Origin of the sequence: Actinoallomurus sp. NPDC050550, assembly GCF_040655075.1 — a bacterium.
GTDB lineage: Bacteria > Actinomycetota > Actinomycetes > Streptosporangiales > Streptosporangiaceae > Actinoallomurus.
Genome location: NZ_JBFAJC010000022.1, coordinates 114,600 through 165,144 on the forward strand (window position 1 = coordinate 114,600; position 50,545 = coordinate 165,144).

Annotated in this window: 43 protein-coding genes and 1 pseudogene (1 of these 44 running past the window's edge); 22 read left to right on the top strand and 22 right to left on the bottom strand. The window is 69.6% G+C overall.

Features of this window, described 5'->3' with window-relative positions; genetic code table 11:
• The 3 genes from AB0I04_RS28350 to AB0I04_RS28360 form a co-directional block, all read right to left on the bottom strand.
• Nucleotides 1-460, bottom strand: partial view of a ribonuclease D gene (locus AB0I04_RS28350; protein ID WP_360890846.1) — the 5' end (the start) only. It extends 764 nt beyond the left edge of the window; only the first 460 of its 1,224 coding nucleotides appear in the window; its start codon is at nucleotides 458-460; the stop codon falls past the left edge of the window.
• A 23-nt stretch (nucleotides 461-483) separates the two neighbouring features.
• Complete coding sequence (locus AB0I04_RS28355) at nucleotides 484-1,062, bottom strand: DUF3000 domain-containing protein (RefSeq protein WP_360890849.1); 579 nt, start codon at nucleotides 1,060-1,062, stop codon at nucleotides 484-486.
• 67 nt (nucleotides 1,063-1,129) lie between these two features.
• Complete coding sequence (locus AB0I04_RS28360) at nucleotides 1,130-1,306, bottom strand: hypothetical protein (protein ID WP_360890716.1); 177 nt, start codon at nucleotides 1,304-1,306, stop codon at nucleotides 1,130-1,132.
• 426 nt (nucleotides 1,307-1,732) lie between these two features.
• On the opposite strand from AB0I04_RS28360, the gene hemE reads away from it, so the two are divergent.
• A complete protein-coding gene (gene hemE / locus AB0I04_RS28365; RefSeq protein WP_360890719.1) occupies nucleotides 1,733-2,803 on the top strand; it encodes a uroporphyrinogen decarboxylase in 1,071 nt (356 codons plus the stop codon).
• 6 nt (nucleotides 2,804-2,809) lie between these two features.
• On the opposite strand, the pseudogene AB0I04_RS28370 reads toward hemE, so the two are convergent.
• A pseudogene (locus tag AB0I04_RS28370) lies at nucleotides 2,810-2,998 on the bottom strand (DUF4349 domain-containing protein); the annotation flags it as partial.
• Between the two features lie 97 nt (nucleotides 2,999-3,095).
• Between AB0I04_RS28370 and hemG the strand changes: the two are divergent.
• From hemG to AB0I04_RS28385, 3 genes are all read left to right on the top strand, one after another.
• A complete protein-coding gene (gene hemG / locus AB0I04_RS28375) occupies nucleotides 3,096-4,556 on the top strand; it encodes a protoporphyrinogen oxidase (RefSeq protein ID WP_360890721.1) in 1,461 nt (486 codons plus the stop codon).
• 101 nt (nucleotides 4,557-4,657) lie between these two features.
• Nucleotides 4,658-5,299 (top strand): hydrogen peroxide-dependent heme synthase, encoded by a 642-nt coding sequence (gene hemQ, locus AB0I04_RS28380; RefSeq protein ID WP_360890851.1) that lies wholly within the window; start codon nucleotides 4,658-4,660, stop codon nucleotides 5,297-5,299.
• Between the two features lie 124 nt (nucleotides 5,300-5,423).
• On the top strand, nucleotides 5,424-5,951 hold the full coding sequence (locus tag AB0I04_RS28385) for a hypothetical protein (protein ID WP_360890724.1): 528 nt from the start codon (nucleotides 5,424-5,426) through the stop codon (nucleotides 5,949-5,951).
• A 4-nt stretch (nucleotides 5,952-5,955) separates the two neighbouring features.
• Here AB0I04_RS28385 and msrB read toward each other — a convergent pair whose 3' ends face one another.
• Entirely contained in the window at nucleotides 5,956-6,357 is a 402-nt protein-coding gene (gene msrB, locus AB0I04_RS28390; RefSeq protein ID WP_360890727.1) for a peptide-methionine (R)-S-oxide reductase MsrB, read from the bottom strand.
• 133 nt (nucleotides 6,358-6,490) lie between these two features.
• Between msrB and ligD the strand changes: the two genes are divergently transcribed.
• Both ligD and AB0I04_RS28400 read left to right on the top strand, forming a co-directional pair.
• A complete protein-coding gene (gene ligD / locus AB0I04_RS28395; protein WP_360890730.1) occupies nucleotides 6,491-7,540 on the top strand; it encodes a non-homologous end-joining DNA ligase in 1,050 nt (349 codons plus the stop codon).
• 60 nt (nucleotides 7,541-7,600) lie between these two features.
• The gene (locus tag AB0I04_RS28400) at nucleotides 7,601-8,341 is read left to right on the top strand and encodes a hypothetical protein (RefSeq protein WP_360890733.1); all 741 of its coding nucleotides are present in this window, start codon (nucleotides 7,601-7,603) and stop codon (nucleotides 8,339-8,341) included.
• A 10-nt stretch (nucleotides 8,342-8,351) separates the two neighbouring features.
• Here the strand turns inward: AB0I04_RS28400 and AB0I04_RS28405 are convergent, their stop codons facing one another.
• The 4 genes from AB0I04_RS28405 to AB0I04_RS28420 form a co-directional block, all read right to left on the bottom strand.
• Nucleotides 8,352-9,788 carry an aldehyde dehydrogenase family protein gene (locus tag AB0I04_RS28405; protein ID WP_360890736.1) on the bottom strand — a complete coding sequence of 479 codons (1,437 nt, stop codon included), beginning with the start codon at nucleotides 9,786-9,788 and terminating at the stop codon, nucleotides 8,352-8,354.
• A 139-nt stretch (nucleotides 9,789-9,927) separates the two neighbouring features.
• Complete coding sequence (locus AB0I04_RS28410; RefSeq protein ID WP_360890739.1) at nucleotides 9,928-10,815, bottom strand: alpha/beta hydrolase; 888 nt, start codon at nucleotides 10,813-10,815, stop codon at nucleotides 9,928-9,930.
• Nucleotides 10,816-10,999: 184 nt separating this feature from the next.
• The gene (locus AB0I04_RS28415) at nucleotides 11,000-12,061 is read right to left on the bottom strand and encodes an ATP-dependent DNA ligase (RefSeq protein WP_360890742.1); all 1,062 of its coding nucleotides are present in this window, start codon (nucleotides 12,059-12,061) and stop codon (nucleotides 11,000-11,002) included.
• A 71-nt stretch (nucleotides 12,062-12,132) separates the two neighbouring features.
• The gene (locus tag AB0I04_RS28420) at nucleotides 12,133-12,843 is read right to left on the bottom strand and encodes a pyrimidine reductase family protein (protein WP_360890746.1); all 711 of its coding nucleotides are present in this window, start codon (nucleotides 12,841-12,843) and stop codon (nucleotides 12,133-12,135) included.
• Nucleotides 12,844-12,949: 106 nt separating this feature from the next.
• Between AB0I04_RS28420 and AB0I04_RS28425 the strand changes: the two genes are divergently transcribed.
• Entirely contained in the window at nucleotides 12,950-13,360 is a 411-nt protein-coding gene (locus tag AB0I04_RS28425; protein ID WP_360890749.1) for a hypothetical protein, read from the top strand.
• A gap of 21 nt (nucleotides 13,361-13,381) precedes the next feature.
• Here the strand turns inward: AB0I04_RS28425 and glgX are convergent, their stop codons facing one another.
• Entirely contained in the window at nucleotides 13,382-15,490 is a 2,109-nt protein-coding gene (gene glgX, locus AB0I04_RS28430; protein WP_360890752.1) for a glycogen debranching protein GlgX, read from the bottom strand.
• A gap of 299 nt (nucleotides 15,491-15,789) precedes the next feature.
• Entirely contained in the window at nucleotides 15,790-16,416 is a 627-nt protein-coding gene (locus tag AB0I04_RS28435; protein ID WP_360890755.1) for a TetR/AcrR family transcriptional regulator, read from the bottom strand.
• An 84-nt stretch (nucleotides 16,417-16,500) separates the two neighbouring features.
• Here AB0I04_RS28435 and AB0I04_RS28440 point away from each other — a divergent pair, with 84 nt between their 5' ends.
• Nucleotides 16,501-17,238, top strand: a complete 738-nt coding sequence (locus AB0I04_RS28440; protein ID WP_360890758.1) for an SDR family oxidoreductase — start codon at nucleotides 16,501-16,503, stop codon at nucleotides 17,236-17,238.
• 171 nt (nucleotides 17,239-17,409) lie between these two features.
• Here the strand turns inward: AB0I04_RS28440 and AB0I04_RS28445 are convergent, their stop codons facing one another.
• Nucleotides 17,410-18,060: an NAD(P)-dependent oxidoreductase gene (locus AB0I04_RS28445; RefSeq protein ID WP_360890761.1), complete on the bottom strand. Its 651-nt coding sequence runs from the start codon at nucleotides 18,058-18,060 to the stop codon at nucleotides 17,410-17,412.
• Between the two features lie 100 nt (nucleotides 18,061-18,160).
• Here AB0I04_RS28445 and AB0I04_RS28450 point away from each other — a divergent pair, with 100 nt between their 5' ends.
• Nucleotides 18,161-18,535, top strand: coding sequence for a helix-turn-helix domain-containing protein (locus AB0I04_RS28450; RefSeq protein WP_360890765.1), 375 nt, complete (start codon nucleotides 18,161-18,163; stop codon nucleotides 18,533-18,535).
• On the opposite strand, the gene AB0I04_RS28455 is transcribed toward AB0I04_RS28450, so the two are convergent.
• Entirely contained in the window at nucleotides 18,520-19,833 is a 1,314-nt protein-coding gene (locus AB0I04_RS28455; RefSeq protein ID WP_360890767.1) for an MFS transporter, read from the bottom strand. The genes AB0I04_RS28450 and AB0I04_RS28455 overlap by 16 nt on opposite strands.
• 129 nt (nucleotides 19,834-19,962) lie before the next feature.
• Here AB0I04_RS28455 and AB0I04_RS28460 point away from each other — a divergent pair, with 129 nt between their 5' ends.
• The 5 genes from AB0I04_RS28460 (at nucleotide 19,963) to AB0I04_RS28480 (ending at nucleotide 23,992) form a co-directional block, all read left to right on the top strand.
• Nucleotides 19,963-20,040 (top strand): putative leader peptide, encoded by a 78-nt coding sequence (locus AB0I04_RS28460; RefSeq protein ID WP_360890854.1) that lies wholly within the window; start codon nucleotides 19,963-19,965, stop codon nucleotides 20,038-20,040.
• A 148-nt stretch (nucleotides 20,041-20,188) separates the two neighbouring features.
• Nucleotides 20,189-21,205: an ABC transporter substrate-binding protein gene (locus AB0I04_RS28465; RefSeq protein ID WP_360890769.1), complete on the top strand. Its 1,017-nt coding sequence runs from the start codon at nucleotides 20,189-20,191 to the stop codon at nucleotides 21,203-21,205.
• Complete coding sequence (locus tag AB0I04_RS28470) at nucleotides 21,202-22,149, top strand: ABC transporter ATP-binding protein (RefSeq protein WP_360890771.1); 948 nt, start codon at nucleotides 21,202-21,204, stop codon at nucleotides 22,147-22,149. Before AB0I04_RS28465 ends, AB0I04_RS28470 begins: the two co-directional genes overlap by 4 nt.
• Nucleotides 22,146-23,063 (top strand): ABC transporter permease, encoded by a 918-nt coding sequence (locus AB0I04_RS28475; RefSeq protein WP_360890774.1) that lies wholly within the window; start codon nucleotides 22,146-22,148, stop codon nucleotides 23,061-23,063. The genes AB0I04_RS28470 and AB0I04_RS28475 overlap by 4 nt, the downstream gene beginning before the upstream one ends.
• Before the next feature lie 32 nt (nucleotides 23,064-23,095).
• Complete coding sequence (locus tag AB0I04_RS28480) at nucleotides 23,096-23,992, top strand: TauD/TfdA family dioxygenase (protein ID WP_360890777.1); 897 nt, start codon at nucleotides 23,096-23,098, stop codon at nucleotides 23,990-23,992.
• Between the two features lie 181 nt (nucleotides 23,993-24,173).
• Here the strand turns inward: AB0I04_RS28480 and AB0I04_RS28485 are convergent, their stop codons facing one another.
• On the bottom strand, nucleotides 24,174-25,382 hold the full coding sequence (locus tag AB0I04_RS28485; protein WP_360890780.1) for a phosphodiester glycosidase family protein: 1,209 nt from the start codon (nucleotides 25,380-25,382) through the stop codon (nucleotides 24,174-24,176).
• A gap of 117 nt (nucleotides 25,383-25,499) precedes the next feature.
• On the bottom strand, nucleotides 25,500-25,982 hold the full coding sequence (locus tag AB0I04_RS28490) for a DUF6194 family protein (RefSeq protein ID WP_360890783.1): 483 nt from the start codon (nucleotides 25,980-25,982) through the stop codon (nucleotides 25,500-25,502).
• Between the two features lie 1,298 nt (nucleotides 25,983-27,280).
• On the opposite strand from AB0I04_RS28490, the gene AB0I04_RS28495 reads away from it, so the two are divergent.
• Genes AB0I04_RS28495 through AB0I04_RS28505 form a run of 3 tightly spaced genes read left to right on the top strand, consistent with a single transcriptional unit; the run spans nucleotide 27,281 to nucleotide 35,198 of the window.
• Nucleotides 27,281-29,851, top strand: a complete 2,571-nt coding sequence (locus AB0I04_RS28495; protein WP_360890786.1) for a hypothetical protein — start codon at nucleotides 27,281-27,283, stop codon at nucleotides 29,849-29,851.
• 24 nt (nucleotides 29,852-29,875) lie between these two features.
• The gene (locus tag AB0I04_RS28500; protein WP_360890789.1) at nucleotides 29,876-33,835 is read left to right on the top strand and encodes a hypothetical protein; all 3,960 of its coding nucleotides are present in this window, start codon (nucleotides 29,876-29,878) and stop codon (nucleotides 33,833-33,835) included.
• Nucleotides 33,836-33,854: 19 nt separating this feature from the next.
• The gene (locus tag AB0I04_RS28505; RefSeq protein WP_360890791.1) at nucleotides 33,855-35,198 is read left to right on the top strand and encodes a hypothetical protein; all 1,344 of its coding nucleotides are present in this window, start codon (nucleotides 33,855-33,857) and stop codon (nucleotides 35,196-35,198) included.
• Between the two features lie 46 nt (nucleotides 35,199-35,244).
• On the opposite strand, the gene AB0I04_RS28510 is transcribed toward AB0I04_RS28505, so the two are convergent.
• The 4 genes from AB0I04_RS28510 to AB0I04_RS28525 all read right to left on the bottom strand — a co-directional run bounded on the left by AB0I04_RS28510 (nucleotide 35,245) and on the right by AB0I04_RS28525 (nucleotide 41,371).
• Nucleotides 35,245-36,471 (bottom strand): alginate lyase family protein, encoded by a 1,227-nt coding sequence (locus tag AB0I04_RS28510; RefSeq protein ID WP_360890794.1) that lies wholly within the window; start codon nucleotides 36,469-36,471, stop codon nucleotides 35,245-35,247.
• 39 nt (nucleotides 36,472-36,510) lie between these two features.
• Nucleotides 36,511-37,407, bottom strand: coding sequence for a putative Ig domain-containing protein (locus AB0I04_RS28515; protein ID WP_360890857.1), 897 nt, complete (start codon nucleotides 37,405-37,407; stop codon nucleotides 36,511-36,513).
• Between the two features lie 314 nt (nucleotides 37,408-37,721).
• Entirely contained in the window at nucleotides 37,722-39,869 is a 2,148-nt protein-coding gene (locus AB0I04_RS28520) for an alginate lyase family protein (protein WP_360890797.1), read from the bottom strand.
• A complete protein-coding gene (locus tag AB0I04_RS28525) occupies nucleotides 39,866-41,371 on the bottom strand; it encodes a glycosyl hydrolase family 28 protein (RefSeq protein ID WP_360890800.1) in 1,506 nt (501 codons plus the stop codon). The genes AB0I04_RS28520 and AB0I04_RS28525 overlap by 4 nt, the downstream gene beginning before the upstream one ends.
• Before the next feature lie 264 nt (nucleotides 41,372-41,635).
• Here AB0I04_RS28525 and AB0I04_RS28530 point away from each other — a divergent pair, with 264 nt between their 5' ends.
• From AB0I04_RS28530 to AB0I04_RS28540, 3 genes are all read left to right on the top strand, one after another.
• Nucleotides 41,636-42,658: a hydroxyacid dehydrogenase gene (locus tag AB0I04_RS28530; protein ID WP_360890803.1), complete on the top strand. Its 1,023-nt coding sequence runs from the start codon at nucleotides 41,636-41,638 to the stop codon at nucleotides 42,656-42,658.
• A gap of 65 nt (nucleotides 42,659-42,723) precedes the next feature.
• Nucleotides 42,724-43,791 carry a LacI family DNA-binding transcriptional regulator gene (locus AB0I04_RS28535; RefSeq protein WP_360890806.1) on the top strand — a complete coding sequence of 356 codons (1,068 nt, stop codon included), beginning with the start codon at nucleotides 42,724-42,726 and terminating at the stop codon, nucleotides 43,789-43,791.
• A 50-nt stretch (nucleotides 43,792-43,841) separates the two neighbouring features.
• Entirely contained in the window at nucleotides 43,842-45,497 is a 1,656-nt protein-coding gene (locus AB0I04_RS28540) for a glycoside hydrolase family 43 protein (protein WP_360890810.1), read from the top strand.
• A 40-nt stretch (nucleotides 45,498-45,537) separates the two neighbouring features.
• Here AB0I04_RS28540 and AB0I04_RS28545 read toward each other — a convergent pair whose 3' ends face one another.
• The 3 genes from AB0I04_RS28545 to AB0I04_RS28555 are packed head-to-tail and all read right to left on the bottom strand — an operon-like array spanning nucleotide 45,538 to nucleotide 48,668.
• Nucleotides 45,538-46,470: a carbohydrate ABC transporter permease gene (locus AB0I04_RS28545; RefSeq protein ID WP_360890813.1), complete on the bottom strand. Its 933-nt coding sequence runs from the start codon at nucleotides 46,468-46,470 to the stop codon at nucleotides 45,538-45,540.
• Complete coding sequence (locus tag AB0I04_RS28550) at nucleotides 46,467-47,351, bottom strand: sugar ABC transporter permease (RefSeq protein ID WP_360890815.1); 885 nt, start codon at nucleotides 47,349-47,351, stop codon at nucleotides 46,467-46,469. The genes AB0I04_RS28545 and AB0I04_RS28550 overlap by 4 nt, the downstream gene beginning before the upstream one ends.
• A 6-nt stretch (nucleotides 47,352-47,357) precedes the next feature.
• Entirely contained in the window at nucleotides 47,358-48,668 is a 1,311-nt protein-coding gene (locus AB0I04_RS28555) for an extracellular solute-binding protein (RefSeq protein WP_360890818.1), read from the bottom strand.
• A 288-nt stretch (nucleotides 48,669-48,956) separates the two neighbouring features.
• Between AB0I04_RS28555 and AB0I04_RS28560 the strand changes: the two genes are divergently transcribed.
• Both AB0I04_RS28560 and AB0I04_RS28565 read left to right on the top strand, forming a co-directional pair.
• Nucleotides 48,957-49,667 (top strand): ThuA domain-containing protein, encoded by a 711-nt coding sequence (locus AB0I04_RS28560; protein ID WP_360890821.1) that lies wholly within the window; start codon nucleotides 48,957-48,959, stop codon nucleotides 49,665-49,667.
• Between the two features lie 83 nt (nucleotides 49,668-49,750).
• Nucleotides 49,751-50,272, top strand: coding sequence for an RNA polymerase sigma factor (locus AB0I04_RS28565; RefSeq protein ID WP_360890860.1), 522 nt, complete (start codon nucleotides 49,751-49,753; stop codon nucleotides 50,270-50,272).
• Nucleotides 50,273-50,545: the final 273 nt, after the last annotated feature.

Here is a 50,545-nt window from a genome sequence, read left to right on the forward strand (position 1 = left end):
GGCTGGACCAGTCGGCCGCCGAATGGCCCTTCTCCAGCGTGAAGCCGAGGACCGTCTCGACCATCGTGCCCAGGCCGACGCGGGGATAGCCGAGCAGCCGCCCCGCCAGCTCGGTGTCGAACAGGCGGCGGGGTACGAGCCCGAGCTCGGCCAGGCACGGCAGGTCCTGACTGGCGGCGTGCAGCACCATCTCGGTGTCGGCGAGCGCCGCGTCCAGCGCGGACAGGTCGGCACACGGCACCGGGTCGATCAGGAACGTTCCGGAACCGCAGCGACGAAGCTGCACGAGGTAGGCCCGCTGGCCGTAGCGGTATCCGGACGCGCGCTCGGCGTCCACCGCTACGGGGCCCTTCCCGGCGGCCAGGCGTTCGACCGCGTTCTGGAGCGCCTCCGGCGTCTCGATGACCGGAGGGATGCCCTCCCGTGGTTCAAGTAGGGGTACGACTTCTGCTTCCGACACTTCCACGCGCCTACCGTATGTGTTCAAACTCCGGAACTCGGCAGTGAGGTCACTCCCGCGGGCGGCAAGCCCGCCGCCTGACATAGAACATCGCACCATGCGCTGATATGCCCTGCAATATCCTCACTAGTCGGTGACCAGGAAGCGCGGAGCTCCAGCTCGGTCGTCGCCGGATCGGCGTCCTTGTCACCGAAGCTCTCCGAAACCGCCCGGGTGATCGTGCCCGACGCGGCCTTGTACCCGGCCCGGTGCGCGTCGAGGGCCTCGGTCAGCCAGCTCCACCCCACGGGCCCGATCAGCGGGTCGGCGGCGATCTCGGGCTCCAGCTCCGCCCGTACGTAGGCGACCAAGCGGAAGTCCCCATCCCAGCCGCGCTGCCCCTCGGGGTCGTACAAGACGATCAGACGGCCGACGGCGAGCTCCGTATCGTCCTCCCGGTACACCGTCGCCATGATCGCCGCGGCGTAGGGCGCCAGCCGCTGCGGCGCGGGCATGTCCTCGAGCAGGAGCTCGGGCCGCGCGGGCTCGGCGTCGACCATGGCCCGCAGCGTCTCGATCACGCGTTGGAACGGTCCGGGTACGGGGTCGTTCGAGGCCGTCATCGGGCGTACGGCCGATCCACCTGGCACGCCTGGGAACGATTTGACTCACGCATGTGCACAGCGGCCCTCAAGCCGCCTCGGAGTGGGCGATCACGGGGAGCGCCGGCGCGTCGCCGATCAGGATCGCCATGCCGCAGTCCACACACGCCCACTCGGGGCAGTCCGCGCCGTGGCCGTCCGCGCACGGCGGCTGTTCGAAGCGGCGTTCGCCATCGCAGGCGGAACAATGACGTGTGAGGGCCATCTCGGTGACCTCCCTCGATCCGGCAGGGGGAGCGTTCACACGTTCGCATGCGCCCCGGCGTGATTGCAGGACATCGCTCGGCGTGTCCTGAAGATTCTCATAACGGACGTAGGGCCATGCCCCGCGGTCTGTCCGCCAGACGTCGTCGCGGGCTTATCGTACGGGACCGCGAGACCCCTGTGAGCGGCGCGCGTCGTCTGGACTGAGGAGCGCAGGGAGCGGCGACCGGACGAGGGAGGACGGCGCGTGGGGCGCCGCGAACCGCGCTCGCGCCGGCGAGCGCCATCGAGCACGGGACCGTTCCAGCGCACCGCCAGGCTCGCGGGTATCGCGGGGTGGTGCGCGGTGCGACGCCCATTCGTGGGACGATCCAGAGCGGGCCGCATGCCCGCACCTTCCGCGAAAATCAGACAGGAGCGCACCGTCATGCCGCAAGACAGCGGGCCCCACGGGGCCGGGCCGGAACAGCGCGAGGAGAGCGCCTTCCTGCTCGCCTGCCGTCGCCGGCCGGTGCCGCACACCCCCGTCTGGTTCATGCGCCAGGCGGGCCGCTCGCTGCCGGAGTACCGGGAGGCCCGGGTGGGCATCCCGATGCTCGAGGCGTGCGCCCGGCCCGACCTCGTCGTCGAGATCACGATGCAGCCCGTGCGCCGCTACGCGGTCGACGCCGCCATCTTCTTCAGCGACATCGTCGTCCCGCTCAAGGCGATCGGCATCGACCTCGACATCAAGCCCGGCGTGGGCCCCGTCATCGCCGACCCGATCCGCGACGCCGCCGCGGTCGACCGGCTGCGCCCGCTCGAAACCGCCGACGTGCCGTTCGTCACCGAGGCAGTCGGCGCGCTCATCGGCGAGCTCGGCGGCACCCCGCTGATCGGGTTCGCCGGGGGCCCGTTCACCCTCGCCTCGTACCTCATCGAAGGCGGCCCGTCCAAGACCCACGACCGGACCAAGGCGATGATGTACGGCGAGCCCGAGCTGTGGGCCCGGCTGCTCGACCGGCTCGCCGACATCGCCGCGACGTATCTGAAGATCCAGGTCGAGGCGGGGGCGCGCGCCATCCAGCTGTTCGACTCGTGGGTGGGCGGCGTCGGCCCGGAGGATTACCGCACGTCGGTGCTGCCGCACAGCCGCAAGATCTTCACCGCTCTCGAGCCGTACGACGTGCCGCGCATCCACTTCGGAGTCGGTACCGGCGAGCTCCTCGGCCTCATGGGGGAGGCCGGCGCCGACGTCGTCGGCGTCGACTGGCGGGTGCCGCTCGACGAGGCGGTGCTGCGCGTCGGGCCAGGCAAGGCGTTGCAGGGCAACCTCGACCCGGCGATCCTGTTCGCCCCGTGGGACGTCATCGAGACGCGTGCCCGCGACGTGCTCGCCCGGGGCCGTACCGCCGAAGGGCACGTCTTCAACCTCGGCCACGGCGTGCTGCCCACGACCGATCCCGACATGCTGGCCCGGCTCGTCGACTTCGTACACGAGGAGTCGGCGGCCCGCTGACCACGGTCAGGCGGCCTCCGGCCGATCGGCTTTGGACTCCGAGGGGTGTCTGCGGCGCCGGAGACCGTACAGCGGCAGGCCGATCAACGCGGCGACGGTCAGGAACGGCAGTGCCCAGCCGAGGACCAGCGCGAGTCCGCTCACGAACGCGGTGAACGCCCGCCAGCCCGTCGCGACCCCGCCGGTGAAGCCGCGAGCCCGTCGTTTCGCCGGACACGGGGCGCGTTGCGATCAGGGGACGCGCCGCGACCCTGGATGCCGGTCGTCCGGAACGTCTGCCATCGTTGGACCCATGACCGATGAGGCACATCGCGCTCACGTCGCCGTCATCGGCGGGGGCGTCGCCGGGCTGACCGCAGCGTACGAGCTGGCCAAGAACGGCGTCCGCGTCACCCTCCTGGAAGGCGGTGCCGACGTCGGCGGCAAGCTCAAGGTGAGCGAGATCGCCGGCGTTCCCGTGGACGAAGGTGCCGAGGCGATGCTGGCACGGCGTCCGGAAGGCCTGGAACTCGTGCGCGAGCTCGGTCTGGGGGACCGGCTGACCTTCCCAGGCACCACCTCGTCGGCCATCTGGAGCCGTGGCGCCCTGCACCCCATGCCCGCCGGTCAGATCATGGGCGTGCCGTCCGACCTGGTCGCCCTCGCCCGCTCCCAGGTGCTCTCGCCCGGTGGCCTCGCCAGGGTGCCCCTCGACCTGGTTCGCCCGGAGACGCCGCGAGGCGAGGACGTGTCGGTGGCCGAGTTCGTCGGCGCGCGGGTCGGCCGCGAGGTGGTGGACCGCCTGGTCGAGCCGCTGCTCGGCGGGGTGTACGCCGGGCGCGTCGACCAACTGTCCTTCGAGGCCACGATGGGCGGCCTGGCCGCGGCCTCGCGGAGCCGCCGGTCCCTGATCGCCGCCGCCCGTACGGTGGCCGAGGCGGCCCCGGCCGCTCCCGGGCCGCTGTTCACCACGCTCGTCGACGGGATGGGCGCGCTGCCCGGCGCGCTGGCGGCGAAGGTCGCCGAGCTCGGCGGTGTCGTGCGCACCGAGGCGATGGTCCGCGAGCTGGCCCGTACGCCCGGCGGCTGGCGGCTCACCGTCGGTCCCACGCGCGATCCCGAGTCCCTCGAGGTCGACGCCGTCGTGCTCGCGGTGCCCGCCCGCCCCGCCGGACGCCTCCTGAAGGACGCGTCGCCGTCGGCCGCGGCCGAGCTCGGCCGCGTCGAGTACGCCAGCATGGCGGTCGTCACGCTCGCGTACGCGGGCACGGCGTTCCCCGAGCCGCCACGCCGCAGCGGATACCTGGTGCCCGCCGTCGAGACGAAGGACGTCAAGGCCGTCACGTTCAGCAGCACCAAGTGGCCGCACCTGACCGACGGCACCCTCATCGTGGCCCGCTGCTCCATCGGCCGGTACGGCGACGAGCAGGCGCTCCAGCGTTCCGACGAGGAGCTGAAGGCGGCGGCCTTGACGGAGCTGGCCCGCACCAGCGGCGTCAACGAGCTGCCGATCGACACGCGGGTCACCCGGTGGGGCGGCGGCCTGCCGCAGTACACCGTCGGGCATCTCGAGCGGGTCGCGCGGATCCGCGCGGCGGTCGCGACGCTGCCCGGCGTCGCGGTGTGCGGCGCCGTCTACGACGGCGTCGGCATTCCGGCGTGCGTCGGATCCGCCCGCCTCGCGGCGGCCCGGGTGCTCGAACACGTGAACGGTCGGGGAGAATCGGATCGAAGCGATGAGCCGGTCGGTGAGCGGGGCGGCCGGCCCGGGTGAACCCCGGCATCCCCCGGAAAGCGAAGAGGAGTGCGACCGTGAGTGCCGCAGAGACGGGCCGACCGAAGGCACGCGAGCTCAACCAGGTGATCCGGTACACCATGTGGTCGGTGTTCCGGGTCCGTGACCTGGCCGAGGCCGACCGCGCGGCGGTCGCCCGCGAGGTCGAGGACCTGCTCGAGCAGGCGGCGGCCAAGGACGTCACGACGCGCGGCCTGTACGACGTCGCCGGGTTGCGCGCCGACGCCGACTACATGTTCTGGTGGCACGCGCCGACCTCCGACGACCTGCAGGAGATCTACCACCGCTTCCGGCGGACGGCGCTCGGCCGTGCCTCCGAGCCGGTGTGGTCGGCGATGGCCCTGCACCGGCCGGCGGAGTTCAACAAGAGCCACATCCCGGCGTTCCTCGCCGATGAGGAGCCGCGCGGATACCTCTGCGTGTACCCGTTCGTCCGGTCCTACGAGTGGTATCTGCTGCCCGACGAGGAGCGGCGGGCGATGCTCGCCGAGCACGGGAAGATGGCACGCGGCTTCCCCGACGTGCGGGCCAACACGGTCTCCTCGTTCGCGCTCGGTGACTACGAGTGGATGCTGGCCTTCGAGGCGGACGAGCTGCACCGCATCGTCGACCTCATGCGGCACCTGCGCGGAGCGGAGGCCCGGCGCCACACCCGCGAGGAGGTGCCGTTCTACACCGGCGCCCGCAAGCCGGTCTCCGAGCTGGTCGCCGCCCTGCCGTAACCCGGCCGCATCCTCATCCACGGGTCAAGGGCCGTCGATGACTTGCTCATCGGGCGGGTGGGTCGCCTTGCCGCGGCGGAGTATTCCACGCGTGACTCGATCGCGGCGTCGCAGAGGCAGACACGTGCGGCCGCCCGCCGACGCGCCCGGCATGATCGCCCGGCTGTCGCCGGGCGCGGCCACGCGTCCGGTGTGCGTGGCCCTCGGCGGGGCGGCCGGTCTCGTGCTGGTCCTCATCGTCGCGCTCACGCCGGGCTCCCCGCCCCGACGGCCGGGCCGGCCGGCGGTCGAGGTGGGCCGTCCACGGCCGGCCACGGCCACCCCCAGCGCGACGCCGACCGCGCCGGCGTCCCGTGACGACGCCCGGGACGAGGCCGCGCTGGCGTACTACCGGGCGAAGGGCGGCGCGGTCGCCGCGCACGTGCGGCAGGTCATCTGGACCGCGCCCATCCTCCGCGTCTACACCGACCTGCCCGCCTCCGACGCGAACGCGCCGGCGGCCACCGCCCTGTGCCGGATCGCGGCGTCCTACCTCGAGAGCCGGGACCGGGCGCCGGTCGTGTTCGTCCACGCCCGGCAGAGCGACGGGTATCCCGTCCTCGCCAACAAGATGGACTCCGGCGACGACTGCCGCCTGGGCAGCGTCCCCTGACCGGTCATTCGGCGGGTTCGAGGTTCAGCGAGACGCTGTTGATGCAGTACCGCTGGTCGGTCGGGGTCGGGTAGCCCTCACCCTCGAAGACGTGCCCCAGGTGGGAGTCGCAGCGAGCGCAGCGGACCTCGATCCGCACCATGCCGTGGGAATTGTCGCGGAGCAGCGTGACCGCGTCGGACTCGGTCGGCTGGTAGAAGCTCGGCCAGCCGCAGTGCGAGTCGAACTTCGTGTCCGAGCGGAAGAGCTCCGCGCCGCACGCGCGACAGCGGTACACGCCCTCCGTCTTGGTGGAGACGTACTCGCCGGACCAGGGTGCCTCGGTGCCCGCCTCCCGCAGGACGTGGAACTCCTCGGGCGACAGCTGGACCTTCCACTCTTCATCGCTCTTGCGAATGACTGTCATGTCCTGCACAACCAGGGGCCCTGGGCGGCCATTCCGGACCGCCGCCGCCGTAAGACCCCCGTAAGAGACGCGGAGCGGCCTTCCCGTGCACGTCGCCGGATGATCTGTCAGCGGGCGGTTGTACCGTGCCGTTATGGCATCGCCTTTCGTGGAGATCCAGGTCGGAGATCGCGTCGTCAAGGTCACCAATCCGGACAAGGTGTACTTTCCGGCTCGCGGGCACACCAAGCTGGATCTGGTCAACTACTACCTGTCGGTCGGCGACGGTATCCTGCGCGCGCTGCGCGACCGGCCGACCACGCTGGAGCGCTGGCCGGGCGGGGTGTTCGAGGGAGCGAAGATCGCCACTCGCGCCGACAACCGGGGTGACGCGTTCTACCAGAAGCGCGTCCCGAAGAACGCCCCGGAGTGGATCGAGACGGCGCGGATCGCCTTCCCGAGCGGGCGCCACGCCGACGAGATCTGCCCCACCGAGTTCGCGAGCGTGGCCTGGTGCGCCAACCTCGGCACCGTTACCTTCCACCCCTGGCCGGTGCGCCGCGACGACGTCGACCATCCCGACGAGCTGCGGATCGACATCGACCCGCAGCCCGGCACCGACTTTACCGACGCGAAGAAGACCGCGCTGGAGGCCGTCCGCGACATCCTCGGCGAGCTGGGCTTCGTCGGCTTCCCGAAGACCTCTGGTGGCCGTGGCGTCCACATCTACGTGCGCATCGAGCCGCGGTGGACCTTCACCGAGGTGCGTCGCTGCGCGCTCGCCTTCGGCCGTGAGGTCGAGCGCCGGATGCCCGACCTCGTGACCACGAACTGGTGGAAGGAGGAGCGCGGCGAGAAGGTCTTCATCGACTTCAACCAGAACGCCCGCGACCGCACCATCGCCTCCGCCTACAGCGTCCGCCCGAAGCCGTACGCCCCGGTCTCGGCCCCGCTCACCTGGGAGGAGCTGCCCGACGTGGAGCCCGAGGACTTCACGATCGCGACGATGCCGGAGCGCTTCGCCAAGCTCGGCGACCTCCACGCGGCAATCGACGATCAGGCGTTCTCCCTCGAGACGCTGCTGGAGTGGGCCGACCGCGACGAGCGCGATCGCGGCCTCGGCGACATGCCGTATCCGCCCAACTATCCGAAGATGGAGGGCGAGCCGAAGCGCGTCCAGCCCAGCAAGGCCCGCAAGGACTGACCGCCCGTAGCGGTAGGGTGCGTCCCGTTCGCGCACTCCGCGCGGCTACGGGAGGAATGCATGGAATCGTGGCCGCCCACCGAGCGGAGCGACCCGTCGGCCAACGGCTGGGCGCGGCCGGATACGGGGCCGCCGTCCGCGCCGGTTCCGTCGTTCCCGGCGCCCCCGCCGCCGTGGCCGGGCCAGGTGCCGTGGCAGGGGATGCCCCCGGGGCCGCCACGACGCTCCCGGATCTGGCCGTGGATCGTCGCGGGCGGGGCGGTCGTCCTCGCGCTGGCGGTCGGCGCCGTCGTCCTGGTCGCCCGGTCGTCGGGGATCCTCGAGTTGGGAGCGCGCGGTACGCACGCCGAACGACTTCCCGACCCGTGCCGGATCTACGACGACCTGCGTGGCCAGGCCCTCCTCGGCGAGTTCGGCGCCAAGGGCACCAAGCGCGTACCGATGGGCGGGTACCACTGGTCGCTGTGCGGGTACGGCACGAACATGTTCCCGCCGAAGGACACCTTCCAGGTGCAGCTCAACCTCTACCTCTATGGCGGGCGGACCGAGTCGGCCGGCGCGGCGGCGAGCGGCCTCCACCGCGCCGACATGGGCTGCCTCAGGTACCAGGGCACGACGGCCGGGGACAGATGGCAGGAGGCGTGCGAGGGGATCTCCAAGGGCTGGGTGCTGTTCGCCGCCCGCAGGGGCAACGTCATCGCGATGATCAACTGCTCGGCCCCGGAGGTCGGCGCCGACGTACGGGCCGCGATGCGGCGTGCGGCCGACCTCGCGCTGAACAAGATCTCCTGGGAGTCGTGACCGGCCGCGTTCACGTCTCGATCAGGCAGCTCTTCTCGCGGGTGTTGGCGAGCACGGAGTCGTGGCCGTAGCCGCTGTCCTTGAGGCCCTCGAACGGCAGGCCCGGTGGCATCTTCCGGAAGGTGTTCACCCACACCGTGCCGGCCTCGACGTCCCGGCACATGCGGTGCGCACGGCCCAGGTCCCGCGTCCACACGCCCGCCGCCAGGCCGTACGCCGAGTCGTTGGCGATCGCGACCGCCTCCTCCTCGGTGTCGAACGGCAGCGCCACGGCGACCGGGCCGAAGATCTCCTCCTGGCAGACGCGCAGCCCGTTGTCCTCGGTCGTGAACAGCGTCGGCTCGACCCAGTAGCCGCCCGCGTACGCCTCGTCGACGATCTCGCCGCCCGAGCGTCCGCCGAACACCAGCTTCGCACCCTCCTTGGCGCCGACCTCCAGGTAGCCCGTGACGCGCTGGAACTGTTCCGCGGAGACGATCGGTCCCATCGTCGTCTCCTCCGACAGCGGGTCGCCGAGGCGGACCCCCTGGGCGATGGCGGTCATCCGGTCGATCATCTCGTCGAAGATCGGCCGCTGGATGAGGATCCGTGACCCGGCCACGCACACCTGGCCCGCGTTGGCGGTGAAGACGCTCTGGGTGGTCACGCCGAGGGCCGCGCGGTCCAGGTCGGCGTCCGCGAACACGATGTTGGGGGACTTGCCGCCGAGCTCGAAGGCGAGGGGTTTGAGGGCGTCCGTGCTGGCCCGGGTGATCAGCTTGGCCGTCTCGGTGGAACCGGTGAGGCTGATCCGGTTCACGCCGGGATGGCGTACGAGGGCGTCGCCGACCTCCTCGCCCAGACCGGAGACGATGTTGAGCACGCCGGGCGGGAAAACCTCGCGCAGCAGTTCGCCCAGGCGCAGCGTCGACGCCGTCGCCTGTTCGGCGGGCTTGATGACGACGGTGTTGCCGGCGGCCAGCGCGAACGCGGCCTTCGCCGAGAACGTGGAGATGGGGGAGTTCCACGGGATGATCCCGACGACCACGCCGTAGGGGATCCGGCGGGTGAACCCCATGCTGCCCGGCCCGAGGATGACGGTCTTGCCCTCGACGGCGGCCGCGCACTCGGCGGAGGCCAGCTGCCACAGGTACGTCATGCCGGGCACGTCGCGTTTGGAGGTCTCGGTGATGATGCGGCCGTTGTCGCGGGTCTCGAGCTCGGCCAGTTCCCGGGCATTGGCGGCGAAGACGCCGGCGACCTTGCGGAGGACGTGCGCCCGGCCGGCGGCCGGCATCGCCGACCAGGCGGGGAACGCCGCACGGGCGGCGGCCACCGCGGCGTCGGCGTCATCGGCCGTGCTGCGCGGGATCCTCGCCCACACCGTCCCGGTCGCGGGGTCGACCGAGTCGAGCATGCGATCGGTCCCGCGCAGCTCGCCGCCGATCAGGTTCGAGAATTCCCGCATCGTGATCCCTTCTCCGCACGCGACCTCGGCGCGTGACCTCCGCGCGATCTCAGCGCGACCGGCCTTCGGCCGCGCATGGCCGCCAGTCTGAACCCAGCCAAGCGTACGCTTGGTTGGGGTTTCGGAGAAGTGGTCGTCATCACCGGCCGGCGACGTCCGATACGCGGTCGAGGAAACCGGCGACGAGTGGGGCGATCTTCGGCAGGTGGGTCTCGAGGGCGAAGTGGCCGGTGTCGAAGAGGTGCAGTTCGGCGTCGGGTACGTCGCGCAGATAGGCGCGGGCGCCGGGCTCGGGAAAGAACGGGTCGCCGACGCCCCAGGTGATCAACGTCGGGGGAGTGTGCTTGCGCAGCCACGCCTGCCAGCGGTCGTAGCGCTCGACGTTGGAGTGGTAGTCGAACGCCAGCGCCACCTGCGCGTCCTTGCGGCCCGGCAGGTCGAGGAAGTGCTGGTCGAGGGTCCAGCCGTCCGGGGCGAGCAGTGCGGGGTCGGCGACGCCGGTCTCGTACTGGCCGCGGGTGCCGGGCGGGGTGAGCAGGCCCCGGATGGTGTCCTCGGCGCCGGGCGTGCCGGGGCGCAGGGCGATGAAGTCGCGGGCGACGTCCGACAGGCCCTCGGTGTAGGCGTTGCCGTTCTGGACGATCAGGCCGGCGATCCACTCGGGGTGCCGCTCGGCGAGGCGGAACCCGACCGGCGCGCCGAAGTCAAAGACGTACATGACGAATCGGGACAGACCGAGCCGCTGGACGAACCCCTCGGTGACGTCGGCGAGCCGGTCGAAGGAGTAGGCGAAGTCCTCGGGGGCCTCGGTGTGCCCGAACCCGGGGTAGTCGGGGGCGATGAGCCGGTAGTCGGCGCCGAGCGTGTCGATCAGGCGGCGGTACTGGTGCGAGGCCGACGGGAACCCGTGCAACAGCAGCAGCGCGGGCGCGTCGGGCCGTTCGGGCAGCGACTCGCGGTAGAAGACGCGGACGCCGCCGACGTCGATCCGGCGGTGGGCGACACGGGCGATCGGGCGTAGCGGCATGACTAATGCCCTTCATCATGGACGATGCATTAGTTATAGCGGTCACCTTGCTAATGCGTCAACCGCGACAAGATGCATTAGTCGGCGCGGGGACTCCACCCGAGCGCTCCGTGACCCGCGTTCCGTGACCCGCGTTCCGTGACCCGCGCTCTGTGACCCGTGATCGCCCGAGCGTACGCGCGGGTCAGCCGCCGAGGATGTCGTCCAGGTCGTACGCCACCGGGACCTCGAGCTGGTCGTAGCCGCAGGACTCCGGCGTGCGGTCCGGCCGCCAGCGCCGGAACCGCGCCGTGTGGCGGAAACGGCGGCCCTCCATCTGGTCGTAGGCGACCTCACAGACGAGCTCCGGCCGCAGGGCCACCCATGACAGGTCCTTCTTGCCGGTCCACCGGCTGATCGCGCCCGGCATGCGGTCGACCGTCGCCTCGGTCTGCTCGGCCCATCCGGCCCACGGGTGACCGGCGAGGTCCGCGACCCGGTAGGGCTCCAGCTCCTTTACCAGCTCCTCGCGGCGCTTCATCGGGAACGACGCGGAGACGCCGACGTGCTGGAGCCGGTCCCCGTCGTACAGGCCGAGCAGCAGCGAGCCCACGATCGGGCCGGACTTGTGCCAGCGGAAGCCCGCGACGACACAGTCGGCGGTGCGGTCGTGCTTGACCTTGAACATCGCCCGCCGGTCCGGCTCGTACGGCCCGTTTAGGGGCTTGGCGACCACGCCGTCCAGCCCCGCGCCCTCGAACTCCTCGAACCAGCGCAGGCCCTCGTCGTACGCGTCCGTGGCGGGCGTGACGTGCACCGGGGCCTTCGCCTCTCCCAGCGCCTCGGTGAGCCGGCCGCGCCGGTCGCCGAACGGGGTCTCCATCAGCGAATCGTCGCCGAGCGCGAGCAGGTCGAAGGCGACGAAGCTCGCCGGCGTCTCCTCGGACAGCAGCTTGATCCGGGAGGCGGCCGGGTGGATCCGCTGCTGCAGCGCGTCGAAGTCGAGGACGTGCCCCTTGCGCAGGACGATCTCCCCGTCGAGGACGCACCGCTCCGGCAGCTCACGCCGGAAGCCCTCGACCAGCTCCGGGAAGTAACGATCCAGCGGCTTGCCGTTACGGCCGTAGATCGCGACCTCGTCGCCGTCCCGGAACACGACCGCCCGGAACCCGTCCCACTTCGGCTCGTAGAGCAGATCCCCCTGCGGCAACTCCTTGACGGCCTTGGCCAGCATCGGCGCCAGCGGCGGGCCCACAGGCAGCTCCATGACCTGACCCCCTCGATGGGAAGACGATCCCCCTGTTATAGACCACGCCTACGACAGCGGCTCCACCGCCGTTACCTCCGTGTATAGCGGAGGAACAGGAAGTCCTCGTCTTCCAGGACGTGCCCGAGGCGCAGCGGTGTCGACGCCGGGCCCGGGCCGTTGATGATCCGGGCCGCGTCGCCCGCCGCGATCTGCGGGCTGACGGTGAGGCACAGCTCGTCGAGCCGCCCCGCCGCGACGAACTGGGCGAGCAGCCGCGGACCGCCCTCGGTCAGCTGGCGGGTGAGGCCCCGCTCGGCCAGGGCATCCAGCGCGGCGGCGACGTCGACGGTCTCCTCACCGGTGACGATCACCTCGGCGTGCTTCTCACAGCCGCGGCGCCGGTCGTCCGGAACCGACCCGCAGGTGATGACGATCGTGGGGCTGATCGCCTCGGCGAAGATCGGGGCGTCGAAGTCGAGTTCGAGCGAGCGCGACACGATGGCCAGTGGCGGCGCCGGCGCGCGGCCCGTACGGATGTCTCCCCACCAGTCGCGGGGGTGGACGGGGCCGTAGCCCTCGACGCGGACGGTCGCGGCGCCCACGACGACGACGTCGGCCAGTCCGCGCAGCAGGGACAGCAGCCGCCGGTCGGCCTCATTGCCCAGACCGCCCGACTTGCCCCCGAACGTCGCCGCCCCGTCCGCGCTGGCCACCATGTTGCCCCGGAGCCACGGCGTGGTCTCCGGATAGGCGTACGCCTCCGTGAGCTCGGCGAGATCGGATGGCTCTAGTCGTCGCATGCCACCAAGGGTGGCACAGCGGCCGGTTCGTGACGCGATCGCGCTCTTGACACAGCGTCGTTTAAGCGAGAGTTGTCATGGGACGACGGTTAAGAGGGGTGAAGGCTTGGGGATCGCCGCATTGGTGATGTGGATACTGGCCGCTGTCGCAGGCACCTACCTCCTGTTCATCTGGCTCGCCAACGGCGGCTTGCGGCAGCAGGCCACCAAGATCACCCGCTTTCCCGCCGCCCTGGTCCTCGGCCATCCCGCACTCGCCGTCGTGGCACTGGCGACGTGGGTGGAGTTCCTGTTCACCGCCCGGACCGTCTACGCGTGGAGCGCCTTCGGCGCGCTCGCGGTCGTGGCGATGCTGGGCTTCACCCTGCTGACCCGGTGGCTCACAGGACGCGGCGGCAGGCACGCGCGCGGCGCGGAGCAGAACTTTCCCCTGATCGCCGTGCTCGCCCACGGCACGGTCGCCATCACGACGTTCGTGCTGGTGCTGCTCACCGCCATCAAGGTCAGCCGCGGCTGACGGCCGCCTGCCGGACCGGTCTCAGCCCGGGACGATCCGGCGCAGCACCACCAGCGCCCGGTCGGTGACCTCGAGCCGGTCGTTGGCCTTGACGGGCCCGCGCTCGGCCGGTTTCGGCAGCGCGGTGTCGAGCACGACCTCCCACCGCTCGCCGAAGCGCTCATCGGGAATGCGGAACACGATGCCGTCGGAGTGCGCGTTCAGCAGCAGGAGGAACGAATCGTCCCGGACCCGGCGTCCGCGTGGGTCCGGCTCGGTGATCGCGTCCCCGTTCAGGTACACCGCGACCGCCTTGGCGTATCCGATGTTCCAGTCCGCGTCGGTCATCTCCGCCCCCGCGGGCGTGAGCCAGCCGATGTCGCGCTGCCCGTCGAGCTCGCCGCCGTGGGTGCGCCCCTGGAAGAACCGCCGCCGCCGGAACACCGGATGCTCGCTGCGCAGCCGCGACACCGTGCGGACGAAGTCGACGAGGTCCTCGTCGCCGTCCCAGGAGACCCAGGCGAGCTCGTTGTCCTGGCAGTAGGCGTTGTTGTTGCCGCGCTGCGTGCGCTTCAGCTCGTCGCCGTGCGACAGCATGGGCACGCCCTGGGACAGGAACAGCGTGGCGATGAAGTTGCGCCGCTGCCGGGCGCGCAGCGTTTTGATCGCCGGATCGTCCGTCTCGCCCTCGGTGCCGTAGTTCCAGGAGCGGTTGTCGTCGGTGCCGTCGCGGTTGTTCTCGCCGTTCGCCTCGTTGTGCTTGTGGTCGTACGAGACGAGGTCGTGCAGCGTGAACCCGTCGTGGCAGGTGACGAAGTTGATGGAGGCGAGCGGGCGCCGCCCGTCGTCGGCGTACAGGTCGCTGGAGCCGGTGATGCGCGAGGCGAACTCCTGCAGCGCCGGCTCGCCGCGCCAGAAGTCGCGGACCGAGTCGCGGTACTTGCCGTTCCACTCCGTCCACAGCGGCGGGAAGTTGCCGACCTGGTAGCCGCCCTCGCCGACGTCCCACGGCTCGGCGATCAGCTTCACCTGGGACACGATCGGGTCCTGCTGGACCAGGTCGAAGAACGCCGACAGCCGGTCCACGTCGTGGAACTCCCGCGCCAGCGCCGACGCCAGGTCGAACCGGAAGCCGTCGACGTGCATCTCGGTGATCCAGTACCGCAGCGAGTCCATGATCAGCTGGAGCGCGTGCGGGTGCCGGCCGTTGAGGCTGTTGCCGCAGCCGGTGTAGTCCAGGTTGTACCGCTTGTCGCTGTCGCGGAGCCGGTAGTAGGCCGCGTTGTCGATCCCGCGGAAGCTGAGCGTGGGCCCCAGGTGGTCGCCCTCGGCGGTGTGGTTGTAGACCACGTCGAGGATCACCTCGATCCCCGCCTCGTGCAGGGTCCGCACCATCGCCTTGAACTCCTGCACCTGCTCACCGAGCTGCCCGGACGAGGAGTAGGCGTTGTGCGGGGCGAGGAATCCGATCGTGTTGTAGCCCCAGTAGTTGGTCAGACCGCGCGCCACCAGCGCGTGCTCGGAGACGAACTGATGGACCGGCATCAGCTCGATCGCCGTGACGCCCAGGCCGAGAAGGTGCTCGATCATGGCCGGGTGGGCCAGCCCGGCGTACGTGCCGCGCTGGCTCTCCGGGATGTCCGGATGAAGTTCCGTGAGTCCCTTGACGTGCGCCTCGTAGATCACCGTCTCGTGGTACGGCGTCCGCGGCGCGCGATCGTCGCCCCAGTCGAAGAATGGATTGATCACCACGTTCTTCGGCATGTACGGGGCGCTGTCCTCGCTGTTGAGCTCCGCCGGCGCGGCGAACCGGTAGGAGAAGAGGGACTCGTGCCACCGCACGTCGCCGTCGACGGCCTTGCCGTACGGGTCCAGCAGCAGCTTGGCGGGGTTGCATCGGTGGCCGTCCGCCGGATCGTACGGTCCATGGACCCGGTAGCCGTACCGCTGGCCGGGACCGACCCCCGGAAGGTGGCCGTGCCAGACGAAGCCGTCCACCTCGGGCAGCGGGTAGCGCGTCTCGGTGCCGTCCTCGTCGAACAGGCACAGCTCGACCCGCTGTGCCACCTCCGAGAACAGAGCGAAGTTCGTGCCGGCGCCATCCCAGGTGGCACCCAGCGGGTACGGGGTGCCTGGCCAGACCTCCTGCATCGTTCTCCTCGGTGTCCACGGACAAGACTCATCGATTGTTGCCGTACCTCGGCGGATACGCGAATGGCGCGGCCGGGAACGGCCGAGCGACGGTACCGTCCGGCCGCCGTGGAGCACCAATCCTTTCCGGCACTCGTCGTTCTCTCGGCGTTCGTCAGGCATGCACTCTATGTGCAGCTGCGAACGCTCAGGGGCAGGATTCCGAAACCGCGCCCCGGCGCGTCCCCGCACCAGGACCCGTCACCGCTGGACGGTTCCAAGACCGGCGGATCCGCAGGCGGCGCCGGTGGCCGGGTGCGTCACTCCAGGCGTACCACGCCGGCGAGCAGGGCTATCAGGGAGCCGTCCAGGTCCGCGAGGCCGACGCCGAGCCGGCTCGCCATGGCGTCACAGGCCGGGAAGGCGGTGACGGCTCCGATGGCGGCGACGGCGTGATCCTCGTCGAACGCCGGGTGGAGCCGGTCCGCCCTGGCCAGTCGGTGCACGAAGCCGGAGATCTGGTCGTAGCGCCACCGCTCCCGGTCGTCGATCAGCCGCTGCGCCTCCGGCTCGACGGCGGACAGGCTCACGAGTCGGCGAAACAGGTCCGGATCGGTGTCCCAGAACCGGCAGAACTCGCGCACCATCGCCCGGAACGCCCCCACCGGGTCGGCGAGCGCGGCGGCGTCCCCGACCGCGGTGACGACCTGGGCCCGCTGGGCGAGGTCCTCGGCGATGGCGTCCAGGAGTCCCAGCTTGGACCCGAACCGGCGGTAGATCGTGACGCGGGTGACCTCGGCGGCCGCGGCGACGTCTTCCAGGCTCAGCTGGTGAAAGCCCCGCTCGACGAGGAGCCGGCGTCCGGCGGCGACGAGGTTGCGGCGCGTCCGTTCGACTCCCGCCGCGCGCAGGCCCGCACCGGGCGGGCGGGGGTGGGACTCTGGCACACCGCGATGATACAGCCCGTATCTCATGATACGTCGTGTATCTTGAGATACGCGGTGTATCACTTCCGGAGGAGGGGAGACGTCATGGGCATGGCCGAAGTGGCCCTGGTCACGGGTGCGAACAAGGGGCTGGGGAAGGAGACCGCGCGGAGGCTCGCGCACCTCGGGATGACCGTCTACCTCGGGAGCCGTGATCCCGATCGTGGCACCGCCGCCGCTCGTGACCTGGCGGCCGATGGCGCGGCGGTGACGCCGGTCCCGCTGGACGTCACCGACCCGTCCGACGTACGGGCCGTCGCCGACCGGCTGCGACGCGACCACGGGCGGCTCGACGTCCTGGTCAACAACGCCGGCGCGACCGTCGACACGCCTGCGGCGAGCGTGACGGCCGCGCGGATGCGGAAGGTCTTCGAGGTCAACGTCTTCGGGGCGGTCGGTGTCATCCACGCCACGCTGCCGCTGCTCCAGGCCTCCGACGCGCCACGCGTCGTGAACGTCTCCAGCACGACCGCGTCACTCGCCCTGACCGGTGACGGCACGGACTTCGGTGGCGACGCCGGCCGGCGGCTCGCGTACAGCACGTCGAAGACGGCCTTGAACATGCTGACGCTCCAGTACGCCCGGGCGTTCGCGGCGGACCCCGCGCTGGCGCACATCCGGATCAACGCGGTCACTCCCGGCTACACGGCGACGGACATGACCGGCCACCAGGGCACACGCACCGTCGCGGAGGGTGTCCGTGTCATCGTCGAGTTCGCCACGCTCTCCGCCGACGGCCCGACCGGCGGCTTCTTCAACGATCAGGGAGCGGTGCCGTGGTGACCGTCCGTACGGCGCGGGCGGTGGCTTCTTCGACGACGGGACCGGTGCCGTGGTGACCGCCCGTACGGTGCCGTGGGGACTCCGCCCGTACGGCGCGGTGGTGATCGCTCGTGCGGCGCGGCCGGTCGCCTCGCCGGGCGACCGGCCGCGTTCGGACGGGAGTACGGGGGATCAGACGGCGGCGGCGGTGAAACGCGCGCCGATGTACCGCGGGTTCTCGATCTCGTCCACCAGGGCGGCGGCGTAGTCCTCGTAGGAGATGCGGCTGTCCCCGGCCGCGTCGGTGACCAGCCGGTCGGCGTCGGTCCGGTAGCCGCCGGTACGGGTGCCGGGGCCGATCTCCGCGGCGGGGCTGAAGTAGGTCCACTTCACGTCGGGCACGGTGCGGTAGTAGGCCAACGCCTCGCCCTGCGCGGTGGCGTCCGGCCGGTACGCCTCGGGGAAGTCCGGAAGGTCGAGGAGCCGCGTGCCGGGCGCGATCTCCAGGCTGCCCGCGCCGCCGACCACGATGAGGCGCGGCGCCTCATCGCCCAGGCCGCGTAGGGCCTCGACGTACGTCTCGGCGGCCCGCTGGTACACCCCCGAGTCCTTTCCGGCACCGCCGAGCGCGCTTACGACGACGTCGTGGCCGCGGGCGGTCTCGGCGATCGTCTTGGGGTCGAAGACGTCGGTGACCGTCGCCACCTCGAGCGCCTCCGGGCGGTCGCCGAGTTTGGCCGGGTCGCGGACGACGGCCGTGACCTCGTGGCCGCGATTCAAGGCCTCCCGCACGATGCTGCCGCCGATGTTCCCCGTCGCGCCCACTACTGCGATCTTCGCCATGGTCTCTCCCTGATCGATTCGGTCTCGCTGCCTCCAACGGGCCTGGTAGGCAGATGATTTCCAACGGATATCAGTGTCTTTGAAGACCTATAGTGTCCATATGGATACCAACGTGGTCGCGGTCAAGGGAGATCTGGACGACCCGGACTGCCCCACGCGGCAAGTGATCGACCGGATCGGCGACAAGTGGAGCGTCCTGGTCATCCTGCACCTGGCGCAGGGTGGCATGCGGTTCACCGAGCTGCGCGGCCGCGTGCGCGGAGTGACCCCGAAGGTCCTCACGCGCACGCTTCGCGCCCTCGAACGCGACGGTCTCGTCAGTCGCCGGGTCTACGCGGAGGTGCCGCCCCGCGTCGAGTACGCGCTGACCGATCTAGGCCGGAGCCTGATCGGCCCGCTGGACGTCCTCCGCACGTGGGCGGAGGAGAACATCACGGCCATCACCCGCTCCCGCGAGCGCTACGACGTCGCCTGACCGGGCTCGGCCACGGGGGCCTGGACCGGACTCTCGGTATCCGGTGGTGTGGTCGGGGCGCTGCCGAACTCCACGCCGTGCGCCTCGCGCCCGAACGCGGTCAGCAGGACCACCGCCAGGAGCGTCGGCGCCACCACGACCCCGAACGCGAACGAGTAGCCGTGCGAGTCGGCCAGGCGTTCCTGGAGCGGAAGGTTGATGGCGGCGAGCAGGTTGCCGAGCTGGTAGGTCACGCCGGGGTAGAAGCCCCGGATCGCGTCCGGTGACATCTCGGTCAGATGCGCGGGAATGACGCCCCACGCGCCCTGGACGAAGAACTGCATGAGGAACGCGCTGATCGCCAGCATCGCGGTGCTCTTGGAGTAGGCGAAGAGCGGCACGACGAGCAGCGCCAGCAGCGCCGCGCCGACGATGGCCCGGCGCCGCCCGAACCGCTGAGAGAGCGTGCCCACCAGGACGCCGCCGAGGATGGCGCCGATGTTGTAGATCACCGCGATGCCGACCGCGTAGTGCGGGGAGTGGTGCAGCCCCTTCTTCAAGAAGGTCGGGTAGACGTCCTGCGTGCCGTGGGACATGAAGTTGAACGCCGTCATCAGCAGCACGAGGTAGAAGAACCGGATCAGTACCTTCCGGTCGAAGAAGACCCTGCGCAGCGGTGTTCGCGTCATCTGCAGCCGGGCGTTGGTGCGCTCCCAGACCTCCGACTCTCCCACGCGGTAGCGCACCCACAGCGCGATGAGCGCGGGCACCGCCCCGAAGACGAACAGGCCGCGCCAGCCGAACAACGGGGTGATCGCGAAGTAGGCGAGCGCCGCCACGAGGTAGCCCGCGGGATAGCCGACCTGGAGCATGCCGGAGTAGAAGCCGCGCTTCTCCGGCGGGATCTTCTCCATCGCCAGGGAGACGCCCAGGCCCCACTCACCGCCCATGCCGATGCCGTACAGGAAGCGAAGGACGAGCAGCATCGTCAGCGAGGTCGAGAACCCGGAGATCATCTCGATGACCGAGTAGAAGATGACGTCGGCCATGAGGGGGAGCCGCCGGCCGACCTTGTCCGCCCACAGCCCGAACAGGTACGCGCCGAGCGGCCGGGCGATCAGGGTCAGCGTCGTCGCGACGGTGACCTTCTCCGCCGATGTGCCGAAGTCCTTGGCGACCTCGGTGATGACGAAGACGAGAAGGAAGTAGTCGAACGCGTCCATCATCCAGCCGAGGAACGCGGCGAGGAAGGCGTTCCGCTGGTCGCGGTCGAGGCCACCGGCCTGATCACGGATGTCGCCGAGCAGGGGTATGCCCATCTGTCGTCCTTTGTCCGATCCGTTGATCTTCCCCCGGCCCGGTCTTTACCCACAGATGAAGGAATCGATTCCCGATTAAATTGGTAGGGAAGGTTGACTTGCCCGGTATCGGCGTGTTTGCATCTGTTCATGCGCGTCCGGCCTGCTCTCACCCGCCGGCGGCACGTCGACCTGGTCCGTGTCGCCGCCGCCCGCTGTCGCGGCTGACGATCTCCCTTCGGCAGACCCCCTTTCCCTCCGCGGCCAGCCGTCCGACGCGGCCGCGTTCCACCTCGCGATCTTCCGCGAACACCCCTCCCGCGCGAACGGCCCGTCCTCGAGCGCGGCACCGCCCCGTACAGGAGCGCACTCCCTCATGCCCAGAAGATCCCTATCGGCCGTCCTGACCCTGGCCCTGGCCGCCACCGGCTGCGCGGCGCACGCGAGCTCGGACTCGTCGAAGCTCAAGATCGGCTATTTCCAGGGGGCCGTCGCCGGTCCCGAGGCCGTCGTCGTCGCCGATCCCGCCCTCGCCTCCCACGTCAAAGCCAATATCGAACTACGCCCGATCGACAGTGGCGTCGCCGGCATGGCCCAGCTTCGCGCCGGCGCCTTCCCCGTCGTCTCAGGCGTCGGCAACCCGCCGTTCGTGGGCGCCTTCTCCTCCGGCACCGACGTCGAGGTGGTGTTCGCCGAGAGCATCGACGAGTCCGGGCTCGTGGTCAGCGACGCCATCAAGTCCAATGCCGACGTGAAAAAGATCGGTGTGCTGGTCGGTTCCACCCTCGACTTCCAGCTGCGCGGCTGGCTGAAGTCCCAGGGCCGCACCGACAAGGTCCAGATCGCGAGCTTCGCCAGCGAGGCCGCCGAGGCCGCCGCCTGGAAGGCCCACAAGATCGACGCGGTCTACATCAGCCAGTCCTTCCTGATCGAGCTGAAGAAGCACGGTGGCCGCGTGCTCACGACCGCGTCGGACATCGCCAAGCTGGGGTACGCCGCCGTCAACCTGCTCGCCGTCGGCACGCCGTACGCCAGGAGCAACCGCGCGGTGGTCCAGCAACTGGTCTGCCAGATCTCCAAGGCCCAGACGCTGGCGAAGGGGGACCAGGCCGCGAAGTACGTCCGCCCGGCGGCGCGGTTCCTCGGCGTCCGGCCCGACGATGCCGTCGAGGCCACGAAGACCTATCCCTACATCCCGGCCGGCGAGGAGACCGGATGGCTCAAGGGGGCGGACGGAAAGGCCTCCTCCGGCCGGCTCGCCGCGAACTTCCAGCGCACCGCGGAGTTCCTCGTCACCCAGGGCCGCGCCAAGACCGTGCCGTCCCTCGACACGATCGCCGCGCACATCGACCCGAGTTTCTGGGACAAGGCGCAGTCGGGAGGGTGCTCATGAACCGGCCCGACGTGAGCGACCGGCCCGACGTGAGCGACCGTCCCGGCGTGAACGACCGGCCCGATGTGGGCGATCAGCACCGCGTGAGCGGGCCCGATGTAGGCGATCAGCACGGCGTGAGCGACCGGCCCGGCACCGCCGAGGGGCGAGAGCCGAGCACGGTCGTCGAAGAACGGCGGGACATCGAGCGGCCGGCCGCCGTACGGCTCCGCGACGTCGGCAAGACGTTCCGCCGGCGGCGCCGGCAGACCCGGGCGCTCGAGGGCGTGAGCCTGGACATCGAGGCCGGGGAGTTCCTGTGCCTGCTGGGCCCGTCCGGATGCGGCAAGTCGACGCTGCTCGGTATCCTGGCCGGCTTCACGTCCGCCGACTCCGGCCAGGTGCTGGTCGACGGCCGGCCGGTCGAGGGTCCCGGCCCCGACCGCGGGGTGCTGTTCCAGACGCCGACGCTGTTCCCCTGGCTGACCACGCGGCAGAACGTCCTGTACGGCCCGCGGGCCAGAGGCACGCTCACGCCGGAGGCCCGGGCGGAGGCCGACGCGCTGCTGGACACCGTCGGGCTGCCGGACTTCCGGGACGCCTATCCGCACGAGCTGTCCGGCGGCATGCGTCACCGGGCGGCGTTCGCCCGCGTGCTGATCAACCATCCGAGCGTCCTGCTCATGGACGAACCGTTCGGGGCGCTGGACGCCATCACCCGGGCCGGGATGCAGCGGTTCCTGCTCGAACTCTGGCAGCGGCGGCGCATGACGATCGTGTTCGTCACCCACGACGTCGAGGAGGCGACGCTGCTGGGCGACCGGGTCGCGGTGCTGTCCGGGCGACCCGGCCGGACGAAGGCGATCGTCGACATCCCACTGCCGAGACCTCGCGCCTACGAGGACACCGAGACGCTCGAATTCGTCACCGCCAAGCGGCGCATCAGGGAGGTGCTGGAGCAATGACCGGCGAACCCGTGGACACGCTCGCCGCGAACCGTCCGGACGGGACCGAGGCGCCTCTGCCGCCGAAGGCTCCCGGGGAGGAGCAGCCCGGCCCGTCGGAGGCTCCCGGCCCGGAGGTCACCCGGGCGAAGCAGAGGCGGCGGTCGCCGCGTCGCGTGCTGTACGGCGCGGCGGGCCTGCTGCTGGCGCTCGCCGTCTGGCAGGTCGCGGCGGTCGTCATCGGCGATCCGGTGACACTGCCGACGCTCTCCCAGACCGTCCGCGAACTCGTGCACTACCTCACCCATCCGTACCCGGAGGTACAGGGCAAGACCCTCGTCGAGGACGCCCTGATCAGTACGGGCCGGATCCTGGCCGGCTTCGGGCTGGGCACGGCCGTGGGACTCGTGCTGGGCGCGGCGATGGCGGGCGTCCGCGTGATCCGCGAGCTGGCCGACCCGATCCTCACCGTCGTACGGCCGCTGCCGCCCATCGCCTTCATCCCGCTGCTCGTCGTCTGGTTCGGCATCGGTGAGACGTCGAAGGTGGCGCTCCTGTTCTTCGGCGTGCTGCCGGTCATCACGATCGCCACGCTCGGCGCGCTCGACGCCGTGCCGGTCGAACTGCTGCACGCGAGCCGGAGCCTGGGCGCGTCCTCCTTCTACACGATGGTGCACGTGCGGCTCCGCGCCGCCGTCCCAGGCGTGATCACCGGCATGCGGATCGCGATGGGCGGCGCCTGGACCAGCATCATCGCCGCGGAGATGATCGCCGCCACCGGGGGAGTCGGCTTCCTGATCCTCCAGGCCGGCAACTATCTCCAGACCCCGCTGATCTTCAGCGGGATCATCGTCATCGCCGTGCTCGGCTTCGCCTTCGACGGCCTGCTCCGCCTCCTGCTGCGGGCCGCCGACCCCACCCTTCGTCGCTCCTGAAACCCCTGAGAACCCCTGAGAGAAGGAGTCCCATGTCCACACTCGAGATCCGGAAGATCGGCGGGCGCATCGGCGCGGAGGTCGCCGGCGCCGACCTCGGTCACCTCGACGACGGCGCGTTCGAGGAGATCAACGCGGCGCTGCTCGAGCACAAGGCGCTGGTCTTCCGAGGCGCCGGCCTCGACAACGACGGCCAGATCCGCTTCGCCGCGCGGTTCGGCGACCTGACAACGGCCCACCCCACCGTCCCGTCCGTGGACGGAAGTCCCAATGTCCTTCCGGTCGACGGAGAGGAGGGCATCCGCTCCAACCACTGGCACACGGACGTGACGTTCGTGCGCACGCCGCCGAAGGTCAGCACGCTGCGCGCCCTGGTCGTCCCGCCGTACGGCGGCAACACGCTGATCGCCAACGCGGCCGCGGCCTACCGGGATCTGCCCGCCGAGCTGCGGGAGTTCGCCGACCGGCTGTGGGCGGTGCACACCAACGACTACGACTACGCGGTTCCCCGTACGAACTCGGAGAAGGCCGCGAAGTACCGCGAGGTGTTCGTCTCCACGCGGTACCGGACGGGACATCCGGTCGTACGCGTGCACCCCGAGACCGGCGAGCGCGGGCTGTTCGTCGGCGGCTTCGCGCAGCGGATCGTCGGCCTGAACGGTACGGAGTCACGGGACATCCTGCGGATCTTCCAGGAGTACGTCATCCGGCCGGAGAACATCCTGCGCGTCCAGTGGAACCCGGGTGACCTGGTGGTCTTCGACAACCGGATCACTCAGCACTACGCGCCGGACGACTTCGGGGACCAGCCCCGCAGGCTGCACCGGGTTACCGCCGCGGGTGACGTACCGGTCGGCGTCGACGGCAGGGAGAGCTACGTCATCGAGGGCGACGAGGCGCGTCACTACACGCCGGCCGTCGCCGCCTGAGAGCGACGGGACCCGGAGTAGCGGGGCTCCGGGTCCCGTCTCCATCGCGCGCCGACACGGGCGGGACGGGCTCAGGACGGCGCGTGGACGGTAGGACTGGCGGTTCCGTACCGTCGGCGGGGCCGAGAGGCTCGGCGCCGCCGCGCCCGGCTCAGGCGGGCACGGCGGCACCGTCCGACGCTCAGGACCAGGTGAAGATCCCGATGCCGTTGGCGACCGGCCGCTCCGATCCGTCGGACGGGGTGTTGCGCACGGTCACGGACGGCTCGCCCGGCCCGCGTACGGCGAAGGTCGAGGAGCCGCCGCCGTCCATGTTCATTCCGTCGTCGGCACCCACCTGGGCGAGGAACGCGGACAACTCGGCGACGGTCATGCCGGCGCTGTTCGCGAGGCGGCCGTCGACGACGACGAGGTACAGCCGCCGGCCGTTCCGGCTCACTCCGGCGCCGGTGCGCGGCGCCCGGGTGACGGCGTCCAGGCCCGTCAGGGGCGCCCCGTCGTGGAGAATCGGAAAGCCGCCGACCGCGAACCGCAGGTGACCCGGGCCCGCGAGGTCGTGCCGGATCCGTACCCGGTCGCCGGGGCGGAGACCGCGCAGGGCGTCGGCCCCTTCCTCCCGGCCGACCAGCACGGTGGTGTCCCGCGGGATCGGACCCGCGCCGATCACGTCGCTCACCTGGGTCACGACGCCGCGCCGTACCGTCACCTCGGCGGCGTCGAGGCTGCACGGATCGCTTCGCACGGCGTCGGTGCCGCAGACCGCGCGCGCCCGGGAGGTCGCGCCCCAGTCGGCGGTGTAGGCGCCGATTCCGCCGACCGGCAGGGCGTACTGGTTCAGCCCGCGCAGCGGGAGCCTGCCGTGCGGGGTGCGGATCGAGCCGGTCAGGCGCAGGCTCGTCACCCGGGCCTCGTGGTCCCGGCCGACCCCGAGCACGTCCTTGGTAGACGTGCCCGGGGGCAGCGCCGGGCCGAACCGCTGCCCGTCGGGGACGGCGCCCTTGAGGTCACGGCCGTCGGCGATCTCCGGTCCGTCGGACGAGCCGGTCGGGACGATTCCCGGGTGGGTTTCGCTGATGTTGAAGAAGTCCGCGTTGACGCCCGCCACCGCCCGCTGGGCGTTGGCCATGGCCGACACCTGCGCGCGCTGGGCGATCGCCGGGGGATGGAGCAGCCCGACCCGTACGTGCGGGTTGTGCAGGTCGACTTCGAGCAGGTCGCCGACGACCAGGCCGCCCGCGCTGTTCGTCTGGAAGGTCCGGAACACCACTCCGGGTGCGATCTGCGTCGTACTCGTGTACTGCGGTCCGTCCTCGGCGGACGCGGTGGCCGTGCCTGCTCCGGAGCACGTCACCACCGCCGCCACGGACGCCGCGACCAATGACTTCCTCATCACCGGCAACGCCTTTCTCTGGGGTACCAGGGCTCACGGTGATCATGACCTGGTGCCCATGGCGGCGATATGACGCGCGGGTGAGGAGAGCCCGTCCCCTGTACGGCGGGCGAGGGGCTACGCCCGGTGGCGGTTCCGCCGGTCGAACCGTTCGGCGTCCAGGGCGTGAGCCTCGTTCAGGAGGGAGCGCGTCTGCTCGCAGGTCGCGGCGCTCGGGTTGAGGACGCAGACCCAGCCCTGAGTGGCGTAGACCGGGTGGGGGAGGAGCCGGTCGGTCGCCGTGTAGTCGAAGTCGCCGTGGTGGTCGGCGTGCGCCGCGGGCGGGTGGCCGATCAGCTCTTCGAACCTCTTACGGCCGACCGCCATGTTGACCCGGAACACGCCGTCGCGGTTCAGGTCGGACGCGGAATCGAACCCGTCGTAGTCCTTGACCACGACCGTCGCGAAGGGCTGGCGGTCGGTGGGCACGTCGCCGGACGGGTCGTAGTAGAAGAAGGAATCCCCCCAGGCGGCCTCCGGCGCTCCGTTGTCCTCGCTCGCGGTCATGCCGACGGTCCCCGGCAGGCCGGCCACGAACTCGATGATCTCGTCCTTCGTCACGGCGTACGTCCCTTTCGATGCAGAGGTCGATCAGATCCCTGCCTTCAAGTCTTCCATTGAAGTGCAATTTGGGACTTTCGCCGACAGATCGCCTGGACGTCGCGGTCGAACCCTCAAGTAACGGTCGTAGCCTCCGCGCGGCTCTCGATGGCGCGTCCCTGCCGAGATCTTCGGTCAGGCTCTGGCACGATGACTGTCTGTCGCCGTTGCGATGATCACTCGAATCCGTCGCGCTGGCCGGATGTGGCAACAAATTCCGCTGAGTCTTGTCCGGATCAGAGTCAAGGGTTCAAATTATGGCCTGACATACGGGTTTGACTCACGGGGCCGGGGGGAGTCGCTTTCGATGGTCTTTTGGCATGCGTCCTCAAAGAGGAGGACGGTCAATGTCTGAGCAGGCGGACTCCGGCCGATCTCCCCTGGGGCGTTCTGTATCCAGGCGCACGGTATTGCTGTCGGCCGGCGGCGCGATCATGGTCGTCGGGCTCGGTTCGGGCGATGGCCCACGACTGCTTCCGCGGGCGCTGACGGCCGGGACGGCCGGCGCGCCAACGGCGACCCTGCACCTGGTCCGTCCGCAGGACATGCTCGTACTCGACTTCGACTTCTACAACCTGGCGCCGACGTTCGACACCGACCCGCCGCAGTTGCGCCGCGTGGACTCCTCGATCCTCGCCTACGCCGTGGTCCGCTTCGAATCACAGCACGTGATGGAGCAGACCATCCTGGAGGACGCGAGCGATCCGCACCCGACGCCTGGCTCAGTACGCAGCAAGGGGGTCGGCCCCAGCCGGATCGTGTTCGTCGTGCCGGAGACGGTCAAGCTCCTTCCCTATACCGAGGAAGGCCTGCTGCAGTGGTGGCAGTGGATCATGCAGGTTCCCACCGGGCTGCCCAACGGATCGCCTCCCGATGATTTGCACACCGACCTGTTGCTGGTCGACTGGCTGCACCTCACTCCCGGGTGGGAGTCCCCCGAGCCGACGTCCACCTGGGCGCATTCCGCCACGCCTGTCATCCGGGGCGACCGGACGGAGCTATGGCACACACGGCTGTCGCCGCGCGGCCCGAAGGGGAGACCTCAGGAGTCGATCGGCGTCCCGGCGCCGGCCGACATCGCCGTTCCGAAGCTGCGCGCCGTATACCGCGACCAGCCGGTCGGGGACGAGGCCTCGGTCTACCGCGACCTGCTTCCGCCGCATTTCGTCGATCCGCCCACACAGATCGTCCAGTTGGCCGGCAATCCGACGCTCGGCGCGTACAAGCGGATCAACGCCAACCTGCTCGCGCTCAGCGCGGTGGGCGCCACGCTGGACTTCGACGTCCAATGGATCCCGACGGTCGGGTTCGAGCTCAAGCGCTGGGAGCATCATTCCTGGCTGGGCCGCGACAACAAGGTCGTCGTCGAGGAGTACGGCTTCCTGTTTCCGTTCGGGCATCGGGCGGAGTTGATCTCCGAGACCAAGCGGGAGGTCGACGCGGCCACCGGGGTCGCCTACCTGAAGCAACGCCTGTTCATCCGGATCACCGAGCGCGTCAAGACCTATGCGGCGCCGTTCCAGAACTGGGGTGGGCGCGCGTTCCCGTTCACCGACATCACCATTAAGAACACCACGCTTCCGGATCTGCCGGAGAAGCTCGACCCGCTCCTGGGCGGGCCGCCCGACGCGACGTCGCCGGCGTTCTGGATCCAGGACATCAACGCCCTCAAGCCCGGCGGAGGCCACTCCGACGTGGTCTTCGCCTTCGTGGCCACCGACGTGACCGGTCGGCGGATCGAGTTCACCTCGCCGATGGCGTTCATGCCTGCGGATCCCGCCCGGAACACCGACGACCCCCTGTTCAAGAGCGTGCTCGGCAAGTTCGGCACCTACGCCGACATCGTCGGGCCGGAGGTGGACGCCCGGCGGGTGATCGACCTGCGCGGCCAGACCGTGGCCTACGCGAAGGAGGAGACGGCGGGGACGGCGAGCTTCCCGACGGTCCGCTGGTACTGGGGCGTCGAAGGGCCGCAGGGCACCGTGCTCCCCCCGCTTGAACCCGGCCGGCCCTCGGACGGCAAGGACCACGCCCACGTCGATTCGCCGGTGTTCTACCCGAGGCTGCTCGCCGCCGAGGCCCAGGTCCCGGCCGTCGACGCCGTCATCGGCACGGGCGGCCCGGTGTTCCTCATGCCGGATCCGAAATACCTCGAACACGACTTCGGGTTCAACAAGGCGCTGGTCGCCGCCGGAAACGACCCGCAGATCTTCGTGCGGGTGCAGGACTCGGTCGCCGCCCTCGACCGGTTGAGCCGGGGGGACCGGAGCGACGACAAGCCGGTCCGGCGTTCGGTCGAGAACAGCCTCAATGCCGGCGGCGTCGCCACCCCACATCTGATGATCGGCGCTCTATCCGCGTTGTCCGGCCCGGTCGCCGGGCCGCAAGACTCGATCGACACCGTCCGGGACAGCGGAAAGATAAAGTTCGATCAGTTCTTCCCGCCCAACCTAAAGGACGTCGTATCGCAGGCGGGGTTGTTCGGTGAGATTGCCCTGGGCCTGCTTTTCGATGACGGCAACATCAAGGACCACGGACCTAGAATACGTAAGGTCTTTGATTATCCAAAGGATGCGGACGGCCATGTGCATCGCGGCTATGCGCCGGTCGGCCAGACGATCACCATGACGTTCGAAGAGACGGTGACGGCGAAACCGCCGCCTCCCTTCAAGTCGATAACGGGGCCCAGCGGCGGCGTGCTGACAAGGGTCTCGCTGGTCGTCACCAATCAGATCCTTTTCGATAACAAAGACGCCGACACGGTCGACAAGGCGATCGCCAAGGTCGACGCGACCGTTTCGGATTTTAAGATCGATCTGACCCCTATCGTCGTTACGTTCAACAAGTTCGTATTCTCTTACCAGCTCGGTCCCGGTGCGAAATGTGATCCGGACATCAAGTCCATCGAGCTCTCCGCGCCGTTGGATTTCCTGAGCGGACTGATGAAGCTCATCGGCCTGGCGCCCTCAGGCTCTGATTCGGCCGCACGTGCCGGTGCGCGCCTTGCCGTCAGGAAGACCGGGGCGCGCCTCGCCGCCAGGAAGAAGTTCGGACTCGGCTTCAAGATAACCGATTTCGACATGACCAAGATCGGGGTCGGTGTCTCCCTCAACTTCCCCGATCTCGCGCTGGGGCTCTTCACGCTCGAAGGAGTCCACGTCGATGTCGGCGTGATCCTCCCCTTCCAGCCGTTCGCACTGGGCGGGCCGGTAGCGGGCAGCGTGACGGGGAAGGGCGGTCCGTTGCGGGCCTCGCTCGGCTTCGGGGCCCCTTCCGACAAGTTCAAGGTCAGCGTCTACGGTCTCGGCGGCGGCGGGCACTTCCTCCTGGAGGCCAGCACGAGAAGGCTGGAGAAGCTCGAAGCGTCGATTGAGGTCATCGGCAATGTGTCCCTCGACCTCGTCGTCGCCTGCGGCCGGCTCCTCATCGAGTTCGGTGTCTTCTTCAGCATGCAGGTCAAGGAGAGGGAAGCGCCCCAGGTAGGAACCTACTCCGAGGTTCACCTGGGCGGTTACATGCGGGCCACCGGCCGCCTGAGCGTCCTCGGCCTGATCAACATCACCGCGGAGCTCTACGCCGACATCGAGTACGTCAACGTGGACGGAGTCGGTTCCGTCTGGTTCCACGCGCACCTGACCGTCTCCATCGACATCACGTTCTGGCATGTGAGCGTGGGGATCGAATTCACCAAGGTCTTCGGCGGCGGCAGTTCGCCGAGCACCGTCGCCGCGCACGCGTCGGCCCGTGCTCTCACGGATCGCAGCCATACCTTCGGCGATCTGATGAGTAGGGACGACTGGGCTCTCTACTGCGCCTCATTCGCCGGCTGACGTTGATCCGCGAGGAGTTGTGAAATGGCCGCGTCGCAAATCGTGTGGACGCCCGTGCCGAACGGCTATGCCAACGGCATGCTGCGGATATCCGTTCTCGTCGCCCCCCGTCTGTCGGGTGCCACGACGCTGAGCGGTTTCACCGACTGGCTGACCTGGCCCCAGGTCAAGCCGGCGTACTCGGTGACCTTCCAGAGCGGCAAGAAGGTGCCCGCCACCATCACCAGCCCGGCCCCTCGGCTGGATCTGTGGCAGCGGCTCTTCACCAAGGACACCCCGGTCGCGGCACGGCCCGTCCCGCTGGCGGCCACGGGCGTTCCGCCCATTCGTTCCTGGCCGAGCGTCGCGGCCCGGTCCATGGCCTATTCCGAGCACACCCTGACGATGGCGTTCAATCCGACGGCGCCGGCGACCGTCAACGACTACTTTCCGAGCGAGGGGGGCGACTCCGCCCGGAAACACCTCGCGGAAGACGAAGCCATCACCGACATCTACATGTCCCCGGGGCGGCGACTGAAAGCCATCGAGGCGATCAACACCGAACTGGCCAAGGGATTTTTCTTGGGAGGTGCGCTGCCGGGGTTCTCCGCGGCGGAGATCAACTTTCTCCTCGCCGAGCTGTTCCACAACAGGAAAGACAACACCAATCCCGCGCCGAAGACCCATAGCCTTGCCGCCCACATGAATATCATCCAGAATCCCGGCGACCTGGACTTTCACGTGGCGTTGAGCTCGTTCGCGCAGTACCCGATGCTGCAGCGCTCGCTCGGTCTGATCGTCGACCTCGCCGTAGACCCGGCCGCGATCGGGATTCCCATCCCCAGCGACCCGGTCAACCTCACCCTGGAGGTCGACTGGCCGGGGGCCGCGTCCTACGACGCGATCTACCCCGTGGTGGCCGCGACGCTGACCAAGACCGCGTTCGCGGCGAAGCCCTCGGGCACGACCACGAAGGACGGCTTCCTCGCGCTCAACACCGATCAATACGGCGTCATCGAGGTCGAGGCCGATTCGGCCGCCGCCCTGCTGACGACGTTCAGCACCACCCTCAACACCCGGAATACGGCCCCGATATTCGGGCTCAAAAAAGCACACAAGGCGACGACCGCCGCCCGACCGCATGCCAACGGCGGCGGCGATTCCGGCGGGGAGCCCGCGCCGGTGCCGGCCCTGCGCAGCAGCGGCTTCTCCGTCGTTCAGTTCGGCCGTGCCAAGCAGCTCCACCAGACGCTGACGAAGACCACGACGAGGGCGGCGAACCTCACCAGGCTCGCCACGGACCCCTTCTCCGCCGAGGACCTCACCTACGGCGTTCGGGTCGACGTCTGGGACGACACGTCCAAACGCTGGTACAGCCTGTGCCGCCGCAAGGGGACCTACGACGTCAACGGGATGGCGATCACCGCAGAGGACGAAGGCATCGTCCATCTCGCGCACACCCAGCGGGTCGATGATCCGACGATCTACCTGCACGAGTCGGTGTTCAACTGGAGCGGCTACAGCCTGGTGACCAACCGTCCGGGAAGCACGCAGGAGATGATCAACGGAAAAGAGGTGACGGTCGGCCCCGACAGTGACGCCACCGGTCCGGTGAAGCTCAAGACCTCCTTTCACGCGACCGGACTCCCCAAGCTGCGCTATGGCCGGAGTTACCGGTTCCGGGCGCGGACCGTGGACATCACCGGCAACAGCCGAGGACCGGAGGACCCGGCCACGGACTCCGGTTCTCCCGTGGTCGAGTACCTGAGGTTCGAGGCGGTCACCGCACCCGTGCTCCTGCCGACCGCTCCGCGGACCACGAGGGAGTCGGCACTGCTCATGGTGATCAGGGGGAACTACAACGCTCCGGCCACGGGGGACTGCCAGCGCCACGTCGCCCAGCCGAGGATGAGCCAGCTGATGGCGGAGCACCACGGCCTGTACGACGTGCCGGCCTCGCCCCTCAACCCGGGCGGGATGGACGTCTCCGCCTACTCCGATATCGCCGAACGCGACAGGAGATCGCTGAACTCCGGCGGCACCGCCGATCCGGACGGCTGGGGCGACACCCATTACCACTCCGATCCGGTGCTCGCGGTCCCCTACATCACCGATGTGCTCGCTCGCGGCGTCGCCTTCCGCGGGCTCCCCGGAACGGACGCCGATGAGATCTTCTCCGTCGACTTCGCGAATCTCCTCCCGCTGGGAGGGCCCAACGCCTTCCGGATCCGCCTGATCAACGGCGCGGGAAAGCCGAACTACGATCGCGTCTCCCGGGTCCTGACGGTTCGTGTCCCTCCCGGCGAGACCGTCGACGTGGCCTACTCCAGCCGGATGAACGACGCCGACGTGGACCTGCTGGGGGTCTGGAACTGGTTCGTGCGGAGCGGGCACACGCCCAGCGGGGGACGGACCGTTGAGGACCTCCGTAAGCTCGCCGCCCAGGGACAGCTCTGGCAGCTGACCCCGCCGAAGACGCTGCGGCTCTCCCACGCGGTCATCCAGCCCATCGCACCGCCCGCCTACGTCAAGCCGGTGGCGGTGCGTCAGCCGGGAGACACCACGGCACGGATCATCGACGTGCTGAAGTTCCACCGGGCGAGCACGCACCACGTGGACGTCGAGGCGACGTGGACCGAGCCGATCGACGATCCCGGCAATCCCGAGCCGACCCAGCGCAAGGGCAGCGCGCACGTCGTGAAACTCGTGGCGGCGGCGGACGATCCCGAAGGCGACCGGCTCTCCCTCAACGACCTTCACGAGTTCCACGACACCATCCACCGCCAGGTCACCTTCGGCGCGAGCGCCTCGTCGCGCTACGTGGAGTTCTTCGTGAAGAAGGCCGAGGTCGCACTGTCGGGGACCACACCGGTCACGCTGGCCAAGGGCGGCATCGCGCCCGGAACCCTCACCGTCACCGATCTCCTCACCAACAAGGTCTTCAAGCAGGACTTCAGCTCGTCGAGCGAGGTGGTGGGGGACTACGTCGTGAACCACACGGCCGGAACGCTGGCCCGGTCCGGCCAGGGATCGGCCATCGCCGACGGTGCCACCGTGGCGGTCGAATTCGTCGAGGGCTCGGTGACCAGGACGAACACCGAGGCGCAGCAGCCGGTCGTGGTGAACGTCCGATCCTCGGCGCGGCCGTCGGTTCCCGACATCGCCTATATCGTTCCCACCTTCGGCTGGGAGAAGACGGCCGACAGCGCGAAGATCTCCAGCATCAGGCGCGGAAACGGACTGCGCGTATATCTCCGCCGCCCGTGGTACTCGTCGGGCGACGGCGAGATCCTGGGCGTTGTCCTGTTCGAGGGAAAGGGCGATCTGCCGGCGAAGCTCCGGCCGTACGTCACCTTGCGCGGGCAGGACCCGATATTCGCCTCCGCGCCGACAACGGTCGCCCCCGGCATGAGCGAGTTTCCGCTGGCACATGGAGCGAAGCCGGGATATCGCCTGGCCGAGTCGGACCATCTCAAGGAGCTCACCGAGACGGTCGCCGTGGCGCCGCACGCGGTCGCTTACGACAAGGATCGGCAGATGTGGTACTGCGACATCACGATGACGCAGGACAATTCCTACAACCCGTTTGTCCGGCTCGCGCTGGCGCGTTTCCAGCCGAACTCCTTGAGCGGCCTCGAGATATCACCGGTCGTGCTGGCCCAGTTCGCCCAGCTCAACCCGGACCGCACCATGTCGATGGTCTTCAACGCCTCTGACGCGACTCTCGTTCACGTCGGCGTCGCGGGCACGACCTACACGGCGGCCACGGACAAGAGATCGCACCTGAAGGTCCTGGTTCAGGTGGCCGACCCGAAGCCGGTCGGGGCTGTGGGCTGGAGAACGGACTCAGAGGTCGACCTCGCGCCGTCCGGCGGCCAGTGGGGCAGCGACATCAGGCTGCCCGCGGGCCGCGGCAGCCGGCAGATGCGGCTGGTGGTCGAGGAGCGTGAGCGGCTGTCCGACCAGGGCACCCGGCTCGTCTACGTAGACGCCATCGAGATCTGACAGCGAAGGAACGAAAACGATGAGACGAAGCCTCTGGTTTCCGCGCCTGGCGGTCGTGGCCGTCCTCGGCTGTTCCAGCGCGGTCGTCGTACATTCCACGGCCGATGCCGCGGGCGGACGGCCCTCCGCGACGGCGGGCAGGCCGCAGCCGAGGCAGGTGAAGTCACGCGTTCTGCGCACGTCGAAGGAGCTGGCGCGGCGCGCCGGGTCCGCCCTCCCGGCCGGAGGGTTCGGGAACGGCGTGTTCCAGGTCTATGAGACCCCGGCGGGCAGCAGCGCCGGGGTCGGCCAGTTCACGGTCATGACCGGCGCGAACAACCCTGCGGGCGCGGACCGCGACGTGCTGTTCGGCCAGGGAGCACCCGGGACGAGCTACATGATCGTCCGCGATGTGACCGCGGGCGTGGACTACGTACAGGGCCGGATGCTCACCCATGCGAACGAGGTCTCGCTCGACGATCGGGTGAGCTTCCAGCAGACCACGGGGACCACCAGGACGACCCGCTGGCAGGCCGGAGCCTTCGTCCTGAGCCAGGACGTCTCGGTCACCGGCGATACCGTGGCGAACTCGCGCGTCACCGTCACAACGACGATCAGCGACTTCAACACGCCCCGGCACAAGTACCAGATCCAGTATCTGTGGGACACCGCGATCGGCGCCGATGACGGACCCGTCGTCCAACCGCGGACGGCGGGCGCGCCCTACGGGCCGTTCGAGCCGACCGTCGGCATGGAGCAGACCAGCACGGCGCCGGGCGACACCGTCGTCGTCGACGGTCACGTCAACAGCGGGCCGCCGAGCCTGGCCGTGGCGCTGTCGGGCTCCGACAATCCCCAGGCGGCGCCCGACTCCGTGAAGTACCTGTGCTGGCCGGACGCGATCTTCGCTCCGCTCGGCGGATACGTCACCGACAACACCCGAGACATCAGCGACCCCCGGTCCGACTGCCTCAACCAGCAGGGAAACGCCGACTCGGCGGTCGAGTACCTCTGGTCGGCGGACGCGAACACGAGCCCCTCCGGGGAGGTCAAGGTCGCGGCCTCCCTCAGGATGAGCCCGCCGACGCCGTACGCCACGACGATGCGGGCCGGGGGCATCTCGCTCGGTTCGGCGACGGCGACCCTCACCGACACCGCGACCGGGAGGCCGATCGCGGGCCGAGCCGTGAAGTTCAGCGCCGGCGGCCGTACGGCCTGCGACATGGTCACCGATGCCGCGGGGAAGGCCACCTGCGGCGGCCTCCTCGGCGGGCTCCTCGGCTACGACGTCAGCTTCGCCGGAGACGCCATCTGGGCCCCGTCCACCGACCATGGCGGCCTCCTGCTGAGAGGCAGCCGGTCTTCGGGCGGGCGCGTTCGATGAACGACGTCCGGCCGGCGAGCGTGGCCGCTCGCCGGCCGGGGATCGTTCACTTGGCGTACATCAGGGTGCCGAAGCCGAGCTGGTCGTAGCCTCCGCTGTCAGAGCCGTAGTCGCCGCCTCCGCCTTCGGGGCGTCCGTTCCCGGCGATGGTGCCGATGTACGGGACGTCCAGGTAGAGGCGCCGGGCGTAGTGGTAGTAGATCATGTCCCACACCGGCCGCACCTGCCCGCGCGAGGCGGAGGAGATCACGGTCTGCGACTGCTTGGCGCAGTTGGTGCCGCTGCCCCAGTTGTAGGTGGTGAATGGCACGTCGTTGCCCGTGTTGTACTTGGCGACGTACTGGGCGGCCTTCATGAACCGCTGGCCGTCGTAGCTGTAGAGGTCGGTGCCCTGGTTCCAGGCCATCTCGCAGATGGCACCCATCTGGCCCATGCCCATCATGGTGTGGCCCTGGTCCCGGCCCGACTCCTGCCACTGGCCGAGGTCGTACCCGCCCACGTTGGAGTAGAGGAAGGGCACGGCGTGGGCGATGGAGCCGTTTCCCGCGCCGCTCTTGAAGTAGTTGACGGCCTGGTCGAACTTTGCCGCGTTGTCGGTGAGGATGCCGATGGCGAGGACCGAGGCGACGTTGCACAGATCCCAGTTCGCCCAGTAGTTGGTGATGCAGGCGCCGTTGTGCTGGGTGAGGAACTGGTTGTTGAGCGGGTAGAAGACGTTGACCATCATCTTCTGGAACCGGGCGAGGTCGAAGCCGCTGTAGCCGCGCATCAGCTCGGCGGCGTTGGCGAACTCCCAGCCGTAGATCCCGGCGGCGAGGAACCGGTCGGCGTCGCCGGTGACGGTCGTGAGCTTGGCGGACCAGGCGTTGAGGATGTCGCGCGCGCAGTCGCCGTTGGCGGTGGTTCCGGCGACGTTCCAGCGCAGGGCGTTCTGGTACGCGGCGGCGATGTCGTTGTAGAGGATGCCGTAGTTCTGGCCGGTGCCGCCGCGGATGATTGTGGCCTGCGGGTTGGGCTTCCAGGTGCTGGCGGAGTGTGGGTTGGCGACCAGCCGGTTCCAGCCCGACAGCCACGGGTCGTTTCCGGCTTTCACCCGCACCTTGGCGCGGTTGATGTCGCCCGCGTTGTGCAGCATGCCGGGGTGGGTGAAAGTGGCGGGCGCGGCGCTCGCCCTGCCGCCGATGAGCGCCGCCGCCGTGCCGGCCGCGGCGACGCCGCCGGCTGTGCGAAGCAGGTCGCGTCGGCTCATCCGGTGCGTGTTCCTGCCGTCCATCGTGGTGGAACTCCTTCCCTGCGGGGACCTCGTTTTCGGTCAGGAGGTGGTCTGCGTGACGCTCACGTGGTCGAAGAGCGCCGTCGTCTGGGCGGCCGGATCGTGGGAGCACACCACGAGCCCGGCGTAATAGGGGGCGTCGCCGAAGGCGGGGATGGTGCCCTGGCCGATGGGGGTCCAGGTCAGGCCGTCGGAGGAGACGTCCGCGGTGAAGGTGGTGCCGGTCCGTGTCAGGCGCAGCCAGAGCGGAAGCCGGACGGGCCCACTGCCCGCGATCGTGGTGGTGGCACCGGCGACGGTCTTGCGCAGCAGGAGCTGCGGCGTCCCGGCCTCGGCACTCCCCGTGCTGCTCACGACGGCTCCGGCCGCCTGGTCGAACGGCGAGGTCGACTTGGCCATGAGCAGGCCCACGCGATCGGCCGTCACCGCCCCCGTGCGGGAGACGACGCGAGCGGTGAGCGTGCGGTCGCCGGTGATGGGAACGCGGGCGAACTGCCCGGTCCAGCCTTGGCCGTTGACGTTGAGGTCGGGACCGGCGCCGCGCACGGTGAAGACGCCGCCGTCATGAGTCGTGATCCCCGGAGCGTGAACGGCGGCGACGCCAAAGGTGCCTGACCGCCGTTCGTCGAGGACGACATCGCCGACATCGCCGTACGACCAGGGTTCGGGCGGTGGCGTGCCGACCGTGAGGGGGAGGGGAGCGGAGACGGACGCCGTGGCGTTGGCCGCCGTCAGCACGACCGTGAACCGACCCGTCTCGGCGGGCTCCCCGGAGATCAGGCCGCTGCGCCGGTCCAGGCGGAGCCCGTCGGGCAGACCGCGGGCGGAGAAGAGCACCGGGTCGGACGAGGCGCTGATCAGGTACCGGAACGGTTCATCCCGGTCGGCGTACGCGACGGCCGGGCCGGTGATCACGGGTGCCGGCGGGGCCGGCATGACCGCGCTCGCCGGTGCCGAATGCGGCCCCCGGCCACCGGAGTTGGTCTTGGCGACGACGTAGCGATACGTGTTTCCAGGCTTCCCGGTGGCGTCGATGTACCGGATGCGGGCGCCGAAGCCGACGGGTGCCACTCCGGTGGCGATCGGCTTGTAGGGGCCGCTCGCGCTGGTGGAGCGCAGAACCGTGTAGGTCGCGGCGAGATCCGGGTCGCTCCAGGTCAGTTCGATCGCGCTGCGCCCGGCGTCGGCCCGCAGGCCGGTGGCCGTGCACGCGGGGCGAGGCGTCGTCCAGCCGCCATCGGCGCGGGCGGTCACGGTGACGTTGTCGAACGCGGCCGTTCCGGTCTCGGCGTACGGTTCGTCGACGCCGAGGCAGGAGCACAGCACCAGGCCGGCGTGGACCTCGGGGCCCAGGTCGATCTCGGTGGAGCCCACTTCGGTCCACTCCGCGCCGTCCGGGGAGATCGACCCGACGAAGCGGTTCCGCCTGCGTTCCAGCCGTACCCAGTACGGCATGCGCATCCGGTAGCCGTCGCCGGCCGCCTCCACGTACGGCGCCGCCAGCGGTGTCGCGGAGTCCGGGAGCGCGCCGAGGTTCGAGAGCGGGAAGGCGGCCGCCGTCGTGATGGCCTGCTGCTGCGACGGCGGCACCGGCGTGCTGCCGGTGGCCGACGTCGGGCCGCGGGACGAGGTCCGGGCGGCCCACACACCGCTCCAGGTGCTGAGCGGAAGCCTTGGATCAGCATCGAGGCGTGCGGCGCGTCGGCCGTCAACGCGCCGCGCATCGTCACGCCCACCTTGGAGTACTGCGAGCTCAGCGGCCACACGACTCGTGCCATGACGACGCCGTCGCCGCGCAGCGGAAGATGGACGAGGTGGAACGCGTCGGCCGTACCCCCGATGTCCGCGCCGCCGGCCTCCACGGTGAACCGCTCGCCGTCGAAGGCCGCGCTGCCCGGCGTCCGGACGTCACCGACGTCCCGGCCGGTCCACGGTTCCGGCAGGCCGGTGCAGGCGGCGATCACGGCCGAGCCGGCGCCGCGTCCGGAGGCGTTCGCCGCGGACACGGTGTAGTAGTACGTCCGGCCGTGGTGCGGTGGACGGTCCGTGTACGACGTCGACCCGACCCCGTCGGCGATCCGCTCGTACGGTCCGCCCGGGGCGCCGGCCCTCAGCACCGTGTAGGTGTCCGCCCACGCGGCGGCGAGCCAGGAGATCGTGACGGTGCTCTCCGCGGGCACGGCGTGCAGTCCGGCGGGCGCGGCCGGTGGGCCGGCGGGCGGTGCCGGCGCGGCCGTTCCCGCGAACGTCAGGGTGCCCCAGCTTGGCAGGTCGTCGTTGCTTCCCTCTACCGCGCGGGCGCCGCCGGGGCCGCGGAAGACCGCCTGTTCGGTGTACGGCGTGGGCAGCCCGCGGACACCGTGGTAGTGCGCGTAGGCCATCTCGTAGATCGGCGGCAGGTTGCCCCGCGAGATCGCTGAAACGGACTGCTTGATGTACTTGCCGGTCCGGTCCAGGTCCGGGACGAAGGGCACGTCGTGGCCGAGGTTGTAGCGCGCGGCGTACTCGACGTTCGCCAGGATCCGGTCGCCCATGTACCCGTACAGGTCGACGCCCTGGTTCCAGGCGACCTGTGCGACGTCGGCCAGCAGACCGACGGCCAGTTGCTCATGCCCCTGGTCGCGGCCGCTCTCCTGGCCCTGGCCGTCGGCGGTGACGACGCGGTGGGGAACGCTGCCGTTGCCCGCTCCGGCGGCGGCGAAGCGCAGGGCGTCCTCGAACAGGGTGCGGTCCTCGCAGAAGACGCCGATGGCGAGGATCGTCTGCATGGCCGTCAGGTCCCAGTTGCCGTTGGCGTAGAGCATGTAGCCAGAGACAGCCCGGTACCAGACGTCGAGGAAGGACTTCTCGCATCGGACGATGTCCGCCTGCGGCCAGCCGTCGTAGCCGCCGTGCCGCAGCAGTTCCGCCGCGTTGACGAACTTGAAGCCCTGCAGGCCGGCGCCGAGCTGACCGTCCGCTCCGGTGATGGCCTGCAGCGACGCCGACCAGGCGTTGAGGATGTCGCGCGCCTTGTCCGCGTGGGCCCGCTCACCGGTGACGCACCACATCAGCGCGTTCTGGTAGGCCGCGGCGGAGTCGGCGACCGCCTCGCTCATGTGGTTCGTCGGGCCCCGGCCCCAGGAAGTGATCTGTCCCGTGTTCTGCACGGTGTAGCCGGCGGACGAGCGGGGATGCGCGGCCAGCGCCAGATAGCCGGAGTAGACGGGGTCCCGGCGGGCCGCGACGGCCGCCTTCATGCGGTCCAGGTCGTCCTGCCGATGCAGGATCCCCGGGTGGGCGAAGGCGAAGGGCGTCCCCGCGTCCGCGCGCGCCCGCTCCTGCGGAAACAGCGGGGTGGCGAGCGCCAGGGAGGACGCCGCGCCGAGGAATCCGCGGCGGCTCAGCGCGCGGGTCATCGGCCGGCCGCCTGGGCTTCGGCGGTGGTGATGAACTTCAGGCCCGTCACGTGCTCGTTGGCGTACATCGGCACGAAATCCGACGTCAGGTACCAGCTGGGCTTCTTCATGCTGTCGGCGATCACTGTGCCGTTGACGACGAGATTCTCGAAGGTGACGTCCTTGATGAGGCGCTGGTCGTCGTAGCCGACCAGCACGGACGGGTTGGCGTGCGTGCCGGTGTAGCGGAGGTTCTTGACGTACACCGACTCGATGCCCCGCCCCGGCGAGGTGTTGTACTTCGTGTTGTACATGATCCGCATGTTGATCAGCTGGCCCTGGCGGAAGTCCTCGACCCGGATGTCCTCGCACCGCACGTTCTTGATGAGGTTGCTGTCCCCGGGGTTGAGCGCGATGCAGCCCTGGTAGAGCATCTGCGGCTCGCGGTGGTCGAGGATGTCGATGTTGCTGAAGGTCAGGTCGGAGAGCGTCTCGGGGCTGTCGGAGTTGCCGTGTGTGCCGACGTTGATCGGGTGGGCGACGTCGGCCCAGAGAGTGGAGTTCTTGACGGTGATGTCGCTGCTGTCGCCGTAGTAGTTCCAGCGGTGGTTGTAGATGGCGACGCAGTCGTCGGCATTGCGCATGAAGACACCGTCGATCACGGCGTTGCGGCAGCTGAACAGGTCGATTCCGTCCCCGTTGCCCTTGACGCTGAACGCCCGCATGTTCCGGATCGTCAGCCCGGTGACCTGACCGGCGGTGACGGCGTAGCCGTTCGGGTCCAGCATGGTGACGCCGTCGATGGTGATGTCGGAGGAGTATTCGGCGGTCACGCCGCCCCCGGGTGCCGCCCAGATGACGCCGCGTCCGATCAACCTGGCGTTCTGGACGTTCGAGAACACCACCCGTGACTTCAGCACGGCGCCGCCGGCGAGGTAGACCGTCGAGCCGCTCGGGACGGTCACGGTGCCATCGGTCGTGGTGTGCACGCCGGGGCCGAAGTAGATGACGTTCGGGTCGTCGGGGTGGGGAACGTCGGTCTCGACCGTGTTCGTCAGCAGGTGGACGCAGTCGAAGATGTCGTCATTGACCTGGATGACGACGTTGCGGGGCTCGGTCAGGGTGAACGTCAGGGTGTCGCCGTGCACCCTGGGCTCGATGCCGTAGGAGTCCGGCCGGATCCTGGCGCTGTGGATCCGGCCCTTGGTGTAGGTGACCGAGACCTCCACGGAGCCGGTGAAGTCGAAGTACGCCATGGAGGAGTTCTGCGTCTGACCGGCGCCGGTGGTGGTGTTGATCAGGTTGAGCGTGGCCAGGTACACGCCCAGCCGCTGCCAGCGGCGCCGCGGTGTGCGGACCTTCACGATGAAGCCGTCGTTGACCGGCGCCCCGTTCGGAACCGGGTAGGTGACCAGTGCGGCATCCGCCGCGTCGTCCGCCGCTCGTGCGGTGCCCGTCCTGCCGATGAGAGGGCCCGCCAGAGCCGCGGCACCAGCGGTCCGCAGGGCCGTGCGACGGGACATGAAGGCGCTCATCAGATACCTCCGAGGGGGGCTCTGCCTTGGGGCGGGGAAGGGTGCTGACGATAGAAAACGCTTACTGCGGAATGTACGACTGCCTGGGCGATGCCACAAGGGGTGGATGGCCGGGATGTTGCGCCGACGTTTCGTGAGGGTTGCGAAATGCCCGTCGTGAGCTGCTCATACGTGCGATCTGCCGGGTTCGTCGATCAGTGGTTGACCCCTCGGATGGGCTACCCTACGATAGAAATCGTTTTCTATTTAATCATGGGGAGTTGGTCTATGGCCGACCGGCCGAAAGCGCTGTTCGCCATGCGCCCGCGGTATTTGTCCCAGCTCTTCCCGGTGCCTCTCATGAGCCGCCTCGAGAAGCTGGTGGAGATCGACACCTCACTCGTGGCTCAGCGGTTCGATCAGCCGGAAATCGTCCAGGCCCTCGCCGATACCGAGATCCTGATCACCGGATGGGGCGCTCCCCGGCTGGACGACGCCGTCCTCGCGGCCGCCCCGCGGCTGCGTGCCATGGTGCACGCCGCCGGCAGCGTGCGCCACCTGGTCGGCGACGCCTGCTGGGAACGCGGTCTCCTGGTCTCCAGCGCGGCGCAGGCCAATGCCGTGCCGGTGGCCGAGTACACCGTGGCCGCGGTCCTGATGGCCGGCAAGGGCGTGTTCGAGGCCCGGGAGCGCTACCGCGCCGACCCCGACTACCGCCGTCCCGAAGACGATCCCGCCGTCGGAAACTACGGGCGCCGGGTCGGCCTGATCGGGGCGTCCAGGGTCGGCCGCCGCGTGCTCGAACTGCTCCGGCCGCACGACCTGACCCTGACGCTCGCGGATCCCTACCTGGACGCCGCCGAGGCCGGCCGCCTCGGCGCGGAGCTCCTGCCACTGGACGAGCTGCTGCGCACCAGCACGATCATCAGCGTGCACGCGCCGGACATCCCGCAGACCCGCGGCCTGCTGGACCGGCGACGCCTGGCGCTGATCCCGGACGGCAGCATGCTGATCAACACCGCGCGGGGCGCCCTCGTCGACCATGACGCGCTGATCGCGGAGCTGGTCAAGGGCCGGATCAGCGCGGTCCTCGACGTGACCGACCCTGAGCCGCCGCCCGCCGACTCGCCCCTGTTCCAGCTGTCCAACGTCTTCCTGACCCCGCACATCGCGGGCTCGATGGGCAACGAGCTGGAACGGCTGGGCCGGAGCGCGGTCGAAGAGCTGGAACGACTCACAGCCGGGCGGCCGCTCGGCCACCAGGTGAACAAGATCGATCTGGACCGCGTGGCATGACCATCCGGGAGGCGGGGTGGAGCCAATAGCATGACCTTGGACAGGTCGACAGGCGGGGAGGATCGATGGCGAGACGCTCGGCCGCCGACGGCGCATCGCTCGAACGCCGCACGATCAAAGAGGTGGCCGCCCGCGCGGGAGTGTCCCCGGCGACCGTGTCCCGGGTCATCGGCGGCACCTACCCGGTCGCCGCGGCCACCCGCGCCCGCGTACGGCGGGCGATGCGTGAGCTCGACTATGTCGTCAACGCCAACGCCCGCGCGCTGGTCGCCGCCACGTCGAACACCGTCGCCTTCGTCGTCAACGACGTCACCGGGCCGTTCTTCGCGCACATCGCCCGCGGCGTGGAGGAGCAGGCCACCGCCGAAGGCAGGCTGTGCCTCGTCTGCACCACCCACGGCGACCCCGATCGCGAGCTCGCCCTGATCAACTTGATGCGAGAGCAGCGCGCGGAGGCGGTGATCCTGGTCGGCGGTGTTCCGGAGACACCGGAGTACCAGGACCGCATGGCCAAGCTCGCCAACGCCCTGGACGGGAGCGGTTCTCGCCTGGTCCTGTGCGGACGGCCGGCGCTGAACCAGGACGTCCCGCAGACCGTGGTCGAGTACGACAACGAGGGCGGCGCCTTCGCGATGACCAGCTACCTGCTGTCGGCCGGTCACGAACGCATCGCGCTGCTCGGGACGATCGACGACCTGCCGACCTCGACCGGGCGGGTACACGGCTACGAACGCGCACTGCGCGGCCGCGGCCTCTCCATGGACCCGAACCTGATGGTCAAGGGCCCCTTCGCCCGCGAATTCGGATACCGCGCGACACGTGACCTCCTCGGCCGGAAGGCCGAGTTCAGTGCGATCTTCGCCATGACCGACATGATCGCCGCCGGCGTGCTGTTCGCGCTGCGCGAGGCGGGAGTCCGCGTTCCGGACGACGTCTCCGTGGTCGGCTACGACGACATCCCCCTCGCCGAAGACCTCTTCCCGGCGCTGACGACCGTGCACGTACCGCACGAAGAGCTCGGTCGCGCCGCGGTCCGCATGGCCCTCAACCGGAGCGAGCACGGCGGCGGCCAGCACCTGAAGATGGGGACCCACATCGTCATCCGCGACTCCGTCGGGCCGGCGCGGAGCTGACGACAGGTCCTCGCGTTCCATCCATCGCCGGCACGTACGGAAGGATCACGATGACCCCGGGCCGGATACAGAACCCCGTACTGCCCGGCTTCCATCCGGACCCGAGCATCGTGCGCGTCGGCGCGGAGTACTTCCTCGCGACGTCCACTTTCGAGTGGTATCCGGGCGTCATGGTCCACCGCTCGGCCGACCTCGTCCGCTGGGAGCCCGCCGGCCACATCCTCGACCGACCCGACCTGCTCGACCTGCGCGGCGTGGCGGACTCCGCCGGGGTCTGGGCGCCTTCTCTCTCGTACCACGACGACCGGTTCTGGCTGGTCTACAGCATCGTGCGGACCGTGGGTTCCCCGTTCAAGGACGTCGACAACCTGCTGATCACCGCACCCGCGATCGATGGCCCCTGGTCGGAACCGATCTTCCTCAACTCCTCCGGCTTCGACCCGTCACTGTTCCACGACGACGACGGCCGCAAATGGCTGGTGAACCAGCAGTGGGATCACCGCGAGGGCCACCCGTCCTTCGCGGGGATCGTCCTCCAGGAGTACGACCACGGCGAACGTGCCCTGGTCGGGGAGCCGGTCAACGTCCTGCGCCATGACGAGCTCATCGAGGGGCCCAACCTCTACCGCCGCGACGGCTGGTACCACCTGATGCTCGCCGAAGGCGGCACCGGCTGGAACCACGGCATCCTGATGGCCCGCTCCCGCTCCCTGACCGGTCCGTACGAGATCGACCCCGGTGGTTCCCTGCTGACCACGCGCGATTCCCCCGGCTTCCCTCTGCAGAAGGCCGGGCACGGCGAGCTCGTGGAGACCGCCGACGGCGAGTGGTATCTCGCGCACCTGGCCTCCCGGCCCGTGGCCACTCCCGATGGGCCTCGCTGCATCCTCGGGCGCGAGACCTGCCTGCAACGGGTGGAGTGGACGAGCGACGGCCGGCTGCGGCTCGCCGACGGCGGCAGCGGGCCGCGGTTGGAAGTCCCGGGACCGCGCTCGGCGTCCGCCGCGCCACCGCTCGCCGATGGCGGCGGCAGGCCGCGGTTGGAGGTTTCGGGACCGCGCTCGGCGCCCGTCGCGCCACCGCCGGCGCGGCCGAGCCGTGACGACTTCGACGCTCCTGAGCTCGGCCCGACGTGGAGCACGCTTCGGGTGCCCGCCGACGCGTCCTGGCTGAGCCTCACCGAACGTCCTGGCTGGCTGCGCCTGCGCGGCAGGCAGAGCCTCCACTCCCTGTTCGAGCAGAGCCTCGTCGCCACGCCCCTCACCGCCGTGCGCTGCGAGGCCCGGACCGTGCTGGACTTCCGTCCCTCGCATTTCTCCCAGCTGGCGGGCTTGATCTGCTGGTACGACACCACCACGCACTACTACCTTCGGGTGACCCACGCCGAGGGGCGCGGACGCGTCCTCGGGATCGTCCTCACCGACGATGGCGTCTACCACGAGCTCCCCGACGACGACCTCGAGATCGCCGACTGGCCGCTGGTGCACCTGCGCGCCCGTTTCGACGGCGCCGAGCTGCGCTTCTCCGCCTCGCCGGACGGAGACGACTGGCGGCCGGTGGGCCCGGTCCTCGACGCGAGCAGGCTCTCGGACGACTACGGCGACCGGCTCCGCTTCACCGGCGCCCATGTGGGTGTGTGCGCCCAGGACCTCGGCGGCACCCGGACCCCCGCCGACTTCGACCTCTTCGAGCTGCGCACCCTCTAGAAGGCGGCCCTCCGGTCTCTAGAGCCGGCGGGCCGCGCGGTCACTTCAGGCTTCCCAACGTCACGCCGGAGCGCCAGTAGCGGCGCATCGCCACCATCATCACGGCCATGGGGATGATGGACAGCAGGCATCCGGTCAGGACCAGGCTGGTGAGGTCGACGCCCGTTTCGGCGCGCTTGCCGCTCCAGTTGTACAGGCCCAGGGCGAGCGTCCAGTTGTTCTCGCTGCGCAGCACGGTCAGCGGCAGGAAGAAGCTGTTCCAGGTGTTCACGAAGGCGAGCAGGAACACGGTGGCGCCGCCGGTGGTCATCAGCCGCAGCACGATGCTGACGAAGATCCGTAGCTCTCCCGCGCCGTCCAGGCGGGCGGCCTCGAGCAGCTCGTACGGGACCGCCGACTCGGTGTAGACCTTGGCCAGATAGACGCTGAACGGGTTGATCAGGCAGGGGATCAGCATCCCCCAGGGGGTGTCCACCAGCCCCAGGGAGGAGAAGAACAGGTAGAGCGGAAGGGTGAGCAGCGCGGTGGGGACCAGGAACGATCCCACCACGCAGGCGAAGACGACCTTGCGACCGGGAAAGTCGAACCGGGCCAGTCCGTAGCCGGCGGCGAGCGCGACCAGCGTGCCGCCGAGGGAGCCGACCCCCGCGTACAGGAACGAGTTGGCGATCCAGCGCCAGAAGATGCCGTGGTCGTAGCCGAACACCTGGCGGATGTTCTGCCACAGGTGCATGCCCGAGAACCACAGCCCGTTCGTCTGGTAGAGGCCCGCCTGATCCTTGGTGGCGGCCACCAGCAGCCAGTAGACGGGGAACAGGCTGTACAGGGCGAACAGGACCAGCCCGATCAGGACGAAACGGTGACCGGCGCGGCGCGCCGCCGGGCTCACGTTGTCGGGACGGGTGCGCCGCCGGATCGTGGCGTGCCGAGGCCGCGGCTCGGCCTTCGGAGTGTCGTCGGACACCGCTGTCATGCGCCCTCCCGGGTCGTGAGCCGGTAGAAGACGTAGGACGCGGCGCCCAGCAGGACGGCCAGCAGCACCGACAGCGCGGCGGCGTAGTTGTAGTTGCCGGCGTTGAACGCCTGGTTGTAGATGACCATGATCGGGGTGAAGCTGTCGGTGACGGTCTGCGGGGTGACGTGCCGGAACAGCATCGGCTCGTTGAAGATCTGCAGCATGCCGATGATGGAGATCATGCCGGTGAGCACCAGGGCTCCGCGGACGTACGGCACCTTGATGCGGAGCGCGATCCGCAGCTCGGACGCTCCGTCGACGCGGGCGGCGTCGAACAACTCGTGCGGCACGCTCTGCAGCGCCGCATAGATGATCAGCATGTTGTAGCCGATGCCGTGCCAGGTGAGCAGGTTGCCAATGGAGGGCCAGACCATGCTCGGGGCGAAGAAGTTCAACGACCAGCCGAAGGCCTTGCCGAGCGCGGTGAGCGGGCCGACGTTCGGGCTGTAGAGGTTGACCCAGACGATCGCCGCGACCACGCCCGGGATCATGTACGGGACCAGCAGCGCGATCCGGAACCGATTGGCGACACGGCCGGTCAGGTGGTCGAGGAGCAGGGCGAGCAGCAGGCTGATGATGAGCATCGCGGGAATCTGCACGCAGGCGAAAAGGAAGACTCGCCCCACCGCGCCGAGGAACGTCGCGTCGGACAGCCCACGCTGGTAGTTGTGCAGGCCCGCGAACCGCGTCGTGCTGCCGCTCAGGCCCAGCCCGGACTGCCGGACGGTGAACAGGCTGCGTTCGATGGCGTAGCCGATCGGCACCACGTACAGGAAGACGAAGCCGAGCAGGAAGGGCGCCGTGAACCCGGCGCCCTTCCAACGCTGCGCGCGTACCATGCCGCCTCAGCCCTCGACGCTGATGCCGCGGGACTTCAGGTCGTTCACCGTCCACTGCTGCATATGGGCCAGTAGATCGGTGACCTTCTGCTGCTTGGTCATCACCTTCGCCCAGCCGGTGGCCATCTCGGTGTACATCGCGGTCCAGTCCGGGCCGAACGTCCAGTCCGTGGCGACGAGGGGGAAGCTGTCGGTGACCACCTTCTTCGAGGCGTCGTAGCTGCCGCCCAGCAACGTTTTGGGGAGCGCGTTGTCGATGAAGGGCGAGGAGTCGGCCACCGCGGGCATGAGACCGTCACCCGTGGCGGGGTCGGCCATGATCTTGACCGCTCCGGGGTCGGTCGACAACCACAGTGCCGCCTGCGCTGCCTGCGCGCGGTCCTTGCACTGCGAGGTGACGACGTTCAGCCCGCCGCTCTTGTTCGTCCCGGCCGGGGTACGGGGGGCTTCGCCGTTGAAGGTGGGCCAGGGCGCGATCGCCCACTGTCCCAGGGACTTGGTGAAGTTCTTCACCATGCCGGCCATCTGCCAGGTGGAGATCTGGCGGGTGACCGTTCCGCCGCTGTCGTAGTTGCGCTGTACGGCGGCGTAGTCGGAGAAGGACAGGCTGGAGTTGAGGTTGTCGTCGATGATCTGCTGGATCACCGCGGCCGCCTTGAGGGTGGCGGGGTCCTGGAAGTTCACCTTCCACTTGTCGCCGTCGATGCTGTACCAGTGCGCACCCGCCTGCATCGCGAGCGTCTCCAGGGTGCTGGGGTCCTCGCCGGCGTAGTTGGTGATCTTGACGCCGTGGGCCTTCAGCGTCTTGCCGGCGGCGATCACATCGTCCCAGGTGGCGGGCGGCTTGAGCCCGTACTTCTTGAAGACGTCGGTGCGGTAGATGGTGAAGGCGGGCGAGGAACTGGTGGCGACGCCGTAGGTCTTGCCCTGGACGAGAGTCCCGGCGTAGGCGCCCGGATTGAACTCCGCCTTGTGCGGGGCGATCCACTGGCTGATGTCGGCCAGCATGCCCTGTGAGACGAAGGTCGTGACGTACTCGGCGGTGCTCTGCATCAGGCAGGGGGCGTTGCCGGCCTTGAACGCGTTGGTCAGCTGCTGCGGCGCCGTGGCGTCCGTGATCTTCGTGTACTTGATCTGTACGTCCTTGTGACCGGCGTTGAAGGCCTTCACGGCGGCCGCCTGGCCTTGGTCCCAGCCCCAGTAGGCCAGGGTGGCCGGGCCGGACGCCTTCGAACCGGACGTGCCGCAGGCCGTGAGCAGGCCGCCGACGGCGAGGGCCGCCACGGCCACGGGAAGACGCCTCCTGGTCGGGTTCATCGGGCTGCTCCTTGTTTCACGCGGAGGGATCTTTGCGGGGTTCGGGATGGCCGACATGGCTGGGGCATGGTCGGTTTCCTCGGCTCTGAGCGCGTGGACGCCGGTCGGTGAAGGTGGTCGCGGCTCGCCTGATAGCGGGGGTTTGTCGGCGGGTATAGAAAACGATTGCTGTTGAATGTAGGTACCAGCCACCGATAAGGCAAGAGGGGCAAGGCGGTTTGTTGCCGGGGCTTACGTCAGGTCGTACCATGACGATAGAAAACGTTTTCTATCGTGTGCGGAGGGTTCATGACCGGCCGAGGCATCCTCGTGTACACCCGGACGACGGCCTACCGGCACGACTCCATCCCCGCGGGCGTCGCGGCCTTCCGTGAGCTGGGCGCGCGACACGGCTTCTCCGTGCACGCCACCGAAGACCCCGCGGCGTTCACCACGGAGCGGCCGGCCGCCTGGGACGCGGTCGTCTTCCTCTCCACGAGCGGAGACGTCCTGGAGCCGGCGGGACGAGAGGCGCTGCGGACGTACGTCGCCGAGGGCGGGGGATTCCTGGGGATCCATTCGGCCGCCTGCACGGAGTACGACTGGCCCGAATACGGCGCGCTTCTCGGCGCCCGCTTCAACGGGCATCCGGAGATGCAGCCGGGCCTGGTACGGGTGCTCGACCGGGCGCATCCGGCAACGGCGCACCTGCCGGAACGCTGGCACCGGACCGACGAGTGGTACGACTTCCGCGACGGGCCCGCACAGGTCCGGGTCCTGGCGACGATCGACGAGCGCAGCTATCGCGGCGGTCACATGGGACCAGACCACCCGCTCGTCTGGTGCCGAGAGTACGGCGCCGGCCGTACCTTCTACACCGCGCTGGGCCACCCCGCGGAGGCCTTCGCGGAGCCGGACTTCCGCGAGCACCTGCTCGGTGCCCTGCGCTGGGCCGCCGGCTGGACTCCCGACGGGACCGACGACCGCCCTGCCGCGGGCGACGCCGAGACGCAGGGTTGAGCCCGCCGGGGGTGTGACACCCTGACCGGGTGCGTGCGTTCTCCCAGCTGACCTTGGACGGGTCCGTTGACCGTTAGCTGGTGATGCTTGCTCAGGCCGGTGATGCGGCCGCGCTGGGTTCGCTGCTGGCCCGGCATCGTGCCGGCATGTTCGCCGTGGCGTTGAGTGTGCTGCGGGATCGGGACGAGAGCGAGGACGCGGTCCAGGACGCGTCGATCCTCGCGTTGGCGCGGATCGGTGACCTGCGCGATCCGGCTGCGATCGGGCCGTGGCTGAAGATGATCGTTCGCAACGTCTGCCGGAAGCGGCCGCGTGTCACCACCCCGATCCTGACCGGCGGCCTGCCGGTGGCGAACTCGGTCGATCCGCAGGAGCTGTTGGAGCGACACGCACTGCGCGACTGGGTATGGCATGCGATCGGGCAACTGTCACAACCCCTTCGGGTGGTGGCGCTGTTGCGGTACTTCTCCTCAGTGACCCGATACGAGGAGATCGCGGCCGGGCATCGTCGACCTTCCGGGACCAACGGTCACCTCGCCGGGGGAGCGGGGACCGGTGCTGTGCTGCCGAGCCGTCAGGCGTTGGGAAGACCCCAGTACTGGTAATCGTTGTTGGTGTTGCAGCCGTTCTCCCTGTTCAGGCATCGGCGTGCCAATCGGCGCTTCGGGCCGGCCACACACGTGCACCGCCAAGGGTGCGCTCCAGGCTCTCGTTGGAGGGCACTCCTTCACCTGATGAGAGTGACCACGACCTTGACCGCCTTGAGCATCGTCCGTAGACAGCAGCGAGGGCTCCAGGCAGAATCGCTGGCAGAAATTTCGGCAGTTTCACCGCGAATCGGGGGATCGGGTGCGTGGCCAGTCAGACGCAGGACTTGG

What these genes read in the sequence shown, in the direction of transcription:
- AB0I04_RS28465 (WP_360890769.1), top strand. Translation starts at nt 20,189, where the DNA reads ATGCCCAGAAGATCCCTATCGGCCGTCCTGACCCTGGCCCTGGCCGCC.
- ligD (WP_360890730.1), top strand. Translation starts at nt 6,491, where the DNA reads ATGGCATCGCCTTTCGTGGAGATCCAGGTCGGAGATCGCGTCGTCAAG.
- AB0I04_RS28510 (WP_360890794.1), bottom strand. Translation starts at nt 36,471, where the DNA reads ATGGACGGCAGGAACACGCACCGGATGAGCCGACGCGACCTGCTTCGC.
- AB0I04_RS28445 (WP_360890761.1), bottom strand. Translation starts at nt 18,060, where the DNA reads ATGGCGAAGATCGCAGTAGTGGGCGCGACGGGGAACATCGGCGGCAGC.
- AB0I04_RS28475 (WP_360890774.1), top strand. Translation starts at nt 22,146, where the DNA reads ATGACCGGCGAACCCGTGGACACGCTCGCCGCGAACCGTCCGGACGGG.
- hemG (WP_360890721.1), top strand. Translation starts at nt 3,096, where the DNA reads ATGACCGATGAGGCACATCGCGCTCACGTCGCCGTCATCGGCGGGGGC.
- AB0I04_RS28420 (WP_360890746.1), bottom strand. Translation starts at nt 12,843, where the DNA reads ATGCGACGACTAGAGCCATCCGATCTCGCCGAGCTCACGGAGGCGTAC.
- AB0I04_RS28405 (WP_360890736.1), bottom strand. Translation starts at nt 9,788, where the DNA reads ATGCGGGAATTCTCGAACCTGATCGGCGGCGAGCTGCGCGGGACCGAT.
- AB0I04_RS28530 (WP_360890803.1), top strand. Translation starts at nt 41,636, where the DNA reads ATGGGGAGTTGGTCTATGGCCGACCGGCCGAAAGCGCTGTTCGCCATG.
- hemE (WP_360890719.1), top strand. Translation starts at nt 1,733, where the DNA reads ATGCCGCAAGACAGCGGGCCCCACGGGGCCGGGCCGGAACAGCGCGAG.
- AB0I04_RS28485 (WP_360890780.1), bottom strand. Translation starts at nt 25,382, where the DNA reads ATGAGGAAGTCATTGGTCGCGGCGTCCGTGGCGGCGGTGGTGACGTGC.
- AB0I04_RS28440 (WP_360890758.1), top strand. Translation starts at nt 16,501, where the DNA reads ATGGGCATGGCCGAAGTGGCCCTGGTCACGGGTGCGAACAAGGGGCTG.
- AB0I04_RS28540 (WP_360890810.1), top strand. Translation starts at nt 43,842, where the DNA reads ATGACCCCGGGCCGGATACAGAACCCCGTACTGCCCGGCTTCCATCCG.
- AB0I04_RS28505 (WP_360890791.1), top strand. Translation starts at nt 33,855, where the DNA reads ATGAGACGAAGCCTCTGGTTTCCGCGCCTGGCGGTCGTGGCCGTCCTC.
- AB0I04_RS28480 (WP_360890777.1), top strand. Translation starts at nt 23,096, where the DNA reads ATGTCCACACTCGAGATCCGGAAGATCGGCGGGCGCATCGGCGCGGAG.
- AB0I04_RS28460 (WP_360890854.1), top strand. Translation starts at nt 19,963, where the DNA reads ATGCGCGTCCGGCCTGCTCTCACCCGCCGGCGGCACGTCGACCTGGTC.
- AB0I04_RS28545 (WP_360890813.1), bottom strand. Translation starts at nt 46,470, where the DNA reads ATGACAGCGGTGTCCGACGACACTCCGAAGGCCGAGCCGCGGCCTCGG.
- AB0I04_RS28455 (WP_360890767.1), bottom strand. Translation starts at nt 19,833, where the DNA reads ATGGGCATACCCCTGCTCGGCGACATCCGTGATCAGGCCGGTGGCCTC.
- AB0I04_RS28525 (WP_360890800.1), bottom strand. Translation starts at nt 41,371, where the DNA reads ATGTCCCGTCGCACGGCCCTGCGGACCGCTGGTGCCGCGGCTCTGGCG.
- AB0I04_RS28565 (WP_360890860.1), top strand. Translation starts at nt 49,751, where the DNA reads ATGCTTGCTCAGGCCGGTGATGCGGCCGCGCTGGGTTCGCTGCTGGCC.
- glgX (WP_360890752.1), bottom strand. Translation starts at nt 15,490, where the DNA reads ATGCAGGAGGTCTGGCCAGGCACCCCGTACCCGCTGGGTGCCACCTGG.
- AB0I04_RS28515 (WP_360890857.1), bottom strand. Translation starts at nt 37,407, where the DNA reads ATGCCGGCCCCGCCGGCACCCGTGATCACCGGCCCGGCCGTCGCGTAC.
- AB0I04_RS28560 (WP_360890821.1), top strand. Translation starts at nt 48,957, where the DNA reads ATGACCGGCCGAGGCATCCTCGTGTACACCCGGACGACGGCCTACCGG.
- AB0I04_RS28520 (WP_360890797.1), bottom strand. Translation starts at nt 39,869, where the DNA reads ATGACCCGCGCGCTGAGCCGCCGCGGATTCCTCGGCGCGGCGTCCTCC.
- AB0I04_RS28550 (WP_360890815.1), bottom strand. Translation starts at nt 47,351, where the DNA reads ATGGTACGCGCGCAGCGTTGGAAGGGCGCCGGGTTCACGGCGCCCTTC.
- AB0I04_RS28535 (WP_360890806.1), top strand. Translation starts at nt 42,724, where the DNA reads ATGGCGAGACGCTCGGCCGCCGACGGCGCATCGCTCGAACGCCGCACG.
- AB0I04_RS28415 (WP_360890742.1), bottom strand. Translation starts at nt 12,061, where the DNA reads ATGGAGCTGCCTGTGGGCCCGCCGCTGGCGCCGATGCTGGCCAAGGCC.
- msrB (WP_360890727.1), bottom strand. Translation starts at nt 6,357, where the DNA reads ATGACAGTCATTCGCAAGAGCGATGAAGAGTGGAAGGTCCAGCTGTCG.
- AB0I04_RS28355 (WP_360890849.1), bottom strand. Translation starts at nt 1,062, where the DNA reads ATGACGGCCTCGAACGACCCCGTACCCGGACCGTTCCAACGCGTGATC.
- AB0I04_RS28450 (WP_360890765.1), top strand. Translation starts at nt 18,161, where the DNA reads ATGGATACCAACGTGGTCGCGGTCAAGGGAGATCTGGACGACCCGGAC.
- AB0I04_RS28410 (WP_360890739.1), bottom strand. Translation starts at nt 10,815, where the DNA reads ATGCCGCTACGCCCGATCGCCCGTGTCGCCCACCGCCGGATCGACGTC.
- AB0I04_RS28555 (WP_360890818.1), bottom strand. Translation starts at nt 48,668, where the DNA reads ATGAACCCGACCAGGAGGCGTCTTCCCGTGGCCGTGGCGGCCCTCGCC.
- AB0I04_RS28500 (WP_360890789.1), top strand. Translation starts at nt 29,876, where the DNA reads ATGGCCGCGTCGCAAATCGTGTGGACGCCCGTGCCGAACGGCTATGCC.
- AB0I04_RS28470 (WP_360890771.1), top strand. Translation starts at nt 21,202, where the DNA reads ATGAACCGGCCCGACGTGAGCGACCGGCCCGACGTGAGCGACCGTCCC.
- hemQ (WP_360890851.1), top strand. Translation starts at nt 4,658, where the DNA reads ATGTGGTCGGTGTTCCGGGTCCGTGACCTGGCCGAGGCCGACCGCGCG.
- AB0I04_RS28360 (WP_360890716.1), bottom strand. Translation starts at nt 1,306, where the DNA reads ATGGCCCTCACACGTCATTGTTCCGCCTGCGATGGCGAACGCCGCTTC.
- AB0I04_RS28400 (WP_360890733.1), top strand. Translation starts at nt 7,601, where the DNA reads ATGGAATCGTGGCCGCCCACCGAGCGGAGCGACCCGTCGGCCAACGGC.